Source organism: Rickettsiales bacterium, assembly GCA_029252805.1.
GTDB lineage: Bacteria > Pseudomonadota > Alphaproteobacteria > Rickettsiales > JALZUV01 > JALZUV01.
Genome location: JAQXAR010000014.1, coordinates 1 through 57065 on the forward strand (window position 1 = coordinate 1; position 57065 = coordinate 57065).

The window sequence follows — 57065 nt, forward strand, 5'->3', positions numbered from 1 at the left end:
AGAGGTGAAGCAATAGAATTAAAGAACGTTAAATATCCATATCCATCCTGCTACAATACCTAACACGCCTGCTAGTTTTGTCTTCACACCTTCATCGCTGCTATCGTCTCCTCCACTCAAAGCACAAATGACTAAAAAACCTAATACTGTTCCAATTGCAAAGCCTCTGGCTGAACCAATCAAGATAGGAATTAAGTCACCAAGCCACATTGACGCTTGAAAGAAAAAGTAAGATACAACGGTTACGAGAACGAAAATTAGTACGTTTTTCATCGTTAGAATTTTTTTGGTTTAAAATATGAAATGATACATCAAAGGGATGCTAAAAACTAAATAAGAAGAAGCATCAACTATAGCATTGGAATCGTTTAAGTTTTATTAACTTAACGTGACAATTTGTTTTTACCCCTTTTAACCGCGAAACTTTCGATAATGAGATATTCATGCGGTTTTAAAGCAAATATGGCATCTTTGTATTTGGGATCACGTATCTTCTTTTCGATATAGGCCACTGAATCAGGGCAGGAAAGCTTATAGACATTCTCAACATCGGCATTGTCACGGAATATCGGCGCAATCGTTTTGGGGCGCTGGGTGACGCCGATAATATTAATACCGTAGTGACGGCCTTGCAGAACCGCCTGGCTAAAACCGCGCTGATTGACCGGCAAGTTATGGCTCGGTGCGCTTAGGTTCATTTCTTCAACGACTAGAACCATCTGGCGCTTGCTTTTATTCTGGTGGTAGGGCTGCTGCGCGAAAAAGAGGTATTGGCAAAGCTCATGCAACGCTTGATAGTGATTTTGTGAGGCGGGCTGATAGGCAATCTTATAGGTCATGCCCCTACCAGCAATCATCAGCTTGCGAACATCATTAAGTGAGCGAGCAGCTTTAAAGCCTCTCTCTCGGTGATATTCTTTCATCGGATCATACACGATGACGCGGGATTCTTTGGCAATTCTGGCTTTGACGCCTGTGCTCTTGCCCTGCCCGCGCCCACCGTAATAACCTTCTATTTTTGCGTCTTTAGACATTGGCTTTGGTTATTTCTTCTTTTGCTAATGCATAAGTTTGGTGAAAAATTCGATTCCGCTTTTCGGTAGAGGTTTTGCTTATATAAGATTGCTCGACCATGCTGAGGCCCTGAACTGCCAATATTGCTACCGCTTTGGCAGATTCGTCAATTTGTTCATTGTTCAGTTTTGTCATTTTCTTCTACCTCCGCCGCCTGAGCCTTCCGTGCTTTGATCTCAAACATGACGGCACGGCTTTTCGGAATGGCGTAGGCTCCAATAGCAACGGCTCGCTGCACCCAAAGATTACTCGGCTCAATCAGGAACCGGAATAAAGGCGTTTCAAGGGCAATGTCGTAAAGTGCATCTGAAGCATTGCGAGCGGCTGGCTCTTCTGATTGCCTTATAGGCAGGCTTTCCAATTTCAAAAGCGCTGCTGGAACCGTATGTAGGGGAGAAAACACGCCATTATAGAACTCATCAGCGCTTAAAACGCCACTGCTTGCTAGGTCGGATTCCTCCCCTATAGGGTTTTCGTCCCCTATAGAGAAACCTTCATCCCCTAAAGGGGCTTCATTCGCTGTTTCGAGCGCATCAGAGATATTGATACTTTCAAGGTGCTCCAGCTCAATCGAAGAAGCTGTTTCCGGTGTTTCGTTTTGCAGGTTCTGGCTCTCCGGTTCCACCTCCTTCGGTGGTAACGGTGGCGGTGCTGGTATCGGTTGCGGGTTCATCATGGGGCGGCTCGCTTATTACTGGTTTTGGGGTTAAAAAGATCTCGCGGGTCTGGGCATAATTCCAGCGCGCATGGTATCCGCAAACGCAATAAAAATAGGCTGCACCCTTCCCGCCTCGGTTCTGCAAAACATCGTTTACTGCGTCACATTGCGGGCAGTTACATCGTCCAATTTTAGGATTGTCGGCTCTAGGCATTTGGGGTTTTCTCCTCCAGTTTCATCAGGCGGGCGTTCATGTCGCAAACGACATCGACAGCGGCATTAAGCGCTTTCTCGGCATTTTCGGTTTTTTGTAGAAATGGGGAGTGTTTCGTCGCCTGTACGGCATTCATGAACTTGATTAGTTTTGTCTCGCTGCAACTCATCATAGTATTTCCTCATGGTTTTGCGTATATGGGAAGGGTCTAATTCAGCCATGTAGCAAACCATTGGAAAATCAGCGTTATCGAACAAAAGCCACTGGAAGGCATCACGCTTTAAAGCGATGTTATCAGGCTTCAAACTTTCCGATCGCGCATCGCAAACGTGCTGATTTACCACAGCGCGCCATAAAAGTGTTTCGGAGTCAAAACTCCCGCGACACCGTTTCGCGTTTAGTCGTTTTCCCATAGGCTTTGCCTTTATTATTTTTTGGTGTGGGTGCTGGTTCTGTGCTAACCGGTGTGCTTTCAGGCAGCCACCCACATTGGCAATTTTACTAGATAAATCAGTGATGTATGTAAAATTCGTGTCTTTAAAGTGAAGTTTTCTGAAGGAACCTAACCGATGAAAGAAGCCACGGCCTCGCCTTCCCCAACACCTCGCTAAGCTAAACCCGCTCTACTCTTGTGAGAGAGGTGCCTTGTGGCACCGTAAATCCTATTGATCGTTGCGACCAGCAACGCCTTTCGCATAGCGCAGCGCCTTTGGCTGTATCGATGTAACTCGTTTTAAAAGGGGTAAGGGGATAAAAATGGTATTTTGGTATATAAATAGTTAAAATTCACTATCCCATTGAAAAGCCTCAAATTATTGGAGCTTGACTTGTAACATATATCTCCTATTGTTGAGAGATAGAAGTTACACATTAGGGGAAATTAAGATGCAAACTATGGCACCAGCCACCCAAGAAGCGCCGTTTAATGATTTTGTTCAAGTAGACAGCGGAAGCCTCGAAAAACTCACGCTAATGATTAAAAATAAATCTGCGTCCTATGGCGCTACTTTAACTGTTTTCAACATTCTAATGTCGCGCACTCGCAGTGTCGATGAAGTTGTGCCAATAAGCATTGCGGAGCTTGTTGGGGTTACAGGACTCACTCGAAAATCGGTCTCTTTGTCCATTAACTTACTCGAAAAAGAAGGCGTTATTAAACTTCAGCGTCATGGGCGCATGGTTTCGGGTTTTATATTATGGAAAATATAGAAGGGTAGCTAACCTCAGGAATCAATCTTTTAGAGGACGTTTTATATTAGATATTAAAGTGTGTGCGGTCTGCTGCTGCAGGATAGACGCCCAGTACATCGATCTTTTTGGTAAAGAAGCCAAGTTCTTCTAATGTGAGTTGAACAGGCACATCGTCGGGCTTTCCTTCAAACGTCACAAGGAATTGTGCGGTTGGTGATGCGCCACCTGCGACATAGCTCTCTAGCTTCAACATATTGACGTTGTTGGTCGCAAATCCGCCCAGGGCCTTATAGAGCGCTGCCGGTATGTTGCGAAGTTCGAATACGATGGAAGTCAGGATCATTGTTGAGCCTTCTTCCAGCTCTTCGTCTTCCAGCATATCGCGAGCCACTTTGATGAAGGTAGTCACGTTATCATTGCTATCTTGCATATTGGCTTCGATAATCTCCAAACCATAAAGCTCCGCTGCAAGTTCTGAGCATAAAGCGGCTTTACTGCTATCGCCCCACTCTTTCACTTGCTGTGCTGCCACTGCTGTATTGGATGAAGCATTGGCCGTAATAGTGTGCTTTTGCAGTGTTTTATGACATTGCATTAGTGCCTGAGGGTGCGAGTAAGCTTCTGTAATATCTTTAATTTTCACCTTTGTTGGCGCTGCCAAGACATGCTGAACGGGCAAAAAATGTTCACCCACAATGTGCAAGCCCATTTCAGGCAATAAATTGTGAATCTCTGACACACGGCCTGCATGTGAGTTTTCCATGGGGAGCATTCCGATACGCGCCTTGCCATCTCGTACGGCTTCGAATACCGCCTCAAAGGTTGAGCACGGTAGAGTTTCCATATAAGGTTCGCTTTTACGACACGCTAAATCAGCATTCGCACCTGCAACGCCCATAAAAGCGATGATATTGTCAGAGTTTTTTGTCATTTTATTGGCGTAGAGTATAAAAGGTGTTAATGCCAAGTAAATAAGGCGCTGCTTTAACGAGGAGAATGAATTGATGAAGACGAAAACTAAATACACACATGTGGGGCGCGATCCGTTTAATCATGGTCGTATGGTTAATCCTCCGCCTATGCGTGGTTCGACGATTTTATTTAAAGATTTTGCGGAATACCAACTTTCGCGCCAAGGTAAGCTTGGAACCGCAGTCTACGGGCGTTATGGCAATCAAGTCACTGAAAAATTCACGACTGATTTATGCGATCTCTTCGGCGCGGAAGGTGTCATCTTAACAGGATGCGGCAATTCCGCTTTTGCCACTGCCCTTCTAGCGCTATTGAGTGCCGGAGATCATCTATTAATGATTGATACCGTTTATGAACCCACTCGTCATTTTTGCGATAAAGAGCTAACTCGTTTAGGCATTGAGGTTACTTACTATGACCCAGCCCTAGGCTCCGATATTGAAGCGCTCTTTCAAGATAATACTAAAGTTGTTTATGCTGAAAGCCCGGGGTCACTAACCTTTGAAGTGCAGGATATTAGAGCGCTTTCGGCTGTGACTCACAAGCATGATGCTTACCTCGTATTAGATAATACTTGGGGGGCCCCCCTACTCTGCGAACCTTTTGAACTAGGCGTTGATCTTTGGATTGCGTCTGCCAGTAAATACCTGTCTGGGCATTCTGATTTGTTGATGGGAATTGCTTGTGCGAATGAGAAAACTTGGCCAGCACTTAAACGAGCTCATAAGAATATTGGGGCGAACGCAGGCAGTGAAGAAATTTTCCTTATGATGCGTGGAATGCGTACTCTGGGTGTGCGTTTGCCTGCACATGAGAAAGTGGCATTAGAGATTGCTCACTGGTTGAAAACTCAGCCGGAAGTGACGCAAATTCTGCATCCAGCGTTTGAAGAATGTCCGGGGCACGAATATTGGAAGCGCGATTTTAATGGCAGCAATGGCCTATTTGCTTTCCGCACCATTGCGATGAGTGATGCACAGATTGCAGCTTTTGTTGATAATCTGCATCATTTCGGCATGGGCTGGAGTTGGGGTGGCTATGAGAGCCTAATTCTACCGCTATGGCTGGATAATATCCGTACGGCTAGCAAAGTCGGTGACGGCCAGTTATTCCGCGTTCATATTGGCTTAGAAGACGCTGGTGATCTAAAAGCTGATCTTGATAACGGCTTTACGAAGATGCGAGCGATTTCCGCTTAAATCGCGTTATCGCCGCTAACACTGCAAAGAGCACCGTTCCTGTCAGTACGATGGACGGACCGGATGGCGTATCCCATGTAAGGGAGGCGAACAGCCCACCTATGACCATCACGAGCGCGATACAGGTGGCAAGAATGGCCATTTGCGCAGGATTTTTGGAAAAGAAACGTGCCGTTGCCGCTGGCAAAATCAAGAGTGAGGTTATCAGCAATAGGCCGACAAGCTTAATGCTGATGGCGACGGTGAGCGCAACAAGAAGCATCAATCCAATACGGTAATAGCGTGTGTTGATGCCTTGCACAGTGGCCAGCTCTTCATTCATGGTGACGAGTAAAAACTCTCTCCAACGGAACCACAGAATGAATAACACAAAGCTCGCGAGAATATAAATAGCGACTAAATCATCAGCAGTTACGGCAAGGATATCCCCGAATAAATAGGCCATCAGGTCAACTTGCAAGCTCGGCGTCATCGCCATGATGGTCACACCCAGTGCCAAGCCGCCATGCGCGAGGATACCAAGTAATGTATCAGATGAGAAACGGCTCTTTTCATGTGCAAAACCAAGGATAAGGCCAATGCTGAGGGCAATCGGTAAAATCGCGAAGATAAGCGGAATTTGCCATAGGAGCCCCATCACGACCCCGAGCAACGCGGAGTGAGCAATCGCATCGCCGAAATAGGCCATCTTACGCCAAACGACAAAACAGCCTAGTGGTGCGGTCGCAATCGCTAGCATTATACCCGCTAATAAAGCGTGAATGAAGAAGTCGAACATTACGGCGTCGAACATGTGTGTCCTTCTTCTGCGTGCTTAATGGTGCCATCCATACCATGTTGATGGTCGTGACGGTGAACGTAAAAGGCGATTTGTCGTGCGACATCTTCGCCGAATAGTTTGACGAATGCCGGGTCTTTACTCACCCCTTGTGGTGTACCGGAGCAGCAAATATGCCCATTTAGGCACAACACTCGATCGGTGTCTGCCATCACGAGGTGCAGATCATGGCTGACCATCACCACGGCGCATTCACGCTCGCGGCTAACATTGCGAATCATGCGATAAAGTTCGGCCTGTCCGCCGAAATCAACGCCTTGCACGGGTTCGTCTAATACGAGTAATTCAGGCTTGCTCAGTAAAGCTTGCGCTAATAATACGCGTTGCAACTCTCCGCCTGAAAGTTGGCGCATTTGGTGATCCAGAAGCTTTCCAATCTTTGTTAATTCGACAACTTGCGCGGGATTCACCGGAGATTTTGTCGATATCTTTAAGAAATATCGTACCGTCATCGGAAAGTTAGGTTCGAAATGCACCTGTTGCGGCACGTAGCCGATACGCAATCCACGGCGACGGCGAATACGACCACTATCGGCTTTAATCAACCCTAACAAACAACGAAGCAGCGTTGTCTTCCCGCAACCATTGGGGCCAATCAACGTCACAATCTCATTACGAGCAATCGAGAAATCCACCTCTTGCAGCACTTTGCGCCCTTGCAAACGCTTGCTAAGCGCCTGCGCCTCAATTAGGATGTCAGCCTTCGGTTTAGCCTGTAATAATGAGGGAATAGGATCCATGATGCGTTATGTAGCATTATTTATGTTATGCGTTCAGCTTTTTTTTAGCGGTAGCGCTTTTTCAAACGAAGCAGAAAAGAAAATTGTCGCCACGATAAAGCCGGTGCATTCGCTAGCTACTATGGCCGCAGAAGCGCTTAAGCTCTCTCCCCCTCAATTGCTTTTAGAAGGGGCCGCTGATCCACACCATTTCTCGCTAAAGCCTTCACAAGCGAAGATGCTCGAAAAAGCGGATCTTGTTTTATTTGCAAGTGAGCAGATTGAAACTTTTTTGCAAAAACAGGTAGAAAAGACTCCTCTTAAATATTTCCCTCCCATTGCGTTTGAAAACGAAAACGCGACGAAATATTCGCATGCCTGGCTGGATATGAAGTTAACGTTGAAAATGCTGAAATCTATCTTCTTCATGTATCGTAGCGGCAAAGTTGCGGGCGTTGAATATCTGCAGACAGCAGGTTCCCAAAAGCTGTTTAAGATACCGCAGCCTATTATGGATAAATTTATTGAACGCTCGACCGCTTATTTAAAAGTATTTGAGCCTTATAAAGGGCACACCGTGTGGTTTGATTCACTGGTGGGAGTACCTTTTGTTGAGCAATTCGGCGTTAAAGGCGGTGTTTTTAAAAATTTGCTAAAAGATTCTACGGAAAAAACCTGCCTCGTCGTGACACATGGTCATAACAGTAAAATGGAACGTACGGCCAAAGCACTCGGCCATAAAATTATTCATGTCGATCTACTAGGCGTGGACATTCCTGCGGGAAGTGAGCACTACTTTACGCTAATGGATAAGCTGGTTGCAGGCATATCCGCTTGTTTAGCTTGACCCACACTCGCAATTACTCAAAAATCGCGCCAACTAATAGGAGAACTCCCATGCAAAGCCAAGATAGCTTCAAAACAGCACAAACTCTCGAATCTAATGGTAAGACTTATCATTACTATAACATCAAAACAGCTGAGGCTGCTTTAGGTGCGGATATTGCGCGACTCCCTTACTCGCTCAAAATATTGCTTGAGAACTTGCTGCGTTATGAAGATGGGCGTTCGGTCTCGAAAGAAGATATTGAAGCCTTTGCAACGTGGGTGAAGAACCAAAAGAACCCGCGCGAAATCGCTTACCGCCCTGCCCGCGTTTTGATGCAAGATTTTACCGGTGTTCCAGCCGTAGTTGATTTGGCCGCGATGCGAGATGCGATTGTGGGGATGGGTGAAGATGCGCAAAAGATTAATCCACTCTCTCCGGTGGATCTCGTAATTGATCACTCTGTAATGGTAGATAATTACGGAACAGATAGCGCATTTGATGAAAATGTTGAGCTGGAAATGACACGTAACAAAGAGCGCTACGAGTTCCTACGTTGGGGACAAAAAGCATTCGATAACTTCCGCGTAGTGCCTCCTGGAACGGGCATCTGCCACCAAGTAAACCTAGAGTATCTTGGCCAGTGTGTGTGGACGAAAGAAGTCGATGGCAAGGAATATGCTTACCCAGACACACTCGTTGGTACCGATAGCCACACGACCATGATTAACGGCCTAGGTGTTTTGGGCTGGGGTGTGGGCGGTATTGAAGCAGAAGCAGCTATGCTTGGGCAGCCGATCTCGATGGTAATTCCTGAAGTCGTTGGTTTTAAACTGACAGGCAAACTTCCTGAAGGCATGACGGCGACTGATCTCGTGCTAAAAATTGTAAAAATGCTGCGCGATAAAGGCGTAGTGGGTAAGTTCGTTGAATTTTACGGCGAAGGTCTCAAGCACCTGTCTCTCGCAGACCGTGCGACCATCGCTAACATGGCGCCAGAATATGGTGCCACATGTGGTATCTTCCCGATTGATGAAGAAACTCTCAATTACCTCCGTCTAACAGGCCGCGACGAAGACCGCGTTGCTTTAGTCGAAGCCTATGCCAAAGCGCAAGGCATGTGGCGAGATGATAGTGCTAATCCGGTCTTTACCGATGTTATGGCGCTGAATCTTTCAACCATTGAGCCTGCTATCTCGGGCCCTAAACGTCCACAAGATATGATCTTGCTTGCAGATGCCGCTCCACAGTTTGTGAACAAAGATTGGGCAGACCTTAACACAGGTGACACAGGACAAGATTCTCGCGTTGCAGTGAAAGGCAAAGATTTCGATCTCGGCCATGGCGATGTCGTGATTGCTGCCATTACTTCTTGCACAAATACGTCGAACCCATCCGTTATGTTAGCCGCCGGTTTGGTTGCGCAAAAAGCGCGGGCGCTTGGTATGCAGGTGAAGCCTTGGGTGAAAACCTCTCTCGCACCGGGGTCACAGGTTGTGACTGAATATCTGAATCGTGCCGGACTTTCCGATGAATTAGATGGCCTCGGGTTTAACCTTGTCGGTTATGGTTGCACAACTTGTATCGGCAATTCAGGCCCCTTGATGGAGCCGGTTGAAGATGCGATTAAAGATAATAAGTTGGTAGTAACTTCGGTTCTTTCTGGGAATCGTAACTTTGAAGGTCGTGTGCATCAGAATGTGCGCGGCAACTATCTTGCCTCCCCTCCTCTCGTGGTCGCTTATGCACTTGCAGGCTCGATGAATATCGACATCACAACGGAACCTCTTGGACAAGACCGAGATGGCAATGATGTGTTCCTAAAAGACGTATGGCCAACAAGCCAAGAAGTGTCTGACACGGTTGCACGTTGCGTAACACGTGAGATGTTCGAAGAAAAATATAGCGATGTATTTACGGGTCCAGAAGCGTGGCAGAATGTTGCTGTCGGCGAAGGTCAAACCTATGATTGGCAAGGTGCGAGTACGTATGTACGTCTTCCGTCATTCTTTGATGGTATGGATGCTCCGGCTAATAGCGATGATATTAAGGGCGCAAAGCTTCTTGCTCTGCTGGGTGATTCTATCACAACGGATCACATTTCGCCTGCGGGCGGGATTGCACCCGGTAGCCCAGCTGCAGAATATTTAGAGGCGAATGGCGTTGATAAGAAAAATTGGAATTCTTACGGTTCGCGACGTGGCAATCATGAAGTAATGATGCGCGGGACTTTCGCGAATGTTCGTATTCGCAACCAACTTGCCCCAGGTACCGAAGGTGGCTGGACAACTTACTTGCCAACGGGCGATCAAATGTCAATTTACGATGCGGCGATGAAATATGCGGAAACAGAGACTCCTCTCGTCGTTATGGGCGGTAAGGAATATGGCACAGGCTCATCACGTGATTGGGCGGCTAAAGGCACGACCCTGCTTGGCGTAAAGGCAGTGATTACAGAGAGCTTTGAGCGAATTCACCGCTCTAACTTGATTGGTATGGGCGTCCTACCTCTCAGCTTCAAGGATGGTATGAGCCATGCGTCGCTGGGTATTGATGGTTCTGAAGTGTTTGATGTTAAAGGCCTAGATACGCTGAAGCCCGGGTGCGATGTGGCGCTTTCGATTACCAAAAATGGTGAAACGCAGGAAGTACAATTGCTCTGCCGTATCGATACGCTGGATGAGCTGGATTACTACAGAAGTGGCGGAATTCTACGCTACGTGCTGAAAAACCTGGCGGCTTAACGGTTTTCTAGCCTGCGGTCACAAAACTGACACATTGCCATGCTATTCTCATTCTATGGGAAAATACTTTGATGGTGAAGGTAAATTAAATCCTCTGCAAATGTTGCAAGATTTAGGTGAAGAGCTATCCAAAATAGCAACCGAAGAAGTCGTCAAAGACGCAGTGCGTTCTGTTGCTAAGGGCGCTGCGATTAGCGTCGCTGGCGCGGGCACAGTAGCCGCTGTAAGTGCGGGCGGTACAACAGCAGCAGCAGCAGTAGGTGGCGGAGCACTTGGCGTCGCCGCACTCAATGAAGTTATAAAAGAGAATGAAGAACACTCCGTCGAAGTTACCACGCGAGAAGAAGCACAAGGCGGTGTTCCTTATGAAGAAGTTCTCCAAAAATATGTGAGCGCAGAAAATGAAAGCACTCAAATTGCACAACAGACTATAGAGGACAATGTCCCAGAAGAACCTTTTGCAGCTTTTCAAAAAGCGATGGCGGATGCTGGAATGGAAACAGTCAGTGAAACGAATACGGATACTTCATGTTTGCCACAAAAAGCGTCTCGCGAGCTCGAACGAAGCTTCAGCTTGAACTAGATTTTAGCGGATTCATCATTTCCATTGTTTTCTTAAACCACTCCGTTTGCTGATCCTGAATAGAGTCCCATTTTCCAAAAGACGAAAAATTCTTCAGAAGTTCCTCTTGGTTCGTCGTAAAACTTTGCATTGAACCGGTTAGGTAATTTGAAAATGATTGATGCATATCCGTATTATAATAACGGATAAGCGATCGTAGCATTTCAACGGGCAGCATCTCGGCTCCCCCAGCCTCTTGCTCTAAGATAATCTGAACCAACACCTGACGAGTCAAATCGGCTTCGGTCTTGGCATCTTTCACAATAAACTTTACATCTTTTTTGACGAGTTCCGCCAAATCCTCCAGCGTTACATAGCTGCTCGTCTCCATATTATACAACCGGCGGTTTGCATATTTCTTAATATAAACGGGCTCGGTAGTATCTTTTGCTTTTTTCTCATTCATGACTTGAATTCTCAGTTGTTATCAGAGTATAAGGTTACTCTTTGTTAATATTTAGAATGCTATGGAACCTGAAGATTTTGCACGTCAGTTTTTCGATATATGGCAAGACTCCTTCAGCAATGCGATGGAAGAGTCTAGCCTAAACTCGAAATTACTTCATTTGATGGAACAATCCAATGATTTATGGCATAGCAGTACAAAAAAAACGGAAACGCATGCGGTAAGTAATGGGACACCCTATCAACAATCTAGCAAGCCTGATGAACATAGCGAACGCTCAGTTCAAGAACTGGCCAGCCGTCTTGAGAAGTGCGAACAGCGAATTCACGTCCTCGAAACCATTATCCGTGGCGAATTTGGGAAGGCTCCAGACACTCGAAAGAGCTATCCAGAAGGAGAGCGAAACGCGCGAATCAAGGTTTCTAAGGGGACTGGATAGATACCGCGATTCTAAGTTCATTGGCCCCCAGTTAAGCCCTACTACCAGCGTTATTGAAGGCAAACATTGTAACTTACGTTTTTATAATTCGGGCAATCGCAAAGATGCGGAACGCCGCCCTTTGGTGCTATGCATCCCTTCTTTGGTCAATAAATACTATATTCTCGACCTCACCCCTCAAACCAGTCTGGTTCAGCATTTAAACCGTGATGCATTAGATGTGTGCATTGTTGAGTGGCATACGCCCGAAGAACAAGATTTTGATATGGGCGTCGATGGGTATGTGCTGAGCCTGCTCGAAACACTTCAGGAGCATTGGGGAATTATTAATCGACCTCTTGTTACCGTTGGCTATTGTCTCGGCGGCGTGATTGCCACGGCATTCACCTGCCTATTCCCGCGTGTACTGGGTTTGGCTCTTTTAGCGACACCTTGGGATTTCAGCCATTATTCCTTTGCTAAAATGGAAAATGAGCAACGCCTAGCGCTGCGCCAGAAAATTGATAAACGCCCCCTCTTTGCATCTGAAAATGTGCAATCCCTATGTTATTTAGCCAATGCGGGACGTGTGATTAAGCAATTTAGTAAATTCTCCGAGTCGAGCAGTATCCGTGATGAGATGCATTTCGTCGCCATGCAGCATTGGGCCAATGATGGTGTTGATGTGACACGTGCGGTCGCGGAACAATGCCTATTAGATTGGCCAAAAGATAATCCACTTCCTAAGGGAATATGGGAAGTGGGCGGACAAGTGATTCGCCCCAAGGAACTCAATATCCCTATTTTTGCTGCTGTTCCCACCCGCGATAACATCGTGCCTTATGAATGCGCTATTCCATTGGTAGATGGCATGCAGGATGTTACGCTCATCAAACCATCTTCGGGCCATGTCGGCATGGTAGCCGGGCTTGAACAAGGGGAAAGTATGCTGCTGCCAATGAAGCGCTGGATGACGCAGTTCTAAACAATTTCCACAGCGGTACTGGACAGTGCATCTTCCCTACCCTAAAACAATTCCACACTGTCAATGAATCTGGAGTCCTCTATGTCTGATATCGTTATTGTTGCTGCTAAACGTACCGCTATCGAGCGTTTCTTGGGCGGGTTTTCATCCCTCGCGGCACATGAACTCGGCGCGGCTGTTATCAGCAATCTATTAGAAGAAACTGGCATACCTGCTGAAGCGGTGTCCGAAGTGATTTTAGGGCAAGTTTTGACAGCGGGTCACGGTATGAACCCCGCTCGTCAGGCCTCTTTGGGTGCAAACTTGCCGATTGGAACTCCCGCATGGACTATTAATCAAGTGTGTGGCTCAGGCTTACGTACAGTTGCTCTAGCCTCTCAAGCGATTGCCAATGGCGATAGTGATATTGTGATCGCCGGTGGTCAGGAAAGCATGAGTAACTCTCCACACGTGGCTCACTTGCGCGATGGCGTAAAGATGGGCAATGGTAAGCTGATCGATACCATGGTTTATGATGGCCTAACGGACATCTTCAACGGCTATCACATGGGGATCACCGCTGAGAATGTGGCGAAAGAATATGAGCTAAGCCGTGTAGATCAAGATGCCACAGCCCTCGCCTCTCAAGATAAATACCAAGCGGCGCTTGCGAGTGGAAAATTCACTGACGAAATCGTGCCCGTCACGATCAAGCATCGCAAAGGTGATGTAACGGTGGATACAGATGAGCACCCACGTGCTACCACGATGGAAATACTGGGTGGTTTGCGCCCCGCTTTCGATAAAGAAGGCACGGTAACAGCGGGTAATGCATCGGGCATTAATGACGGCGCTGCCGCTGTTATGATGATGTCTCGTGAAACAGCACAGAAACATGGGCTGACTCCGCTCGCAACGATTAAATCATGGGCGCAGGCCGGTGTGGATCCGAAAGTCATGGGTACAGGTCCTATCCCTGCCACGAAAAAAGCGCTCGAGAAAGCCGGTTGGACGCATAATGATTTAGATCTGATCGAATCGAACGAAGCGTTTGCCGCACAAGCGTTGGCAGTCAATAAAGGCATGGACTGGGATACGGACAAGGTAAATGTGAATGGCGGATCCATTGCATTAGGTCACCCAATTGGTGCCTCAGGTTGCCGTATATTAGTTACTTTATTACACGAAATGAAACGTCGTGACGCGAAAAAAGGCCTTGCTACTTTATGTATTGGTGGCGGCATGGGCATCGCGCTTTGCGTTGAACGATAGGAGAAGAAAATGACAAAACGATTAGCAATAGTAACAGGGGGCATTCGCGGTATTGGCGAGGCTATCTCCCTTAGACTTCAGGCCGATGGCTTTGAAGTCGTCGCAAGTTATGCCACCCGTGATGATGAGGCGAAAGCCTTTACCGATCGTACTGGCATTAAAACCTATAAATTCGATGTGGCAGATTATACGGCATGCGAGAGCACGCTTCGCCAGATTGAAAGTAAGCTGGGAAAGCCTGTTGAAGTACTCGTCAATAATGCTGGTATCACGCGTGATTCTGCCATGCATAAAATGACACCTGAATATTGGAACCAAGTGATTACCACCAACCTGACTTCATGCTTTAATATGTCACATGCGGTGATTGAAGGTATGCGTGCGCGTGGATATGGTCGTATCGTCAGCATTAGTTCCGTTAATGGACAACTTGGTCAATTCGGCCAAACCAACTACTCTGCCGCTAAAGCAGGAGTTATCGGATTCACTAAAGCATTAGCACGTGAGACCGCCGCCAAAGGTATTACCGTTAACGCGGTCGCACCTGGCTATATCGCGACGGAAATGGTGAAAGCGGTGCCTGAAAAAGTTCTGGAAAAGATCGTCTCTGCTATTCCTGTGGGACGCTTAGGCGAGCCAGATGAAATTGCACGTTGCGTATCATTCCTAGCAGATGAGAAATCTGGATTCATTACCGGTGAAACGCTGTCCATCAATGGCGGACAATATATGGGATAAGGTGGATAACCTTTAAGCTGGCACGACTCCGGCAGCTTTTGGGTTTTCCTTCACATTGAAAAGAGGCGAGAGTTTTTTGCCTTTTTTGGGCTGCCAAAGCTTCACCTTCTCTTCGAGCTCTTTCACCTGCGCTTCCGCTATTCTTTCGAGATAACTACTTTCATCGAAATGCACGGTTTGCGGGTCTACTTTGCGCGCTAAGCGTAGCCAAAAATACGCTTCTGCCGTATCGGCTTCTATACCAATGCCCGATTCATAACATTCAGCAAGCTTGGTTTGCGCCACGACATCGCCATATTCGGCGGCTTGTAAATACCAATGGAAGGCTTGCTTCTCGTCTTTGTCAGTCGCAATACCTTCAGCATAGGCATTGGCTAAATGCATCTGGGCGACAGAGTTGCCTTGCTCCGCAGCTTTCTCGAACCACTCTAAGGCAAGCCCATGGTTCGGTATGCAGCCCTTACCTTCACATAATAAGAGCGCCAAATTTAGTTGCGCGGAGGCATAGCCTTTGTCAGCTGATCGTTCGCATAGCTCAAAGGCCTTCTCATAGCTCTTATCTGCATGATGCCCTATTTGGTGCATTAAGCTGAGATTGAAAATTGCCTTCGCATTTCCTTGAGCCGCAGACGTTTCATATAGAATGAATGCCTTTTCGTAGTCTTGTTTTACGCCGACGCCGTTCGCATACATATTGCCTAAGCATTTTTGTGCTTCCGCATCGCCATTGGCCGCGGCCTGCCCATACCAAAAGGAGGCGCGTTCGTAATTTTGTTCTTTACCTTCGGTACCGAGAACATAGAGATCGCCAATTTTACGCTGAGCGATCGCAAGACCGTCTTCTGCAAGAATTCTTAATTCAGCTACACTCTCTGGTAATTCCATCTAAATAGAATGCCATGAAAATCTTAGAATCGCAAGAATTTCACCTGCTTAACCGTGGGTAAAGCCGCAATCTTAACAATAACGTCATCTTTCACCGCCTCATCAACCTCTACGAGTGCTACTGCATCACCACTGTCTTTGCCGCGACCTAAATGGAAGTTAGCCACATTGATGCCCGCTTCGCCCAATACTTTACCGAGATTACCGATCAAACCTGGCTTATCTTCGTTATTCACATAGATAATATTTTGTCCCAAATTCGCTTCAAGTTTGACGCCCGCGACTTCAACGATACGCGGATATCCGGCAAAGAGCGTTCCGGCGACAGCGCGTTCACGCTTCTCTGTTTGGATAGTCACACGAATCAGGCTTTGGTAGTTACCACTTTGCTCTTTGGTGGTTTCAATCACTTCGATGCCACGCTCTTGCGCGACGTTACGCGCATTGACCGCATTTACACTGCTCACCATGGGAGCCAACACGCCCTTCAAGCAAACGGCAGTGAGAGGCTTGGTGTTTAGCTTGCCAATTTCTCCGATATATTCGATCGTAATGCTCTTCAAGCCATTCTCAGTAATCTGCCCACCAAAGCTTCCCAGTTGCTCCGCAAGATTAAGGTAGGGATTGAGTTGTTTGGCTTCTTCCGCTGTGAGTGACGGCGTGTTGAGTGCATTGGTTACCGTACCAGTTAACAAATAATCTGCCATTTGCTCGGCTACTTGAATCGCGACATTTTCTTGCGCTTCCGAGGTTGAGGCTCCGAGATGCGGCGTGCAAATCACTTGTTCCATACCGAACAGAATATTCTCTTTTGCCGGCTCGCTCTCATAAACATCAAGTGCCGCACCTGCTACATGACCCGACTCAATCGCCTCCTTAAGAGCGGCTTCATCAATCAAGCCCCCCCGCGCGCAATTAACAATACGCACGCCTTTTTTGACCTTGGAAAGATTCTCTTGGCCGAGGATATTACGCGTTGAATCATTAAGCGGTGTATGTAGCGTAATGAAGTCAGCTTCTGCCAGTAGCTCATCAAGCTCTACTTTACGGATGTTCAGTTCATCCGCTTTTTCACTCGAGAGGAACGGATCTGCAGCGATCACCTTCATCTTCAGGCCTTGCGCGCGATTCGCCACAATAGAACCGATATTACCACAACCGATAAGACCGAGTGTTTTCGTGTAAAGCTCGGTGCCCATAAATTTGCTCTTTTCCCATTTACCGGCATGGGTTGAAGCATTGGCTGCAGGGATCATACGCGCCAGCGCCATCATCAGCGAGATTGCATGTTCTGCTGTCGTCACAGAGTTACCGAAAGGTGTGTTCATCACCACACAACCATTTGCAGTCGCTGCAGGTTGATCGATATTATCAACCCCGATACCGGCACGCCCGACGACTTTAAGGTTTTTCGCTGCTGCAAATACAGCCGGTGTTACGGTCGTTGCCGAACGAATCGCCAAACCATCATAATCACCAATAATGGCAATCAGTTCTTCTTCAGACATTCCGGTTTTAACATCAACCTCTACGCCAGATTTTTTAAAGACTTCCGTCGCAGTAGGACTCATTTTATCGGAGATTAGAACTTTAGGCATTTTGACTATTTCCTTTTATGCAGCTTGTGCTGATGTTTGTTTTAATTCGGCGTATGCCCAATCCAACCAAGGGAAGAGCGCTTGTAAATCAGAGGTTTCGATGGTGGCACCACCCCATAGGCGTAAGCCTGCAGGAGCATCGCGGTAGCCAGCGATATCGTAAGCAACGCCCTGCTCGTCTAGCAGTTTGCACATGGCTTTGATGGCTTTCAACTGTGCGTCACCATCCAGCGAGGTGAACCAGCTATCGGTAATCTTTAAGCAGATAGAGGTATTAGAGCGAATCGTTTTATCTTCGACTAAGAATGCAGCCCAATCGCTTTGTTCTACCCATACTTCGACTGCGCTAAGATTCGCTTCAGAGCGTTTTATCATGCCTTGCAATCCCCCTACAGATTCTGCCCAATTATGCGCATCAACGACGTCTTCCACACAAAGCATGGATGGTGTGTTGATGGTCGCCCCTTCAAAGATGCCATCAATCAGCTTGCCGCCTTTGGTCAGACGGAAGATTTTAGGCATCGGCCATGCGGGTGTGTAAGATTCCAGGCGTTCAACGGCACGTGGGCTGAGCACGATCATGCCATGCGCTGCTTCACCACCGAGTACTTTTTGCCAGCTCCAAGTCGTGACATCAAGCTTATCCCACGGCATGTCCATCGCATAGACCGCTGAGGTCGCATCGCAAATACTTAGGCCTTCGCGGTCAGAGGCAATCCAATCACCATTCGGACATTTCACGCCTGAGGTGGTGCCGTTCCATGTGAAGATCACGTCGCGGGCCCAATCAACGGCCGCTAGATTTGCAATCTCGCCGTAATCGGCTTCAAACTTGCGGTTATCTTCGAGTTTCAGTTGCTTGAGCACATCACTCACCCAGCCTGAGCCGAAGCTTTCCCATGCGAGCATATCAACACCGCGTGCACCTAACATGCTCCACATTGCCATTTCAAAGGCACCCGTGTCAGAGGCCGGCACGATACCGATTTTATAATCCGCCGGAATGCCGAGCGTTTCACGCGCCATTTCGATAGCTTGCTTCAAGCGAGCTTTACCAATGCCAGAACGGTGTGAACGGCCTAATACTGCATTGTTTAATGCGTCTAATGACCAGCCGGGGCGTTTCGCACAGGGGCCTGATGAAAAATTAGGATTTGCGGGTTTTTGTGAAGGAGTTTGCATGAGGATTGATTAAACAGTCCCCAAGGCTCGTGCAACCGTTTATTCGGCCTTCTTCTTCATAAATTGTGGATAAAGATAAAGTACAAAAATAATTAGTAATTCTATCACACAGAACCAAAATAATCCCAATGCCGCCGAATCAGTGAATCCGTAAGAATGCAATCCCGTCCCTAACAAGTTCACACCAAACCAGCTAAGGGCTACAATAATGTTCGTGCAGGCGAGTAACGCCGCAAAGCCACGCCGCCCCATAAAACTGAGCATTCGCCCATGTAGCAGCCATATAAGCCAGAGTACAATCCAAAGTGCACCATTTTCTTTCGGATCCCAGCCCCAGAAGCGCCCCCAAGATTGATCTGCCCAGATACCGCCAAGAATGGTTCCGACAGCGGTGAATAAAAGCGCAACCACGGTGAGGAATGGCAGAGGTTTGGAAAGGTTTGGCCGAATAAGTGCAATATGCGCCAGCGTTCCCACCACAAGCGACGCGCCATAGCCAATCGTAATGCAGATCACATGCGTCGCCAGCCAGATATTCGTATTGAGTACAGCAATGAGCACGCCCATCGTATCGCTCTGCCCAGCATAAACGTCACTCACCGCTAATAAGACTCCCCCCAGAAGCGCGCCGATCATAAGGCCTTCTTTATATAATTTACGCCGATAGAGCCAAAAGCCAAACACCGCCGAAATCAATGCAACGAATAAAACAGACTCATATAGCGTGCTAACAGGTGGCCGCCCAAGCAAAGCAATACGTATTAAAAGAACCAGACTATGGAGACTCAGAGTTACCGCAAAAGCAGGGACGATAAAATGTTCGAATCTGCCCCATAATGTGAGCAAAAAGAGAAACCCATAAAGTAGCGTAATTTTAGGAATCAGTGCGGCGCTATTGTAAAAGGTCTCTAGCTGCAATTTCCATTTTGTGTGCGGCGTATTTTTTGTTTCGATGAGGTCAAGCTGCTTGCTCCATAGATTGGCATTATCTGCTCGATAAGCGGTCACAAGAGTCTGCCAGTGCTGCATCAATGCGCCGGCTTTTGGGGTCCCTTTCCCGCCTTCTATAAGCTGCCAAGGCGTGATCCATTCGCCGTCAACCGCTGTCGGGAGCACTTTTAATAACGCATTCCCCTGCCCCGTCAAACGTACCGATGCTAGGGCAAAAGAACGTAGAGCGACAGCGGCTTCTTGCGCGCTATATTTGGTAATATCTTCGCCTTTGCGCTTTACGATCGCTTTCAGTTTCTTAGCGAGTGCGACTTGTTCATTACGCTGCTCATAATATGCCCCCGTATCTCCCTCTAGCGGTAAGAATGCCGAGAAAGTTCGCGTGATTTGTGCGAACGCATCCACTTGACTATACAGCTGCCACAGAGCCTTTTCGTTTGCGGTATATTTATTGGCGTCTTTGGTCGCCAACTGTTTCAAAATGGGGCGTTGCCTATCAAGCGCTGGAGCAACCTCTTTATAAGAGTAACGCTCTTTAGCCTCAGGTAATTCTAATATTTGACGTAGTGACTCTAGTGGCAAGATAAACCGTTCATTATCAATTGCTTTTTCTGGAGTGAACAAAGCGGCCGCCAATTGTTCTACTGCATTATCGTTTTCGAAATAGAGGCGCGCGAAGCTATCAACCGGTTTGATACGCCCTTCATGTAGTACCGGTAACTGAGCAAAAGCCTCAATATCGAATTCATCTGCATGGACGAAAAATGGCAACAGCATAAGCAGTAGTAAAAGGCGGATCATGAGAGCACCTTCTTACTGCGAATCCACACTTGCAACATCAGCCCCAATGCCATGATGATGCTGGCAATATAAGGGAATAAAAAACCCGTATTTTTGACCACTGCGAGTACACTCGCCTGCTGCCCATTCACCTCGAGAAAAGAGGATTGATAGAGCGTATGTCCATGCGTGCGTAACGGTTCATTCATACGAATTGCTTGATGCCATTCGAGGCCGGATTCTTCAATGATCGTCACTTGAGATTCATATTCAGAGGGGGTGTCAGAACCAGGGTAACTAAACTTCTTGAATTTGTTTAACTTCACTGCAAAGGGCAGTAAGCGATTCGCCTTGGTGAATAACAGTTTATAATTTTTGCCATCGTCGCTGAATTCAATCGGACGTGGAATGGCTTCGTAAAGTATATGCACGCTTTCAATAACCGATACTTCAAAGGTGATGCCGCTTAAGTTGGCTTCATCGTCCTTTTTCAGCTCTACAGACGCAAGTGAAAGGCGACCATTATCATCGACCATAGGCTTACAATTACGGCACTTATCCAAGAGGTTTAGCGAAAAGGCACCTTGGTTTAATGAGGTTGCCTCTCCTACCCTCAAGGCCTCGAAGGCGATGCGCTGAATGACCTTATCATCCTCATATAAAACCAGTTCGCGCTGATGATAGTCGGAGACGACTCGCCCTACTTCATCTTGCATCAAGGTGAGGTAACCCTCTTGCGCGGTGAAAGCGGTGACTAGCCCGCCGATAAGAAGCGTCAACACGCCAATATGTGCGAGAATTATCCCCGCTTGCGCGCGTACCCATCGGGTTTTGAGGGCGAGCTTTAAGACCAACCCAAGTGTCAATATTCCCAAAGCGGTGTAAACGCCCGGCACCGGTATTGGGCCAGCCCAAACCCACCAGGCTGAGAAGAAAAGCCGCTCGGCCTCATAAAGTCCGATATAGCGTTGCGAAATTGTCCCGACAACCAGCAGCACCATAAGCCAAGGCATAACCCAAAAAATCAGCGCAGGGCTGGTACAGAAAGCTAAAATGCGGGACGCAGAATTTGGCATAAACCAGCTATTACAAAGAAAATGCGGCAATTACCATCAAGATTCTGCCTTTTAGGGGTTTTCCCCTCTTGCAACTGGCACGGTGGAAGCCTAAAACCGATGCATGAGTAGTTTTCAAGATATTATCCTTAAGCTCCATCGTTTTTGGGCTGATCAAGGCTGTGTGATCCTGCAACCGTATGATGTTGAGATGGGTGCTGGAACCTTCCATCCCGCTACCACGTTACGTGCGCTGGGCCCCGACCACTGGAAGGCTGCCTATGTGCAGCCCTCTCGCCGTCCATCTGATGGCCGCTATGGCGAGAACCCCAACCGCCTGCAGCATTACTATCAATATCAAGTGGTGCTGAAGCCTTCGCCGGATAATATTCAACAGCTTTATCTGGATAGTTTGAAAGAGCTTGGCATTGATCCGCTCCTGCATGATATCCGTTTTGTTGAGGATGATTGGGAAAGCCCAACGCTTGGCGCATGGGGCCTGGGCTGGGAAGTCTGGTGTGATGGAATGGAAGTCACCCAATTCACCTATTTCCAACAAGTCGGTGGATTTGAATGTAAGCCAGTAACGGGCGAACTGACTTACGGGTTAGAACGTCTCGCCATGTATATTCAAGGCGTTGAGAATGTGTATGATCTCGACTTTAACGGTCAAGGCGTCACGTATGGCGATGTATTCCTTGCGAATGAACAGCAATTCTCGGCCTACAATCTAGACGTCGCAGATACGACCCTGCTTTTCCGTCAATTCGATGATGCGGAGAAGCAATGTAAGGAGCTGCTAGAACATAAATTGCCGCTGCCGGCTTATGACCAATGCATCAAAGCCAGCCACGCCTTTAACCTGCTCGATGCGCGCGGCGTTATCTCTGTCACGGAACGTGCAGCGTATATTGGCCGTGTGCGTACTCTCGCCAAAGGCTGTTGCGAAAAATATCTAGAATCAATTACTCCAAGTGAGATTGCCGCATGACCCTCACTATGTTCAAAGCAAAGATCCATCGCGCGACGGTGACCAATGCAGACTTGCATTATGAAGGCTCGATCACGGTCGACCCTGATTTGCTCGAAGCTTCAGGTATCTTGCCTTATGAGCAGGTCGATGTGCTCGATATCAATAATGGCAATCGCTTTACGACTTACGCGATCGAATCTGAGAAGCGTGGCGAAGGCGAAATTCAAGTCAATGGCGCAGCGGCGCATTTGGTAGAGATTGGCGACTTGCTTATCATCATCGCTTACGCACAAATGAGCGAAGCAGATGCCGCAAAACATAACCCCACTGTCGTGCTAGTGGATAAAAAGAACAAACCGGTAAAATAAAGATTATGGCTAACTTACTCCTTGAATTATTTTCTGAAGAACTGCCGGCCGGTATGCAGCCGAAAGCGGAAAGCTGGTTGCGTGAAAATTTACTAAAAGCCCTCAAAGCCGCAAAGCTTGAATATGGCGACGTTGCGACCTTCCGTACTCCTCGCCGTTTGGCGTTGATTGTCAATGATCTGCCGGAGCGTCAACCGGATGTGGCCGAAGAACGCAAAGGCCCAGCCACTTCCGCCCCCGATCAAGCGCTCGAGGGTTTCTTGCGTAGCACGGGGCTCTCCAAAGATAAGTTGGAGATGCGTGAAATTAAAGGCAAAGAGTATTTCTTCGCCGTGATTAACGAAGAAGGCAAAGCAACTGCCGATGCCTTAAAAAGCATTATCGAGAAGCTCCTTAGCGACTTGCCTTGGGCAAAGTCGATGCGCTGGGGCGATTACTCGCTGAACTGGGCGCGCCCACTGCAAAATATCTGTTGTATTTTAGGGAACGAAATTGTGCCTATTGAGTTTGCACATTTGAAAGCCAATAACCTCACTTACGGTCACCGTTTCCATGCGCCAGCTGAGATCATGCTAACTGCATCCGCCGATTATGAGGCGAGTTTAGAGAAAGCCTATGTGATTGCTGATGGCGTCAAACGTGAAGCGGTTATCAAAGACGCGATTGAGAAACAAGCCACTGCTTCTGCTCTGTCCGTCGTGGATGATTCAGCTCTCTTGCTTGAAGTGACCGGCCTTGTTGAATGGCCTGTGGTGCTTGAAGGTTCGATCGATGATTGTTTTATGGATTTGCCGCCCGAAGTGATGCGCTCAGAAATGCGCAATCATCAAAAATATTTTACCCTGTTAGAAAAAGATGGAACCGCCGCTTCCAAATTTCTTATCACAAGTAACATCGAAGCTTCTGATGGTGGAAAGGCCGTCATTGCAGGTAACGAACGTGTGTTGCGTGCTCGCCTAGCCGATGGTCAATTCTTCTATCGGAAAGACCAGAAACAGCCGCTAGCGCAGTGGAATGAGAAACTCAAATCAGTCGTCTTCCACGCAAAGCTCGGCACGGTTGCGGATAAGGTGGAGCGTATTGGTAAAACGGCTACTGCTCTGTGTGAATTTATTCCATCAGCGGATAAAGCTAAGGTAGCTCGTGCGGCTAAACTTTGTAAATCCGACCTCGCTACCGGAATGGTGGGTGAATTTGCGGATCTACAAGGCACAATGGGGCGTTATTACGCCCTTGCTCAGAATGAAGACCCGCAAGTTGCCGATGCGATTAGCGAGCATTACCTGCCGCAAGGCCCTAAATCGCCTGTGCCAACTCAGCCGACCAGCATTGCCGTAGCGCTCGCGGATAAGCTGGACACCTTAACGGGATTATTCGGTGCGGATGAAATTCCAACAGGTTCGAAAGATCCATTCGCGCTACGTCGTGCAGCTTTAGGCGTTATCCGTATCATTCTGGAGAATAAATTGCGCCTTCCGCTTAGCCAATTTACGGGCAATGATAAAACGCTACATGCTTTCTTCTTTGAGCGCCTGCGCGGTGTGTTGAAAGATAAAGGCCTACGTCACGATGTGATTGAGGCGGTTATCACCAATACTCAAGATGATGACTTCTTACGTTTGACGCGTAAAATCGAAGCGTTGCAGGATTTCATGCAAGGTCAGGATGCGAGTGCCCTGCTAACCGCCTATGGCCGTGCAGCAAATATCCTCGCTAAGAGTGATTCAAGCACGCAAGGCAATGTCATCGCTGACCTCCTCGAGCAAATCGAAGAGAAAACATTGTTTGAAGCTATGAACTCAACGGCCACTGCCGTCGAAGCGCATTTAACGGCCGAAGCTTATGGAGAGGCTCTGACCTCATTCGCCGAGCTGCGCCAGCCCGTTGATGCCTTCTTCGATAAAGTGACGGTAAATGCCGATAATGCCGATTTACGACAGAACCGTTTAACCCTTCTTTCTGCATTGGTTGATAATATGCAGAATATTGCTGACTTCAGCCAAATCCAACAAGCCGCCTAAATAAAGGAATTCTCATGACTCAATATGTATATAGCTTTGGTCCCAAAGGTTCAGAAGGTGCTGCAAGCATGAAAAGCCTGCTGGGTGGTAAAGGCGCTAACTTGGCGGAAATGGCAAACCTTGGTTTACCGGTGCCTCCCGGACTCACTATTACAACGGAATGCTGTAGAGCTTATAATGATGGCGGCAATACCCTACCCGCTGGCGTGATGGATAGTGTGATGGAAGCACTTGCTAAAGTTGAAGGAATTACTGGCAAGCAATTCGGCGGAGATGATCCACTCCTCCTTTCGGTTCGCTCAGGCGCGGCAGTCTCTATGCCCGGCATGATGGATACGGTTTTGAACCTAGGCCTCAACACGATGACGGTTGAGGCATTGGCCAATAAAGCAGGCGATGCTCGTTTCGCATGGGATAGCTACCGTCGTTTCATTCAGATGTTTGCGGATGTGGTACTTGAGCTCGATAGTTTCACTTTTGAACAAATGCTGGATGAGAAGAAGCTCATGCTCGGCATTGTTGAAGATACAGCTCTAAGCGCCGAGGATTTACAAGATCTCGCTAATGAGTTCATGCAAGTGGTTGCAGACGAAACAGGCAAGCCTTTCCCGCAAGACCCGCGTGAGCAGCTCGAAATGGCAATCCGTGCTGTATTTAATAGCTGGATGAACCCACGCGCGATCACCTACCGTGATATTCACGAAATTAGCGGCCTTGCCGGAACGGCTGTGACGGTCCAAGCGATGGTATTTGGTAACCGTGGCGATGATTGTGCGACGGGCGTCGCCTTTACGCGCAATCCTTCCACAGGTGCGGCAGGCATCTTTGGTGAGTATCTCATCAATGCACAAGGTGAGGACGTCGTTGCCGGTATCCGCACTCCGTTGCCGATTGCTCAAGCCGCTGAAACGGAAACAGAAACCGGCAAATCTATGGAAGCGGTGATGCCGGAACTCTTTAGAGAGTTTCTAGCATTGGCAGAAAAACTCGAAGCGCATTATCGTGATATGCAAGATATCGAATTCACGATTGAAAAAGGCCAGCTATGGATGCTGCAAACACGTAACGGCAAACGTTCTGCGGCTGCGGCTGTATCGCTTGCTGTTGCTTTCGCTAATGCCGGTATCATCACACAAGCTGAGGCGGTGAAGCGTGTCGACGCTCTCTCGCTCGAGCAACTCCTTCACCCAATGATTGATCAAAATGCAGAAATTACTGTGCTGGGTCGTGGGCTGCCCGCCTCTCCGGGAGCGGCCTGTGGTAAGATTGTCTTTGATGCGGAAGAGGCACACGAAGCAGCAGCCAATGGCGAGTCCGTTATTTTGGTACGTGAAGAAACCAGCCCTGAAGATATTCAAGGCATGCATGCAGCGATGGGAATTCTCACCGCACGTGGCGGCATGACCTCGCACGCAGCCGTTGTGGCGCGTGGTATGGGGAAACCATGCGTCTGTGGCGCGAGCAGCCTGCGCATCAATGAAGCGGCTGGCACGCTTGTTCTTGCGAATGAAACACTCAGAAAAGGGGATATCATTACATTGGATGGCAGTAAGGGCGAAATCTACGCCGGTGAATTGCCAATGGCGGCACCTGCCCTTTCTGATGATTTTGAAACTCTAATGGGGTGGGCAGATTCGCACCGTACCTTGCAAGTGCGTGCGAATGCAGAAACGATTGAAGACATCCAAACCGCCCTTGAATTTGGTGCTGAGGGGATTGGCCTTTGCCGTACCGAGCATATGTTCTTCCAACCTGAGCGTATTACGGCCATGCGTGGTTATATCCTCGCTGAAGATGAAAATTTGAAAGCAAGACTTCTAACGCAGCTCGCTGAATTCCAAAAGCATGACTTTAAAGCCATCTTTGAACTAATGCGCGAGAAGCCCGTAACCGTTCGCTTGCTGGACCCTCCTTTGCACGAGTTCTTACCTCATGATGCAGCATCACTGGCCGAAGTGGCGAAGCTCACTGGCCTCTCGGCTGAGATTCTAGAAAAACGCACTGAAGCACTCTCAGAGACGAACCCAATGCTCGGGCACCGTGGTGTGCGCCTAGGGATGACTCACCCTAAGCTGTATGAAGCACAAATTCGTGCGATTCTTGAAGCCGCGATTGAAACCGGTGAAGAAGTGGTGCCAGAAATTATGGTGCCCCTCGTGATGTCGACGGAAGAGCTACGTATTCTACGCGACGTGACCCGCGATATTGCCGATCAGCTAGGCACTCAAAATTATCTATTCGGTACGATGATCGAGCTTCCAGGCGCAGCCTTGATTGCTGATGAGTTGGCCGAAATTGCAGATTTCTTCAGCTTCGGCACCAACGACCTCACGCAAACGACCCTTGGTATGTCACGCGATGATACCGGCGCGCTCCTGCAGAAATACCGTGATTTAGGCATTATTGACCGCGACCCCTTCATGGCACTCGACCAAGCTCGCGTCGGTAAACTCGTGCAATTAGCGACTGAAAAGGCTCGAGCCGTGAAACCGGATATCAAGCTAAGTGTGTGTGGTGAACAAGGCGCTGACCCAGAAAGCATTGCTTTCTGCCATCGCATTGGCCTCGATACTGTTTCATGCTCGCCTTACCGTGTGCCTGTAGCCCGCCTAGCAGCCGGCCAGAACACCGCAGATGAAGCAAGCAAAGCCGCGGCGGCCTAAAGGATAACATTCATCAAATCGTAACATTCGCGTGTTAATTTGAATAATGGGTTACAAGACAACAAGGTTAACCACGAAGCATGCACCTAACCTGTTAAGTGCTATTCATGACTTTTGTAAAAAAGGCGGCGCTCAATTTGGTGATGTCGCACGCATCGACAAAGATACATATACTAGCGGCCTCGATTGGAGCATGGGGGTTAATTCTCTGGATGGAAATAAGCTATTCCTTGGCAAGCAACTCCTCAAAATATTGAAGTATGAACAAGATAGTGATGGAGTAAGTGATGAACTGACAGCCGCACTTTATCACGAACTCGCTCACATAAAATACAAAGACGGAAACAAAAGTCTTATTGCTTATTTTGCACCTTTTGCAGGTGCAGCCATTGGAATCTTGGCGATGAGTATGGTCGAAAAGAACCAAGAAAAGGTGCAAAAAAAAGAGCTTGAAGAACAATTATCCGAAGCTAGTCCTGAGGAAGCAAAACAGCTACTTGAGCAAAAACGAGAAGACAAAAATAGTTTCATAAGTGGTGTAAAAAGAGCTGCTAAGTACGTTGCCGCCGCTACTCTCGGCTTAGGAACGGGGTTTACCATCGGTGCAGTTATCAATAACCGCATGGAATATAAAGCAGATAAATTTGCAGCAGACATGATGGGCTCTCCCAAACCAATGATCAGCACGCTGAAAACTCATCAAGCGGGGGTGGCAGCAGAAATGCGCAACAGGTCAAAAATGGGGAAATCAACCTTTGATCGGCTGCAAAGCGTGATGGAACGCCTATTCCACGCACCTATGAACAATCGGATTGAGAGACTTGAGGCGATGGACAAAGGTAGAGGGCGTTAATTAACACAGGCTTCTTCCCTTAGGACGCTGCCTAGATATCCGCGAAAATGTGAGTTTCTTCCTTACCGCCGGGATGCGTGACTGCACCTTTCTCTGCTGTACCCACCGTCTGCGCATATTTCCATAACGCACCAGAATTATAATCCGTCTTGCGGGTTTGCCATTTCTCACGACGTATCGCAAGTTCATCTGCGGTAAGTTCTACATCCAAGCGGCGCGTATCCGCATCGATCGTGATGATATCACCATTCTCAATCAGGCCAATCGGCCCACCTTCCGCTGCTTCAGGCCCCACATGGCCGATACAGAAGCCGCGGGTGCCGCCACTAAAGCGACCGTCGGTAATGAGTGCGACACTCTCGCCCTCGCCTTGTCCGTAAATCGCTGCCGTTGTCGAAAGCATCTCGCGCATTCCCGGTCCACCTTTGGGGCCTTCGTAACGAATGACGATCACCTCGCCTTGCTTATATTCGCGTTTTCCAACCGCTTCGAATGCATCTTCTTCACAATCGAATACACGTGCGGGTCCCGAGAATTGACGAGCCTTTAAGCCGGCCACTTTTACGATGGCACCTTCAGGCGCAAGATTGCCTTTGAGCGTCACAACGCCACCGGTTGGCGCGAGCGGTTTATCATGTGGGTAAACGACGTCTTGCCCATCCGGCCATGTCACATTTGCTAGATTTTCTGCCATGGTTTTACCGGTCACCGTCATGCAATCACCATGTAAATAACCGCCTTCTAGTAGCGTTTTAAGCACAATTTGCACCCCACCCACTTCGAAAAGGTCTTTGGCAACATATTTACCGCCCGGTTTTAAATCTGCTAAATAAGGCGTGCGATCAAAGATTGCGCCGACCTCATGCAAATCAAACTCAATGCCACACTCATGCGCCAGTGCAGGTAAATGCAAACCAGCATTCGTTGAGCCACCCGTTGCTGCAACAATTGCAGCGGCGTTCTCTAAGGATTTACGTGTGACGATATCGCGCGGTCGGATTTTATTTTTGATAAGATTCATCACGGCTTCACCCGAACGGAATGCATAATCATCACGTGATTCATATGAGGCTGGAGGGCCTGAAGAGCCCGGTAATGCTAGGCCAATCGCTTCAGAGACACAAGCCATCGTATTCGCCGTAAACTGGCCACCACATGACCCACCCGATGGGCAAGCGACTTTCTCTAACGCTTCGAGCTCTTCTAAACTCATATTACCGGCGGAATGCTGGCCAACACCTTCAAACACATCCACCACCGTCACCTCTTTGCCTTTATATTTGCCCGGTAGAATCGAACCGCCATAAAGGAAAACAGAAGGCACGTTCAAGCGCACCATAGACATCATCAAGCCCGGTAAAGACTTATCACAGCCGGCGAGGCCCACAATCGCATCATAGCAATGGCCGCGCATGGTGAGCTCAACCGAATCGGCAATAATATCGCGACTTACCAAAGAGGCCTTCATACCTTGATGTCCCATGGCAATGCCATCCGTCACCGTAATCGTTGTAAATTCACGAGGAGTTCCACCCGCCGCATGAACCCCCTTTTTCGCTACCTGTGCCTGACGGCCTAGCGTAATATTACAGGGTGCAGCCTCGTTCCATGTCGTCGCCACCCCAACTAAAGGCTGGTCAATTTCTTTTTTACCTAATCCCATCGCATAGAGATAACTACGGTGTGGCGCACGTTCAGGGCCTTGGGTTACATGACGACTCACGAGTCGTGATTTGCCGAATTCTTTAGACATAATAACCTCTGATAGGTGTTAGTAAGGTTGATATTTCGCCATACGTTGCGCGGATTTCCCCGTTGCTTGATAATAACCAAGCGTTTGCATCATCGGCTGATCGCGACGAGCAACAGCGATGGCCATCGGGGTGACACCACTCATATCGTTCACGTAGGAATTTGCACCAGCACGTAGCAGAATAGTTACCATATCTTGGCGGCCTAAAAAGACTGCGCGATGTAATGGTGTTGCTCCGTAACGATCTTGATGACTAGGGTTTGCTCCTAAAGCAAGAACCAGTTGCAATGTGGTAGTTGCGCCTGCTTTAACGGCATGCATCGCGAGGTCTTCACCCTTGGTATTCACAAGTGAAATAGGGACCCCTGTACGCAAGATAGCTCGTACGGCATCCGCATCATTGGCGCCAACAGCACCAAACATGTGCGCTTCGATCTCTTTCTTATACATGGCGTGCGGCAAGTGACGATTCGCGTTACTATATTGCTTATGATAAATTCTCGGAGGTAATTTTTGCGTTTTGAAGTTACGTGGCCACACCACTCGACGACTATCTCCGTCAGAGGCAATATCACCCAAATCGGCGCCATCCTCATCATAAACATCACCACTATTGATTTCTTTATCAATCAGGTCTGCTAGGCTTGTGCCATCATCTAACTCTTTATCCGCTATTACTTTTTTAACGGGTGGTTTCGTTGCTACTTTTTCTTCTTTTTGACGATCTTGCGGCAGTGGCTTAAGCGATGGCAAAGCCTCGTCTGTCATCCAACTCGGCAACATATCCGCTAGCTCAGAACTAATAGGCTTCTCGTCAGGTAATTCTGGAGGCCCCAAATCCGCTACACCTTCAGGCTCTTTTACGGCATCTGCATTTGCTGGTTTTGCCATTTCTATATCAGGAACAGCAGCTGTTTCACTAAAGCTTGGGATAGCGGGTAGAGCCGGTAGCTCTGGCGCTTCCAGCATATCTGCAATTTCAGCATCTGGATTGACAACTGGCGCTTCCAATTCGGGCATATCTGGTAACTCTGGTGCTGCTTGAGCGACGGTGGCTCCTTCTGGAGGTACAGGCAATGCAGCAGGATCAAACAACCCAAAATCTGGCATTGCAATATCATTGCCAGCAGGTAACTCAGGCACGGCAAACATATCCTCTGATGCAACGTCATTTGCTGCAGGGAGAGGAGGCATTTGCGGCACTTCAGGATTAGCAGCGACAGGAGTTTCTATGGCAGGAGCTTCTACAACAGCAGGGGGAGAAGCTAGCTCTGGTGCTGCGACCTGCATCCCAGGCAATGGAGGCAATGGCGGTAATGCAGGCAGACCTTGTGCTGCCACAAGCGTTGGCATAAAAGCAGCGATCATCATCCACGGAAACATTTTTGCAACCTTCTGAAAATGCGCATTATTTTTGTTTTTCTTATGCATTTGAATGTTATTCTATACAAGCTAACAAAGGCTGACTATCTAAAAGTTAAGTCTTGGGGAAATAAAATAAAATAGGTAAATATTTCACTACCTTAGGCATGCAATTATTCTGCTAGTTTTTTAACTTCTTTTTGCACGACTCGCTCAACAACCGCCGGAAGGTTTTCATCCAACCATGCTTTTAGCATTGGGCGCATTGCTTCGATCATCAGATCTTCAACGCTCGTACCAGAGCGCATCGCTAAGCCATCAGAATGTTCTGATGCTGCAGCCGCTTGTTGTTTGACTTCATCAAAAATAGCGGCGGTCGCAGCGGCAGGGCCCTCTGAAATCAATGTACCGTCATCTTCCATCGGTTCGAATGTCTCTACGGCCGGCGCTTCCTCAGGAAGGTCCGTGCTATCCTCTAGCATTGCATCAAGATCGCCAAAAATATCGTCTTCTTCTGCGGTATCTTCTTCAACCGCAAGCGTATTATCCATCTCAGGCTCATCTTCAAGAATTTCTGTTAATTCCAAAATATCGGAATCATCATCCTCTTCTTCTTCGATTTCCGGCTCAACTACTGGCTCAGGTTCTGGTACTGGTGCTTCTTCTTCCGCAAGAATCATCTCAATTTCATCAGAATCAGCATCTGCTGCGATTTCCGGCTCAATTTCTGGCTCGAGCTCGGGTTCTGGCATTTCTTCAACAGGTTCTTCCACGACTTCATTTTCTTTAGGCTCGGGCTCTTCAGCCACGACTTCCTCTGAAGTGTCAACCTCCTGCTCATCTTCGGTGATAATACGACGAATCGACTGGAGAATTTCCTCCATCGACTGATCTTCGCCTTCTGTAGCCTCTGCTGCTTCCGTGTCGCTCATACCATCCCTGCGATTTTTTCTTATTATAACAGTTCTTTTTTCCTAAAAGCCAATAAATTGATACTCTGTATCATCATAATAGCCTTCTGCGTCATACAGAGGCACATCTAAACCCATATTTTCTGCTGTCAAGCGTCCTAGTACTGCTAAAACAGAATAAGCCGCAACGACTTCATTACGTTCTGCGATGACTAACTGCACCTCAGTATTGAACAATTCACGCTCAGCATCGAGCACATCAAGTGTCGTACGCGAACCATACTGTTGCTCTTGGCGCACCCCTTCAAGCGCGACTTGCGCCGCTTCAATCGCTAATTTATTTGATTTAATCGTTGCGGTCGCGGCCTGTAGATCTTCCCACGCTCCTACGGCCTGGCGACGCACTTGATTCTTCACATCAACCAATTGAAAACGACTCTGTTGGTAAGTTTCCTTCGCTTGACGAATTTGCGAATAGCGAGCTCCCCCTGCAAAAAGAGGTAATGTCGCGGATACCACCACTCCATCTCGATCAAAGTCAGTGGTTCCAAACGTCCCCGCTCCTTCTTGACGGCTCATCGTGCCCTCAAGATTAACAGAGGGTAGCAATGTACCTATATTCGCATTCACATTATAATCGGCTGCTTCGGTAGCAAACTTAGCTTCTTGAACGATTGGGCTATACTCTAACGCCAACGCAATAAAATGCTCTAAGCTTTTAGGGGCTTCTGGAAGCTTTCTGGGTGGTGCCATAGAGGTAGGTTGCTCTCCCACCACCTCAAAGTAAATTGCTTTTGCAGACTCTAGCTGGCCTTTGCTATTAATCACATCCGATTCCGCCAAGGCTAAGCGCGCTTCTGACTGAGCGACATCCGTGCGTGTATCTTCGCCTACTTCAAACCGTTGCGTCGCAGCCTCGCGCTGACGATCCAAAACAGCGCGATTTTTCTTACTTAATTCGAATACCGCATGGGTGCGCACTACTTCGACATAGGCCGTAATCGCTTGCAGTAAGACGCCCTGCTCCACCTGCGTTAGACGTTCCATCGCAGCGTCAACCTGTCGGCGAGCCGCTTTCGTATTGGCATAGGTCGTGCCTCCTCGGAAGAGTGGCTGCACCACGGAGAGTGACTTTAGCTGCGAGTCTGTACTTGACCAAGTCGTCCCTGGGGTTTGTGTGCGCTGGCGCCCCCTGCTGTAAGAAAGGTTAGCACTTGGAAGTGCGCCGGCTAATGCTTGCGGCACCCGTTCAACCGTTCCTTGAAAAGCGCGTCTTTGGGCTTCCAGCTCAGGGTTCTTATTATAGGCTCTTGAGAGTGCGCCCTTCAAGGCGTTATCTAATGGATACTTTCGAACCTCGGGTTCTTTTATGGTTGTCACAACCGCTTCTTCTGTTGTCGTAACCACTTCTTCAAGCGCTTCGATGATCGGTTCTTGAACCTTCTCTACAATAGGCTCTTCTACAATCGCTTCAGCTGCTATGGCCTCAGCAATGACTTCAGCCGCTTCTGCTGCGGTTAAAGGAGTCTCTGCTTCCATCTCAAGCAATATTTCGGCTTCTTCAGCAGCGGAGATAACCTCGCCTTCCAGAATCACTTCTGGTTGAATGGTTTGCGCATGTAGAGGGGCCGCAGCAAGTAAACAACTCGCCATTAAAAGGTAACTATATCGTGAAAGGTTCATTATTTATCCTTAGAAAGAGAATTCAGCTTTTGCTTTAAAATCGTCAAGAAGCGGGGTTGCTGCTTCAAATAAGATTTTCTTGTGAATATTATCGCCAATGCGTGTCCAGCAAACGGCTTGCCCGACTCCTGCCGTTCCATGTTGAGCTGCTGCCGAAGCCGCTTCAATCGCAATCACTTTGCCATTTTCAGCCAGCTGTTCAAAAATTTCCTGCGGTATTGTTGCAACACCGCCGTTGATAAAGACGATATCGTAAGGCGCCTTTAAACTATAGCCTCCAGCCACCGATGCACATAACAGTTGGACGTCACCTTGAATATCACGCAAATTTTTGCGCGCGACCTCTGCCAACTCACCGACAGATTCAACAGCGACGACATTATTTGATAATTGCGAGAAAACCGCCGCCGAATAGCCTGTACCACAGGCAATATCGAGGATTCGGTCTGTTTTTTGGATATCCGCTTCTTGCACTAAACGAGCAAAAATTCGTGGTTCCATCAGGAAACGTCCATGGCCGAGCGGGATATCTTCATCAATATAGGCAGTTTCCGCAAATGCTTTCGGGACGAATTTTTCACGTGAAGTGGCTTCAATCGCAGCAAGAAGACGCGATGCGCTCACCCCTGATGGCTCAAGCTGATTGGTAATCATATTAACACGGGCTTGTGTAGAATAAGCCATAGAAAATTTCTCCCATATAAAGATAGCCTGTCCTAGCAAGCTTTGGCGAACCATGCCACAAAAACATGCCCTGTCTACATGTTATAGATAAAATTAGTCATTTTATGCTTGTCTGGAACACCCAGATGCGTTCTAAAAAGCACGCGAGGCTAGGTAGCAAAGTGGTAATGCAAGGGACTGCAACTCCCTCATCGTCGGTTCGATTCCGACCCTGGCCTCCAGTTTTTTATTTTTAGGCTTTGCTTCTTGCACCAGAAAAGGTAAACGTGGCGTAATAAATTAAGAATAAAAGGCAGGGGTTTTACGGTGCACTTTGTTAGGTTTTTATCATTTTTTGTCATAAGTGTGAGCTTGTTTTCTACAGCCACACTTGCTGATACTGTTTTCATGGTTCAACTCGGAAGCTACGATAGTAGTGAAAAAGCAGATGCCACATGGGACCGCCTTACGGCCGAAAATGCAACGCTTTTTGACGGGCTCTCGCACTTAAATAGCCGCATTTCACTTCCTCCAGAAAACATTACAACCTTCCGCCTTCAGGTTGGCCCTATTTCAAACCGCGTAAAAGCAAAACAGATTTGCTCTACTTTGCGTATCGATGATGAAGATTGTTTTGTAGTGGAAACAGCAATGTTTGTTGGAGAAGAGCAATTTGACGTAGCAGGTATTATTACGCCAGAACTGCCCGTACCGAGTGCAGTTGCCGTAGCAGCAGCCCCTTCTCTTCTTGGTAGCGCAGGTAATGCGCTTGATAGTATTACGAATGCCATCATTGCTCCTTTCAGCAGAGATGAAAGCGAATCAGGGTCAGATATCGCAGGGTTAGCTGAACTTGAAGATGAAGCAGTTGCCCAAGCTAGTGTCATCGAAGATGAAATTGAGGAAACCCAAGAAACTGTAGAAACTGCAGTGATTGAAGATACAGTCGAAGCAGCAGCTGAAGAAGAATCCCTCACTGAGACTTTTCTACCATGGTTACGCCGCAAAAAACCTACAACACGCGTCACTCGTAATCTTACCCCCCCTACAGCAACTAATCCGGACCTTTCCGCTGAGGAAATCGTCGAAGAAGTTGCTATTGCGACTCCTGAAGTGAAAATGGTACAGCTCAAGGCGTTACCTGTTATTGAGAAGCCAAAGGTCGAGATTACAGCCCTTCCGGCGACTCCGGTTATCAAAAAATCACTTCGTACTGCCGCTAAGCCCGTGATTGAAGCTCCGATTGCCCGCTCGTCTCGCACTCGTGGCCTCGCTTCTGCAGTTATCAGGCAGCCTCTGGAAAATGTGAAAAAGGCAACACCTGCCCTAACGGTTGGAAAAGCGATTATACCTGCAACTGATGGCTCCGTTGAAGTGGCTGAAGCCATTGCTGTTCCTTTGTCTGACATCACGGCAGCAACACGTGCCGCAGGCTTCGAGCCAAAAACCAAATCTGGGTTACCTATCTTTAAAGGGCGCAAAGCTCTTGGCTGGCGTGGCACCCCCTCTCAGAGCTTTTTGCAAAAGTCACTTTGGGTGAAACTTAACTATTTTGAGAATAATGCAAAAGCAACAAACTACTGGAATGAGCTACGTCGTCAGCAGCCTGCTCTTACCCAAAAGCTCCGCATGCGCCTTACGCAACCGTATAGTCAACGCAAAAACGGAAAACGTGTTTCGATGCAGCTAGGACCGTTGCTAGCTTACAAAGACGTACAAGCTCTCTGTAAAGCAGCAGGCAAACCGGGTCTCATTTGCGAAGTGCAGCGTAATGCAGGAGTTTCAACGGCTCAGCACAATCGTGGTACGGAAACACGCAACGGCCTAACTTCTCGTCGTGATATTGCGAATCAGCAAAGACGTAATACACGTAAAGCTCGCTCGCAATTCTGGGCGCAAATGGGCAGCTACCGCAACCGTGGCGATGCTATGAAAGTATGGAGCGAATTGAAATTACGCCATAGCGAATTACGTGGCAAAGCTCCTCACCTTGCGCATCCGGCTAATTCAAGCAGCAGTCGCACCATCTATCGATTACGCACCGGGCCTTTTGCCACACGAAATGCGGCGCAAGAGCTTTGCAGTGGCCTGAATGCTGATTCGACGCCCTGCGTTGTGGTGAATAACTAACGCTCAAAGATTCTATTCTCTCACCCTGCTGTTAAAAACAACGTCATAGAGGGAGTCATTCTAGCGCCCAGCAGTGTAAAAGTGTATGAGTGGACCTTATGAAAAAACGGCCTGATGTGACTCCCGTAACTGTATCTATCCAAGCCCTTGGCGGCATGGGAGAGGGTATGGGCATCCATAATGGGGAAGCAATTTATGTGCCCTATAGCTGCGCCGGAGATACGTTGCGCGTACGCTTGACCCAACCCAAAGCACAATTATTGGAAATATTAGAACCGTCCGCAGATCGTGTCACTCCCCACTGCAAACACTTCACCACCTGCGGCGGCTGCAACTTACAGCACCTCAACACAGCGACTTATACGGAATTCAAACCGCGCATCTTGCAGAAGATTCTCTCTCAAATCGGCGCTAACGAGACCGTTATTCAGCCGATGATTGAAGGCGGACAAGAAAGCCGTCGTCGAGTCGAATTCAAAGTTACCTCGCATAAGGGAGTGGTCGATATAGGCTTCTTCGAAGCGAGAACTCATGCACTCATTGCGGTTGAAGAATGCCCTATTAGTGCGCCACAATTGTTGGCGCCCCTGTCCGCATTCAAGCAATCTATTGAGAGCCTTAAGAAGCCAAGTCATATCAAAGCGATTCATGTCACCGCCTTAGACTCAGGCCTGGATGTTATCATTCATGTGAGTCAGCCCCTAAATGCGAAGGATCGAGAGCAGCTGGTTCAGCTTGCAACCGATCAAGGTTTTGTACGCTTAAGCGAACAGTTTGAAGAGACGCTGACTTTGTTTGATAGCGGCCAGGCGTTAGTAGAGTTTGCAGGTGTCAGCGTTAACTTCCCTACTGGTGCGTTCTTACAGGCCACGAGGCGGGGCGAAGCGGCGATCGCTCAGCTCGTGACGACGCATCTACAAGGTTGCGAGTATATTGCTGATTTATACTCCGGTTGCGGTACGTATAGCTTCCCCTTATTGGCGCAGGCCAAGCGTGTCAGTGCCTATGAAGGCAACGACGCGATGATTGCTGCCATGCATAATGCGATTCTGAAAGCAAAGCTCGAAAATAAGATGAGTGCGACAGCGCGCGATCTTTATAAGAACCCTTTAACTGCGACAGAACTCAAGCATTATGATGGTATTGTTATTAACCCATCACGCAATGGCGCCCTGCCCCAAGTTAAGCAAATCGCTAACAGTCATCTCAAGAAGCTCGTGATGGTATCGTGCAGTCCTAATAGTTTTAAGCGCGATGCGAAACACCTACTTGATGCTGGATGGCGCATGATAGAAGCCACGCCGATTGATCAATTCTATTGGAGTGCGCATCTCGAGATTGTAGCAATATTTACAAAATAACGAAAAACACTCTATAATAAGATTATGATCATAGACTCTAAACGCTACCGCGCACCGCAAGGCCAACGGATAAAACTCGACGATTGGGATACGCTCAATACGCCGTTTTATACGGATAAAAAAGATTATAAAGCGCAAATCAAAGCGAGTGTAGGCGCTCTCAGCGAGCTGCAAGAAATGCTCTACGCCCATGATAAGCACTCGCTACTGGTTGTGTTCCAAGCGATGGATGCCGCAGGTAAAGATGGCACCATTCGTCATGTATTCTCGGGCATGAATCCACAAGGCTTTCAAGTTTCCAGCTTCAAAAAGCCCAGCGATGAAGAGCTCGATCATGACTTCCTCTGGCGTACGACAAAACAGTTACCCGAACGCGGGCGCATCGGTATTTTTAACCGCAGCTATTACGAAGAAGTGCTAATTGTGAAAGTGCATCAGGGAATCCTAAAGGGACAAAAGCTCCCATCCGAACTCATCAGCAATAATATTTGGCAAGAGCGTTATCGATCCATCACGGATTTTGAGAGCCACCTCGAACGTAACGGTACAAAGGTAGTAAAGTTCTTCCTCCATCTATCCAAAGAAGAGCAGCGTCAGCGCTTCCTTGCGCGTATTGATGAGCCTGAAAAGAATTGGAAATTCAGCGAAGGCGACGTCAAAGAGCGCGGCTATTGGGATGAGTATCAAACAACTTATGCCGAAGCGATCAGCGCGACCAGCACTGAAGCAGCGCCGTGGTATATAGTACCGGCAGATGATAAAAAGAATGCCCGCCTCATCGTCAGCCAAGTACTGCGTGATACATTAAGCGGGTTTCACATGAACTATCCAGCACAAGCACTTGAACAAGAAGAAAAACTACAAGAAATTCGAAAGCAATTGCTAAGCGAGTAACTTGCTTAAGCAACCTGCATATTTCGAGTGCCAGTCGGTAGCTTCACCTTCAAACCATCCAATGCGTCAGACATAAGAATCTGGCAACCAAGGCGAGATGTTTCCGTCAAACCAAAGGCGAGATCAAGCATATCTTCTTCATCTTCGCTGGGTTCTTTTAGGGTGTTAAAATAAGCATCATCCACAATGACGTGGCAGGTTGAACAAGCGAGCGAGCCTTCACATGCGCCTTCTAGCGCGACTGCATTATGGTGAGCGACTTCCAAAACAGATTGGCCGTTTGGCGCATCAAATGTTTGTTCCGTTCCGTCGGGGAGTACAAAAGTAAGTTTTGGCATAATATCTATCCTATTTCTTCTACTGATTTGCCTTCTAGCGCATCTGATATAGCGCTGTCCATTCTTCTTTGCGCAAATGGGTAGGCGATTGTTTCCAATGCCTTATGTGCCGCGTCGATTACGTCACGGTCATCGCCCTTAATTGCGACCTGTAATGCCTCAACGATTCTGGGTAAAGCAGCCTGCTCTTCTGCCGTTAGCAGTGAGCCACTCTCAGACATCGCGGATGATAAGTCATAGATCAAGCGCTCTGATTCAACGCGAGCTTCGGCCAATAAGCGCAACGTAATGTCCTCACGGGCATATTGCATCGAATCGCGAATCATCCCTTCGATTTTTTCTGGTGGCAGACCGTAAGAGGGTTTGACCTCCACATGCTGCTGCGTGCCGGTCGTTTTCTCCTCAGCCGTTACGCTGAGCAAACCATCAGCATCCACCGTAAACGTCACTTCAATACGCGCGAGGCCGGCGGCCATAGGCGGGATATCCGACAGGGTAAATTTAGCGAGTGAGCGGCACTGGTCTACCATCTCACGCTCGCCTTGCAGCACGTGGATGAGCATGGCATTCTGACCATCTTGATAGGTCGTAAATTCTTGGCGCGCCGAAACCGGAATTGGGCTGTTACGGTGAACCACCTTCTCTACCAAGCCGCCCATCGTCTCAAGTCCGAGCGATAATGGCGTTACATCCAGCAATAATGTATCCGAACCACGCGTAAGGGCTTTTGCCTGTAAGCCAGCGCCTAAGGCCACCACTTTATCAGGATCAATATCCGTAAGCGCCGGCTTCCCAAAAAACGCCTCCGCTGCTTTACGAACCGCCGGCACACGCGTTGAGCCACCGACAAGTACCACGCCTTTGATCTCAGCGATGCTTAAATCCGCATCATCCAATGCTTGCTTGCTGGCTACCGTGGTTTTAGTGACAAGTGGCGCAATAAGCGTGTCAAATACCTCACGCCTAATGGTCTTGCCTTCAAATTCGACGCTATTTGATTCGGAAAGCTGTTCTTTAAGCGTACGCGCTTGCAATGGCGTCATGCCAAATTCATTGGCAATAGCAGTATCAAAATCATCACCACCAAGCGCAACATCACCGTGAGTCGAGAGCACTTGAAATACGCCCTTCTCCATCCGCAAAATAGAGATATCAAAGGTGCCGCCGCCTAAGTCGTAAATAGCATAAATACCTTCTGATTCATGATCGAGGCCATAGGCTAACGCCGCTGCCGTAGGCTCATTCACCAAGCGCAACACTTCTAAACCGGCCAAACGAGCCGCATCGCGAGTGGCAGTACGTGCTGTATCATCGAAATAAGCAGGAACGGTAATCACTGCTTCCGTCACATCCGTATCTAACTGAACCTCGGCTAGTTCTTTGAGGTAACGCAGGATATCTGCTGAAGTTTCAACCGGTGTTTTACCGTTAGCAACCACGTCTGCAGCACCTTCAGCAATTTTGCGCTTGATGGAGTGGATAGCAGTGGCGCTCTGTTTAGCTGCTTCGCCTACACGTATATCATCGCTATAATCAACGATAGAGGGGTGAATGCTTTTGCCTCGCGCATCCGTCACATATTGCGGCACGCCTTCTGCATCGAGATAGCTAACAACGCAATGCGTCGTGCCTAAATCAATGCCAATTGCGAGTTTTTGTTCATCGGCATGCGGTCGTGGCGCGGCGCCAGGTTCGTGAATTTGGAGTAATGCCATGATACTATCCTCTAGCTGCCAATTTTGTGGATAGGCTAGCAAAGCTAGCCCGCCAGATTCCTGGCGTAAGGGTGCGCGCCGTGTGAGCGCCGCGTAAGCGTAAAAATAATAGTAATGCCATTACGCTGCTATCCCTTTAATTTTACGTGTGAGAATCGCAATGGTTTTTTCTAAATAACCAAAGCGAATCACTGCTTGCGGCGAAACTTCTATATGCAGCTGTGCCACTAACTCCTCGCGCACCGTATGAAACTTTCCAACCAGCATGGCCGCTTGTGAACCCGCAGATTCCTCCACCTCTTCATTCCATTCCATCACTTCCATCAGGAGTGCGTGGTCAGGCTTCATCGTTGCGTTATCGCCCTGCACTCGAATACCCTGAAGCTCCAAAATATGTACGGCGCGCAGGTAATCATCTTTTAACACACGATACGCATCATTTGCCGCTGCCGATGCCAGAGCCGCTTTTTGCCGCTCCGCATCACTCTTGCCCATTTGACGATCAGGGTGTGCGACTTGCTGTGCCCGCACATAAGCCCGCTGAAGCGCCTCTGCATCCTGCACAAATGAAGGCTCAAAGCCTAAGGTTTGGAAATGGTTGTGCATTCTAAACGTGGAAAGATTCACCGCAGCCGCAGCGACCTTTTTCATTTGGGTTAGTGAAGGTGAAGCCGCTCTCTAACTTATCATCTTTATAATCCATCTCGGTACCCAAGATGAACATGATGGCTTTGGGATCAATCAGTACTTTCACGCCTTGAGCTTCGACCACTTCGTCAAATTCGCCCACTTCATCAGCATATTCCAATGCATAGGATAAGCCCGAACAACCGGCCGTTTTCACGCCAATCTTAATACCAGCCGAGGGTTTACCACGACTCGCCAAGAGCGCCTGAATTTGTTCAGCCGCCGCTTCAGTGATTTGGATTGCTGCGGGAAGCGCCATAATTCGTTACTTACGCTGCTTCTGCAGAGCCATTCTTCTCACGATAATCAGTCACAGCCGCTTTAATCGCATCTTCAGCGAGAACAGAGCAGTGAATTTTTACCGGAGGAAGCGCAAGTTCTTGTGCGATTTCAGTGTTCTTGATCATCGCCGCTTCGTCGACGGTTTTACCCTTCACCCACTCCGTGATGAGCGAGCTTGAAGCGATTGCAGAACCACAACCGAATGTTTTAAATTTAGCATCTTCAATCACGCCATCGGTACCGACTTTGATTTGAAGCTTCATAACATCACCACACGCAGGTGCGCCAACAAGGCCTGTTCCTACTGTGCTATCTTGCTTGTCCATGGAACCTACATTGCGTGGGTTCTCGTAATGATCGACTACTTTTTCCGAATATGCCATTTTAATGCTCTCTTTCTATTCACTAATCACAAACTACTCATTACTGCGCGAGGCGCCTAATGTGCCGCCCACTCAATTTTTGATATATCGATACCTTCTTGCGCCATTTCCCATAGGGGGCTCATTTCGCGCAAGTGGTTAATGCTTTTCTTAATTAATTCTACTGCATAATCTACTTCTTCGCGGGTCGTAAAGCGCCCGAAGCCAAAACGGATAGAAGTATGGGCTAAATCTTCGCCGACACCAATTGCACGCAACACATAAGAAGGCTCCAATGATGCTGAAGTACAAGCCGAGCCGGATGACACTGCAAGTTCTTTAAGCGCCATAATCATAGATTCACCTTCAATGTAAGCGAAACTGATATTCAAGTTACCGGGGATCCGTGCTTCGCGATCACCGTTAAGGAACACATCTTTAATGTTATCCAGAATCTCTTTCATGAAGTGATCGGATAGCGCTTTAACGTGAGCGGTATCTTTTTCCATCTCTTCACCAGCGATACGTGCCGCTTCGCCGAGCCCCACCACCATCGGTGTTGGCAACGTACCAGAACGGAAGCCACGCTCCTGCCCGCCTCCAGAAAGGATAGACTTAATACGAACACGCGGACGACGGCGCACATAAAGCGCACCAACCCCCTTAGGACCATAAATTTTATGACCTGAAATAGACATCATATCGATGTTCATCGCTTCAATATCAATCGGAATTTTACCGAAAGATTGTGCAGCATCCGTATGGAACAAAGTACCATTAGCACGACATAACGCGCCAATCTCGGTTACCGGTTGAATCACACCAATTTCGTTATTCACCATCATGATGGAAACGAGAAGTGTATCTTCGCGCAAAGCAGCTTTCAGAGCCTCTAGATCAATCAAACCATTGGTTTGCACAGGAAGATACGTAATCTCAAAACCTTTTTGTTCTAGCTGGCGGCAGCTTTCAAGCACACATTTATGCTCGGTTTGCGCCGTGATTATATGTTTCTTCTTCGCGCCGTAAAACTCAGCGACGCCTTTAATGGCGATGTTGTTTGATTCGGTCGCGCCGGAAGTAAATACGATTTCCTTCGGATTTGCGTTAATCAACTTCGCTACTTCTTCGCGTGCAATTTCAATTGCCGCTTCGGTTTCCCAACCGTAAGCGTGGCTACGTGAATGCGGATTACCAAATTTTTCCATGAAGTACGGCATCATTTTTTCCATAACGCGCGGATCCATTGGCGTAGTCGCCTGATTATCCAAGTAAATTGGGAAACGAATATCGCCTGATTTGGGCATTTCGCGGGAGATGTTAAGTACGTTTGTCATCGTGTTTTTAATACCTTACTAATTTGGTCGGACTATAGCGCTTTATAGTGATAACTGCAAGTCTTATGCAAGTCTTTTCGGCAGGGCTACGGCGGGTTGCGAGTAGTTCTCAACTAACTTCCTCCATGCTGCGATAAATGCATCCAGCTCTACTTCAGTCGTCGCCCACCCCATAGAGATACGGATAGCCGAGGAGGACTCTTCTTTGCTATAACCCATCGCTTGCAGCACATGGCTCGCTTCAATACGGCCAGAAGAACAGGCAGAACCGGCGCTTACGCAGATTCCTGCTAAATCCAAATGCATCAATTGCAACTCGCTCGATAAGCTGGGAGTAATGATCGAAATCGTATTCGCCACCCTACCTGCGCCCTTAGAAATCAGGCGTGAGGTTGGAGAAATCGCAAATATCTCAGTCTCTAGTTTTTCACGTAACGGCATAAGATTTGATAGATCAGGTAAATTATCGATAAGCGCCGCAAAGCCAGCAACCGCCGCGATATTCTCAGTTCCAGCACGGCGGCGTTTTTCTTGTCCGCCCCCCAGCATTTGTGAATTGAGCTTCACGTCGTTCTTCACAATAAGCGCACCCACGCCGACAGGTCCGCCGACTTTATGCGCGGCAATGGTCAGCATATCGACGCCTAGCGTCGTAAAGTCAAAAGTGAGCTTACCGACCGCCTGCACTGCATCCGTATGCATAAGCCCGCCATATTTATGCACGAGTGCCGCAATTTCACGGATAGGCTGAATAAGGCCTGTCTCGTTATTGACCAGCATGACAGAGACTAAAGCACTCTCACACCCCTGAAGCGCCTTCTCAAGCGTGCCTATATTAAGCAAGCCATTCTCTTCAACGGGCAGAATCATAGTTCCTGTCGCTGCTTTCGCAATCTCAATGATCGATGAATGCTCGGTCGCAGCCACCATCAAGCTGCGCCCCTCTATGCCTTTAAGCGCGAGGTTATTCGCTTCTGTACCATTTGCCGTGAAGATCACTTCATCTGGCCATGCAGAAATATAATTCGCGATTGTCGTGCGTGAATCTTCAAGTACCTGCTTCGCCTTGCGCCCCATAGCGTGGATCGAAGAGGCGTTAAGCGGTAGTGCATCTAGCTCACCCATCCGTTCGCGCACCTGCGGTAAGACCGGCGAAGTGGCGTTATAATCCATGTAGATGGGAGGCTTCATTTAGGCACACTCCTCATTCAACTGCGCTAGAGTGCGCGAGCCTTGCGTTAGACTACCAAGCGTTACGCTACCTAAATATTCGCTAATTTGTGTGCCTAAGCCTTTCCAGAGTGAATGGGTTAAGCAGCGTGAGGTTTTGATCATGCAGCCACTTTTTGGGTCACCATCGCAGCGTGTCATTTGCAGCGATTCATCAACCGCTTCAACGATAGCAAGGATTGTCACGTCATTCACAGCCTTAGTCAGCACATAGCCGCCACCGGGGCCACGAACGGATTTCACTAAACCTGCCTTACGAAGTTTAGGAAAGAGTTGCTCCAGATAAGACAGCGGCAACTCCTGACGTTCAGCAATATCAGGCAAGCTTTGCGGCTTCTCTAATTCAGCGAGCGCTAAATCTACCATCGCCATAACGGCATACCTTGCTTTGGTCGTTAGAATCATCTTTTAATGTATTTCCCAACGGTTGATAGTTTCAATATCGCTATCACCCAACATATTTTCTAGTTGCTGCAGACGCTGTTGTAAGCCACGAATTTCCACGTGCATTTCACGGATAGACTTAATGAGCGGATCATCATCACCCGCTGCAACACAATAAGCATCGAAACCTTCGCCTTTTTCCTGTTTGCGGGCGGTGACGGAATGAGCAGGAACGCCCACCATAACTGCCTCAGCTTCAACATCGCGCACAACAACCGCGTTTGAGCCAATGCGCGAACCTTCACCAATGGTGATCGGGCCAAGCAGCTGAGCGCCGGCACCCACAATGACATTATTTTCAATAATCGGATGACGCTGTTTACCGCGATCATCACCACTTGGTGCGACACCGCCTAGAGTAACATCATGATAGAGTGTCACATCGTCGCCAATGATTGCCGTTTCGCCAATCACCGTTCCAAAACCGTGATCTACGAAGAAACGTTCACCAATGGTCGCCCCCGGATGAATCTCAATCGCCGTGATTAATCGGCCAATATGCGACACTAAGCGACCAAGCAGGAACAGCTTCTGCTTCCACAGCCAGTTTGACACACGGTAAATCTGCAAAGCCTGAAAACCCGGATAGCATAAAACTACCTCTAGAGTCGATCGTGCCGCAGGGTCACGCTCAAAGATGGCTTTAATATCTGATTTTATGCGCTTAAACATTGCAAAAACTATCCACTTCCGTTAATTAACCCTCTTGTTTAAGGAGTTGTTGCGGCCATTTACCACAAAATTGGTGAAAAACCCAGCAAAACCTTACTTTAAAGGTCAACTATTCTGAGTCGTACCCTACATGCCTGATATTATCATCCCCGGCCCTGAAGGCCGCATCGAAGCTCGTTATCACCACGCTGAACAGCCTGGAGCGCCTATTGCGCTCGTGCTTCACCCCCACCCGCTTTACGGCGGAACGATGAATAACAAAATCGTTTATCACCTGTACCACGCGTTTGTACGCCATGGTTTCTCGGTGATGCGCTTCAACTTCCGTGGCGTTGGCCGCTCACAAGGCACGTACGATGAAGGTATCGGCGAATTGTCTGATGCTGCATCTGCGCTAGATTGGCTTCAACAGCAAAATCCAGAAGCTTCGACTTGCTGGATTGGCGGATTCTCATTCGGTGCTTGGATTGCGATGCAACTACTAATGCGTCGCCCAGAGATTGAAGGCTTCCTCACCGTTGCCCCTCCGGCGAATCTCTATGATTTCTCATTCTTGGCGCCATGCCCATCATCGGGCCTTATCGTTCAAGGTAATCGCGATGAAATCGTGCCGCATGATGATGTGATCAAGCTGAAAGAAAAAGTGATTACGCAAAAAGGTCGCGTGATTGATTATGCGGAAGTCAATGGTGCAGATCACTATTTCCGTAATCAGCTAGACGAGCTGAACAGCGTCGTTCACGAATATATGACAGGTCGTCGCGCTGAGTTTACGGGCCGTCGTCAGCCGCCTGATAAGCGTCGCCGTCAATTACCGCGCGAGTAGTATTAAACACCAGATTATGAGAGCATTTAGCAGCGCCAGCAATACGGCAGCACTGCCTGTGTCTTTTGCCTTCTTCGAGAGCGGATGTTTCTCATCTGATATCCGATCAATCGTAGCCTCAACCGCCGTATTGAGAAGCTCTGTGATGAGGATGAGAAAAATGCTCCCCACCAAGAGTGCTTTTTCTACACCCGTAATATCGAAAGCGAATAATGCTAGAGGAATCAGAAGGGCGCTTAGCAGCAATTCCTGCTGAAAGGAGACCTCCTCTTTCGTTGCAATCGCTAGCCCGGCCAAAGAATAGCCTAATGATTCAAACTTATGGCGAATATCAAATAACTTACTTTGCGACATAACTGGCTCCCTTTTTCCATTCGATAAACTGCGCTAGTTTCGGCGCGCAATCTGGTAATTTTAGCACCAATAAGATGACAACCACTCCGTTAACACAAGCTAAAGCCGTAAAGAGAGCCACCACATCTAAACCCATCTCCAGTAGCAACACCGCTAGCAACATCGCCGTCACAATAAAGGCGGAGTTGATAATATTTCGGGCCGCAATAATACGCGAACGTTCCTTGCGACCTACTCTGGCTTGAATCAATGTATAAAAAGGCACGACATAGATCCCACCGGCAAAGGCAGTGAAAAACATCCAGAGCAGTAAATAAAGGTTACCGCCAACCGCTAGAAATGCGTCGATACCCATCAGCACTTCGACCTCATGCATCGGCGTGGATTGCCACATCATAAGGCCAATAAACAGGCTCATCGCCAAAGCGGATAGCGGAGCGTAAATTGCGGTCACTTTATCTTTCAAAACATAGCGACAAGCCAGCGAACCGAGTGAGACCCCCACCGTAAAGACCGATAAGAAGAGGGTGTAAACTTCGTTATCCGCGCCCACCCATTTGGCATAAACAGGGAATTGAGACATCATAATAGCAGATACAGCGATAAACCATGAGAGCCCCAAAATCGCATAATAAACCTGACGATTTTCAAATGCAGCAAGGGTGACCGATAGGGCTTCTTCTATAATATTATAGCTCACTCGCTTATCTGAATCTGCAACAGCAATGGCCGGAATAAAAAAGCTGGCAATCAAGCCTAATAGAGCAGCACCTATAACGGCGAATCCTGCAATTTGAGAAGCATAATCAAACTCATAAACTAAGCCGCCCAACGTTAACCCTAACAAAACGGAAAGATAAGTGGTCGCAGATACTTTTCCATTGGCAGAAACTAGGCGATCCTCGCCCACTAAATCTGCGATAATGCTGTATTTCACAGGGCCAAAAAAAGCAGATTGTACGCCGCTCAACGCCAAAGTGAAGATCAGCAAGGTAATATTCTCCATATAGAATGCGTAGCAGCCCAGCGACATAATCAAACATTCCGCTAACTTTATGTTTATAATGAGTTTTGCCTTATCCATCTTATCTGCCAACTGCCCTGAAATGGTTGAAATAAACGGAAATGGAAGCACCAGTAACATCGAACATAATGCGATTAATACCGGTGCACTCAAGCTCGCCTCTGGATTGGCTGATCCGTAATAAACAATCAGCACCGCCAAAGCACTTCGGAAGAAGTTATCGTTCAAGGATCCTAGGAACTGTAATATCAGAAGAGCGCTGAAGCCCTTGCCTGCCGTTGTTATTTCTTTGTCTTCTTTTTTTATCATTATGTCCTCCTAAAACACTTGCATTAGAGAAATAATAGCATATTATTGAACACTGATCAATAATAATTATGAACGGTGTTTATTATGGCTCGACGAAGCGATCATTCACGTGATGAAATCAAGCAAATGGCGATCCTCAAAGGAGTCGAGATCATCAGAGAACATGGCTTAAAGGAACTGAGCGCCCGCAAACTAGCAACGGCTATCGGCTACACGGTCGGCACGCTCTATAACGTTTTTCAAAACCATGACGATATTGTGGTCCATATTAATGCGGCCACGCTTGATGTCATGACCCACAACATCGCCCAACTCTCAAGCGAGCTTACCCAAGCCCCTACCCTAGAAGAGGCAATCCGTTTACTATCCTTTAGCTACTTGGCATTCGCCAAACAGGAATATCATTTATGGAATTCTGTATTCGAGCATGACATTAGCAAAGACGACCTCCCCAGCTGGTATCAGGACAAGACCGGCGCGCTATTTGGCGTTATTGAGAGCCTATTATTAGCCAAACCAACCTGCAATCCGCAAGAAGCCAGCACCCATGCAAAAGTGCTCTGGGCCTCTATTCATGGTATTTGCAGCCTCAGCATGAATGGCAAACTTGCATTGCTTGATGCGGCTCCGGTTGAAACGCTTATCGAGACATTCTTAGGTAACTATAAGCTACTGAGTGCTTGAACCCTCAAGAAATGAAATACACCGCGCCGCCAGAAACAGGATGCGTTGCACCGGTTGTTTCAGGGAAAGTCAGTGGTTTGCGCTGGAGAGCTCGAACGGCAAAATAAGCAAAGGCCTGCGCTTCTAATCCGTCATTATCCCAACCTAATTCGCTAGCGAGTACTACATTGCCGCAATGTTTACGCAGCTTTTCAACCATCGTTTTGTTATGGCACCCGCCGCCGCAGAATATCCATTGCTTTGGCATATCAGGGAAATATTGCGCAGCAAGGGCGATACTACGCGCTGTAAAGGCAGTGAGCGTTGCGGCACCCTCTTCCAACGATAAATGTTCAATCGGAGACAGCGAGAACGCATTGCGATCCAATGATTTTGGATAGGCTTGCTCGAAATACGGGTGACTTAAGTAATAATCTAACAGCGCCTCATCCACCTTACCGGCAGCCGCGAAAGCGCCGCCCTCATCGCATTGCATATCGTCACGATGTTGTTTTACCCAGTCGTTCAACAACACATTTCCCGGCCCCGTATCAAAGGCGCTAATGCGGCCATCTTCGTTCAACCAGCTAATATTGGCGATACCTCCGATATTGATAACCGCGAGTGGCTTCGGTAAATCACGTGCTAATGCCGCATGAAAGAGCGGTACAAGCGGAGCACCCTGCCCACCTGCGGCAATATCAGCACTGCGAAAATCATTTACGACCGTAATACCGGTTTTCTCAGCCAGCAGCGCACCGTTACCAATTTGGATAGAAACGCCATCTGTAGGACGGTGATCGATCGTCTGCCCGTGAAAGCCGATCACCTCAACCGGCTTATCAAAATCGGCGAGCAATTGATTGACCGCCTCCGCGTGTAACAAGGTTATATCACGCTCTAACAAGCCTCTATCGGGCGATTCACGGTAGACGCCACGGTGCAACCGCTTTTGCATTTCAGCATCGTAAGGCAGCGTCAAAGACGGCCCTTGCTCCAATACCGATTCGCCATCGCTTAGAATCGCCGCGACATCAATTCCGTCTAGCGAGCTTCCACTCATGAGGCCAATGGCCCATATTGGCGTATCGTTCATATTGCAATCTCCTCCCATGTGAGTACAACAGGGGCTATGACATTCCAATCCAAATTTTTAAGCACGCTGTTTGAGCGCGGTTTTATCCATCAGCAAACCGATGAGAGTGGCCTTGATGCCTACCTCACCGAGCATGAGAAGAACGGCACGAGCGGCGTCTGCTATATCGGCTTTGACTGCACGGCAAACAGCCTTCACGTAGGCAGCCTATTGCAAATTATGACACTACGCTGGTTTCAACAATGCGGCCATAAGCCGATTATCTTACTCGGCGGCGGTACTACCAAGATCGGCGACCCTTCCGGTAAAGATGAATCCCGCAAACTCCTTGATGACGCCGCGATTGAAGCGAACAAACAAGGCATCCGTCAAAACTTTGAAAGCTTCATTAATTTCGATAATGCCGAGTTAGTCGATAACGCCGAGTGGATTGATAAACTGAACTATCCAACCTTCCTGCGCGATGTAGGGCGTCACTTCTCAGTCAACCGCATGTTGAGCATGGATAGCGTCAACTTACGCCTGGAACGTGAGCAAAATCTAAGTTTCCTAGAGTTCAACTACATGGTTTTTCAAGCTTATGACTTTACCGTACTGGCTGATAAATACGATTGCCGTTTGCAAATTGGTGGCTCGGATCAATGGGGGAATATTACTCAGGGCACCGATCTAAATCGCCACATCAGCTCCGCCAAAGGTGAAGAAACGACCAAGCTATTCGGCCTAACCACCCCGCTTATCACCACTTCATCCGGTACAAAGATGGGTAAGACAGCCGCCGGCGCAGTATGGCTAAACCCAGAGATGCTCTCGCCTTATGATTACTGGCAGTTCTGGCGTAATACCGAAGATGCCGATGTGGGCCGTTTCCTCAAATTCTTCACTGATATGCCGATGGATGAAATTGCCAAGCTCGGAGCTATGCAAGGCGCTGAGATTAACGAAGCCAAGAAACTCCTCGCTAATGCAGCGACGACACTCCTACATGGCGAAGACGCAGCTAAACTCGCCGCCGAAACCGCACAGAAAACCTTTGAACAAGGCACTGTGGGTGATGACTTACCAGAATTCACGGTTAGTGCATCAGAACTCGCCGAAGGCATCCCCGCTTTCAAACTATGGCACATGGCTGGGCTAGCCTCATCCGGCAAAGAGGCGCGCCGTTTAATTCAAGGTGGCGGTGCGAAGTTAAATGACGAGAAAGTGGAGAATGAGATGTTCGCGGTAAACAACTCTGCCCTTACCGGTGACGGCTATGCCAAACTCTCTGCTGGAAAAAAGAAACATGCGATTCTTCGTGTTGCTTAAGGCTCATTTAACACACCGTTAAACCTAGACTGCCAAATATCATTTCACCTTTGAGGTATTTTGTATTAGCATCTAAAAAACGAATCTTACGAGTGAGGCACCTATGGGAACCGAAGAATACGTTTATGAATACCCGGATTATCCGCAGATGAAGGCTGATTTCAGTATTCCAGACCAATATTACGAGCGGTATACGCCAGAAGATCAAGACGTTTGGCGCTTTTTATATAAGCGTCAGATGGAACTGATGCCTAAATATGCCTGCCAAACCTATCTCGATGCGCTGGAAGACATGCCTATTACTGGCGATGAAATCCCGCATTTCGACGCGATTAATGAGAAACTCTATGCCGCGACAGGTTGGGAGTTAGTCCCCGTTCCCGGCTTAATCCCCGCGCATAGCTTCTTTACGCATCTGGCGACGAAGGCCTTCCCTGTCACGCATTGGATGCGCCCTAAGGATAGGATCGATTACCTGCAAGAGCCTGACTTATTTCATGACTTATTCGGCCATGTCCCGCTCCTCATGAACCCGATATTCGGTCAGTATCTCTCTGCCTTTGGACGCGGCGGCTGTCGGGCACTACGCATTGGCGATGAGAAATCACTCGAAAACCTGACCCGCCTCTACTGGTATACGGTCGAGTTCGGCCTCATGCGTGAAGCAAATCAAACCAAAATTTACGGTGCAGGTATTCTCTCCTCCCCTGGCGAAGTGGTCTTCAGTATCGATAGCCCGTCGCCCAACCGGATCGCTTTTGATATGAAGCGTATGATGCAAACCGATTTCATTATTAGTGATTACCAAGAGAGTTATTGGGTGATTGATCATTTTGAACAGCTGTTTGAAGCGACTAAACCTGATTTCAAAAAAATCTATCAAGAACTAGCCCCTCAGCCAGTTTACCGCCCAGAGCAAACCCTCGAAAAAGATAAGATCTACACCACAGGAACCGGCGAATATCACCGTGCAAAAGCGAGCTAGATAACACCTGCTTCACTTATTTTTGGATAGATACTCTTCCAACGCAGATCTTACTTGCGCTCTTTTACATTTTAAGCCAATCAGTGAGTATGTCTTTAGGAAATGATCTCGAACGCGTAACGGAAACTGGCTTATTTGCCAGCCGTTGGTTGCTAACTCCGTTTTATATTGGCCTTGTTGGTTCGCTTCTACTGTTAATGAACAGTTTTGTGCATGAGTTTATCGGCTTTTTCTCGCAGCTTGCTACCATTAGCACAAATGATACAATCCTTGCCGTCCTCACCCTGATTGACCTTACACTGGCCGCCAATCTTGTGATTATCGTGACTTTCTCAGGTTATGAAAATTTTGTCTCAAAGTTCGATATTGACGACCATAAAGATCGCCCAGCATGGCAAGGAAAAGTCGATTTTTCTGGTCTGAAGATGAAGCTTGTCGCGTCAATCATCGCCATCTCAAGCATTCACTTACTCAAAGTATTTATGGATGTTGCGAAATATGATGAAAAGATCATCCGCTGGATGGTGATTATTCATGTTATCTTCATCACGTCAGGCGTCATGCTCGCACTGATGGATCGCCTCATGTATAGCTGGCGCAATAACACCACTAACAATTAGTCACTGCCGCTTAAGGCTGCGGCGCCTTATCGAAGAGTCTAAAGAAATTCTCAGTGGTTTGCGCAGCAGCAGCTTCCAATGAAACCTCTTTCAATTGCGCTAAATATTCGCAAGTATGGCGCGTATAGGCAGGTTCATTGCGCTTCCCACGATGCGGCATCGGCGCGAGATACGGCGCATCAGTTTCCACCAACACCTTATCCAGCGGCAAGTCTTTTGCGATGGCTTGAATTTCTTTCGCATTTTTGAACGTCAAAATACCAGACAGCGAGATCGTTAAGCCCAGCTTAAGCACTTCATCTGCCAGCCATTTCGTGCCGGTAAAACAATGGATGAGCGCTTTGAAATCACCTTTGGCTTTCTCTTCTTTCAGAATCGCAACCGTATCTTCCTCTGCATCACGGCAATGGATGATTACGGGCAGTCCCGTTTGGCGGCTCGCTTCGATATGAATACGGAAACTTTCTTTCTGCAGGCTCACATGGTCGATGGAATGGAAGTAATCCAGTCCCGTTTCACCCAGCCCAATCACCTTCGGCTTATCGGCAGCCTCCACGAGCTCGCCTAGCGTAACTAAAGGCGCTTCCTGTACATTGCAAGGATGCACCCCAACCGAACAATAAATTTGCTCATGATCTAGCGCTATTTTATGGATCGTTTCAAACTCACTCATGCGCGTGCAGATGGTTTGCAACAAGCCCACCTCCGCCTCAGCCGCATTCGCCAATACCGCATCAAAATCCTCCTCAAAATCAGAGAAGTTCAAATGGCAATGAGAGTCGACGATAAGCATGCTTACGCCACCTTCTCTGCCACTTGCAAGCGCGGGAACACGCCCTCTGGTTTAGGCAAATCAGTTCCTACTTTAAGCGCGAATTGATCGCTTAAATGTTCGAAGCCTCGTTCATCTTCAGGCACGGCTAGCTGATCGAGAATTTTAGCGGATGCTTCCGGGCAGAATGGCTGCAGCAAAATGGCGACACAGCGGATACCCTCTACCGTATAATGTAGAACCTCCGCCATTTTCTCAGGGTCCGTTTTCCTCAGAACCCACGGCGCGTTATCGGCGAAATAATGATTCATAACATGTGCGGAATCTGACAGCGCAAGCAAAGCGTCATTATAACGAAACTCTTGCATCGCTTGGAGGTAATCTTCACGGTTTTTGCTATAGAGCTTGCCCATCAGCTCTTCTTGTTTACCGACATAAGTAGGCACTTTTGCGTCACAATTTTTCTGAATCATCGAAAGCGAACGTTGCGCCAAGTTACCGATATTATTTGCTAAATCTGCATTAATCACTTCAATCATGCGTTCCTGACTAAAATCACCATCATTGCCAAAAGGCATGGCTTTTAACATGAAATAGCGCAACTGATCGACGCCACCGGCTTTCTCAATCATCTCAGCAGGTGAGAGTACATTACCGATAGATTTGCTCATCTTCTCGCCTTCAATCGTCCACCAGCCATGAGCGAGCACCTGCTTAGGAACAGGTAGTTCTGCGGCCATAAGGAAAGCAGGCCAGTACACTGCATGAAAACGCAAGATGTCTTTACCCACCACATGCACGGGGGGATTCTCTGCCCAGAACTTCTGGTAATTGTCAGAATCAGGCCAGCCAAGTGCCGTCAGGTAATTAGTCAGCGCATCGATCCACACGTACATTACATGGTTCTCATCGTCTGGCACTGGAACTCCCCAGTCGAAACTTGTGCGTGAAATAGAAAGGTCACGCAAACCGCCTTTGACGAAACTCTTTACCTCATTCAGACGTGAATCTGGCGAAACAAAGCTACCCTCACCATAGAGTTCCAACAACTTACCTTCAAAAGCGGAGAGTTTGAAAAAGTAACTTTCCTCTTCCACCCATTCGACTTCCGCACCTGTCGGCGCCACTTTCTTACCGTCTTTGGTAATCAGCTCTGCTTCCGCATAATAGGCTTCATCACGCACGGCATACCAGCCACCATAATTATCCTTATAGATATAGCCATTCGCCTCGATACGTTTCCAGAGCTCTTGAGCGGTTTGCTTGTGACGAGCCTCCGTAGTGCGAACAAAGTCGTTATTTGACGCGTTAAGCAAATTATCACCTGTCGCCACTAAGTTACGGAAATATTGCGAATTTTTATCACAAATCTCTTGAGGCGTTACGCCAGCCTTCTCCGCTGATTTCGCGACCTTCTGACCGTGCTCATCCGTGCCCGTCAGGAAAAAAATTTCGTGCCCGTTCAGCTGCATAAAGCGCGCCATCACATCGCAAGCAATGGTGGTGTAAGCATGGCCAATATGCGGCGCATCATTCACATAATAAATCGGAGTCGTAATATAAAAGGGGGTTTTGGAATCAGCTATCATGCAGCGGTTTTAGCGCCAGATGACGCTTGAAACAACAGGCTTTGTAAGACTTGTTTCTTATCGTAATTACCGCCGGTCGTTTGCGGCCACCATTGAGCGGCTTCTTGCCACACATCCAGCCAATGCTCCGCATCGTAACGTTGCACGAGAGCCGGAATTGTTTCTTCCTCACGCGGCAGCAATTCTAGCTGCCCTTGCGCGTAAAGCGATAAGCGATGTAGCACACATAACAGCAGGTCACCCGCCATCTGCCATGCTTCTGGCTCAAGTTTTGCAAATTTCGTTGCTAGGCTTTGGATGGCAGCACTGTCAGAATCCACAAGTAACTCTAACCACTCGTAATAGATATTTTCTGCCTCAAACTTCAAATAACGATCCCACTGCCCAGCCGAGATCGGCGCGAGCTGCATCAACCATTCTTGTTGTTCTAGCGAGACGTTTACTTTTTGATTTGCTAAAATCTCGACGACTTGCTGTGTGGTTGGAGGCTGAAGCCTCACCTCACGACAGCGTGAACGTGTGGTGGGTAACAGCCTATCCGGTTGATGCGTAATCAGCATAAGTACCGTTTTCTCCGGTGGCTCTTCAAGAACTTTCAACAATGCATTTTCGGCATTGCGATTGAGGCCATCTGCGGGGTCAACAATCACCACACGCCAGCCAGCCTCAGACGTACTAAGATGCATAAACCCAATCACATCACGCACTTGATCAATATTGATCGTGGTGAAAGACATCTTCTTTTTCTCATCACGCAATGGCTCTACGATTTTAATATTGCCGTGGCCGCCCGCCTCCATCCGCGCAATCGCAGAATGTTGCGGATCATAGCACAAACGTGCAGGGGCGTCCGTCGGCAGCTCCTCACCAAACAAACCGCCAGTGTCTTCTGCTACAGCCTCGCCCGTTAGTAAACAGCGAGCGATCGTATCGGCCAAAGCAGCCTTACCGATCCCACGCGGGCCTGAAAGGAGAATCGCATGCGGAAGCTTCCCCTGCTTCATCAGACCGGCAAGTTGCGCCTGCGCATCTTCATGACCTATGATGGGTGATATTTTCTCACTCATAATACTGCCTCCAACACTTGTGCTTGCACCTGATCAATCGTTTGCGTCGCATCGATCGTGCTGAAATGCTCCGCTTGTGCAAGTTTTAAAAAGCCTTCACGTAATTTTTGGTGAAAACTTATCGCTAACTTTTCGAATCTATCTTCGCCTTCGGCACGGCTTGCGGCACGCGCTAAACCCTCTTGCGGAGAAATATCGAGGAGTACGGTTTTATCCGGTGCAAAATCCGGCAAGAGCTGTTGTTGCAAATTCTGCAAATACTCAATCCCCAAACCCTTACCAACCCCTTGATACACTAAGGTTGAATCCGTAAAACGGTCACAGATCACCCACTGCCCTGCCGCCAGTGCGGGTTTGATTTTCTCCTGCACATGCTGCACTCGTGCGGCTAAAAACAATAATGTCTCAGCCAATGGATTCCAGTCTTCTTGCGTCGATTGCGCT

At 48.1% G+C, this 57065-nt stretch carries 57 protein-coding genes and 1 tRNA gene (1 of these 58 running past the window's edge); 23 read left to right on the forward strand and 35 right to left on the reverse strand.

Annotated features, from left to right (window positions below):
• Positions 1–18 precede the first annotated feature (18 nt).
• From P8P30_02330 to P8P30_02350, 5 genes are all read right to left on the reverse strand, one after another.
• Positions 19–273: a hypothetical protein gene (locus tag P8P30_02330; protein MDG1286382.1), complete on the reverse strand. Its 255-nt coding sequence runs from the start codon at positions 271–273 to the stop codon at positions 19–21.
• Between the two features lie 110 nt (positions 274–383).
• A complete protein-coding gene (locus P8P30_02335; GenBank protein MDG1286383.1) occupies positions 384–1034 on the reverse strand; it encodes a hypothetical protein in 651 nt (216 codons plus the stop codon).
• Positions 1027–1209 carry a hypothetical protein gene (locus P8P30_02340; GenBank protein MDG1286384.1) on the reverse strand — a complete coding sequence of 61 codons (183 nt, stop codon included), beginning with the start codon at positions 1207–1209 and terminating at the stop codon, positions 1027–1029. Before P8P30_02340 ends, P8P30_02335 begins: the two co-directional genes overlap by 8 nt.
• Positions 1190–1750: a hypothetical protein gene (locus P8P30_02345; protein ID MDG1286385.1), complete on the reverse strand. Its 561-nt coding sequence runs from the start codon at positions 1748–1750 to the stop codon at positions 1190–1192. Before P8P30_02345 ends, P8P30_02340 begins: the two co-directional genes overlap by 20 nt.
• A gap of 188 nt (positions 1751–1938) precedes the next feature.
• Positions 1939–2118 carry a hypothetical protein gene (locus P8P30_02350; GenBank protein MDG1286386.1) on the reverse strand — a complete coding sequence of 60 codons (180 nt, stop codon included), beginning with the start codon at positions 2116–2118 and terminating at the stop codon, positions 1939–1941.
• A 713-nt stretch (positions 2119–2831) separates the two neighbouring features.
• Here P8P30_02350 and P8P30_02355 point away from each other — a divergent pair.
• On the forward strand, positions 2832–3155 hold the full coding sequence (locus tag P8P30_02355; protein MDG1286387.1) for a hypothetical protein: 324 nt from the start codon (positions 2832–2834) through the stop codon (positions 3153–3155).
• A 46-nt stretch (positions 3156–3201) separates the two neighbouring features.
• Here P8P30_02355 and P8P30_02360 read toward each other — a convergent pair whose 3' ends face one another.
• Complete coding sequence (locus P8P30_02360) at positions 3202–4068, reverse strand: prephenate dehydratase domain-containing protein (GenBank protein ID MDG1286388.1); 867 nt, start codon at positions 4066–4068, stop codon at positions 3202–3204.
• 73 nt (positions 4069–4141) lie between these two features.
• On the opposite strand from P8P30_02360, the gene metC reads away from it, so the two are divergent.
• Positions 4142–5308 (forward strand): cystathionine beta-lyase, encoded by a 1167-nt coding sequence (gene metC / locus P8P30_02365; protein ID MDG1286389.1) that lies wholly within the window; start codon positions 4142–4144, stop codon positions 5306–5308.
• Here metC and P8P30_02370 read toward each other — a convergent pair.
• Both P8P30_02370 and P8P30_02375 read right to left on the reverse strand, forming a co-directional pair.
• Positions 5280–6101 (reverse strand): iron chelate uptake ABC transporter family permease subunit, encoded by an 822-nt coding sequence (locus tag P8P30_02370; protein ID MDG1286390.1) that lies wholly within the window; start codon positions 6099–6101, stop codon positions 5280–5282. The two genes, metC and P8P30_02370, sit on opposite strands and share 29 nt — an antisense overlap.
• The gene (locus P8P30_02375) at positions 6086–6886 is read right to left on the reverse strand and encodes a metal ABC transporter ATP-binding protein (GenBank protein ID MDG1286391.1); all 801 of its coding nucleotides are present in this window, start codon (positions 6884–6886) and stop codon (positions 6086–6088) included. The genes P8P30_02370 and P8P30_02375 overlap by 16 nt, the downstream gene beginning before the upstream one ends.
• On the opposite strand from P8P30_02375, the gene P8P30_02380 reads away from it, so the two are divergent.
• From P8P30_02380 to P8P30_02390, 3 genes are read left to right on the forward strand one after another with little or no spacing between them, the layout of a single operon-like run.
• Positions 6885–7712 carry a zinc ABC transporter substrate-binding protein gene (locus tag P8P30_02380; protein MDG1286392.1) on the forward strand — a complete coding sequence of 276 codons (828 nt, stop codon included), beginning with the start codon at positions 6885–6887 and terminating at the stop codon, positions 7710–7712. The genes P8P30_02375 and P8P30_02380 overlap by 2 nt on opposite strands.
• A 50-nt stretch (positions 7713–7762) precedes the next feature.
• A complete protein-coding gene (acnA, locus tag P8P30_02385; GenBank protein ID MDG1286393.1) occupies positions 7763–10435 on the forward strand; it encodes an aconitate hydratase AcnA in 2673 nt (890 codons plus the stop codon).
• A 55-nt stretch (positions 10436–10490) separates the two neighbouring features.
• Positions 10491–11018, forward strand: a complete 528-nt coding sequence (locus P8P30_02390; protein ID MDG1286394.1) for a hypothetical protein — start codon at positions 10491–10493, stop codon at positions 11016–11018.
• Here P8P30_02390 and phaR read toward each other — a convergent pair.
• Positions 11005–11463: a polyhydroxyalkanoate synthesis repressor PhaR gene (phaR, locus tag P8P30_02395; protein MDG1286395.1), complete on the reverse strand. Its 459-nt coding sequence runs from the start codon at positions 11461–11463 to the stop codon at positions 11005–11007. The two genes, P8P30_02390 and phaR, sit on opposite strands and share 14 nt — an antisense overlap.
• A 61-nt stretch (positions 11464–11524) precedes the next feature.
• On the opposite strand from phaR, the gene P8P30_02400 reads away from it, so the two are divergent.
• The 4 genes from P8P30_02400 to phbB all read left to right on the forward strand — a co-directional run bounded on the left by P8P30_02400 (position 11525) and on the right by phbB (position 14855).
• Positions 11525–11902, forward strand: coding sequence for a hypothetical protein (locus P8P30_02400; protein MDG1286396.1), 378 nt, complete (start codon positions 11525–11527; stop codon positions 11900–11902).
• Positions 11811–12866, forward strand: a complete 1056-nt coding sequence (locus tag P8P30_02405; protein ID MDG1286397.1) for a hypothetical protein — start codon at positions 11811–11813, stop codon at positions 12864–12866. The genes P8P30_02400 and P8P30_02405 overlap by 92 nt, the downstream gene beginning before the upstream one ends.
• An 81-nt stretch (positions 12867–12947) precedes the next feature.
• Positions 12948–14117, forward strand: coding sequence for an acetyl-CoA C-acetyltransferase (locus tag P8P30_02410; protein MDG1286398.1), 1170 nt, complete (start codon positions 12948–12950; stop codon positions 14115–14117).
• Positions 14118–14126: 9 nt separating this feature from the next.
• Positions 14127–14855 (forward strand): acetoacetyl-CoA reductase, encoded by a 729-nt coding sequence (phbB, locus tag P8P30_02415; protein ID MDG1286399.1) that lies wholly within the window; start codon positions 14127–14129, stop codon positions 14853–14855.
• A gap of 12 nt (positions 14856–14867) precedes the next feature.
• Here the strand turns inward: phbB and P8P30_02420 are convergent, their stop codons facing one another.
• The 5 genes from P8P30_02420 to P8P30_02440 are packed head-to-tail and all read right to left on the reverse strand — an operon-like array spanning position 14868 to position 21327.
• Entirely contained in the window at positions 14868–15740 is an 873-nt protein-coding gene (locus P8P30_02420; GenBank protein MDG1286400.1) for a tetratricopeptide repeat protein, read from the reverse strand.
• 23 nt (positions 15741–15763) lie between these two features.
• A complete protein-coding gene (gene serA / locus P8P30_02425; protein ID MDG1286401.1) occupies positions 15764–17338 on the reverse strand; it encodes a phosphoglycerate dehydrogenase in 1575 nt (524 codons plus the stop codon).
• 15 nt (positions 17339–17353) lie between these two features.
• The gene (locus tag P8P30_02430; protein MDG1286402.1) at positions 17354–18520 is read right to left on the reverse strand and encodes a phosphoserine transaminase; all 1167 of its coding nucleotides are present in this window, start codon (positions 18518–18520) and stop codon (positions 17354–17356) included.
• A gap of 39 nt (positions 18521–18559) precedes the next feature.
• Positions 18560–20272, reverse strand: a complete 1713-nt coding sequence (ccsA, locus tag P8P30_02435) for a cytochrome c biogenesis protein CcsA (GenBank protein ID MDG1286403.1) — start codon at positions 20270–20272, stop codon at positions 18560–18562.
• A complete protein-coding gene (locus P8P30_02440) occupies positions 20269–21327 on the reverse strand; it encodes a cytochrome c biogenesis protein ResB (protein ID MDG1286404.1) in 1059 nt (352 codons plus the stop codon). The genes ccsA and P8P30_02440 overlap by 4 nt, the downstream gene beginning before the upstream one ends.
• Before the next feature lie 103 nt (positions 21328–21430).
• Here P8P30_02440 and P8P30_02445 point away from each other — a divergent pair, with 103 nt between their 5' ends.
• From P8P30_02445 to P8P30_02465, 5 genes are read left to right on the forward strand one after another with little or no spacing between them, the layout of a single operon-like run.
• Positions 21431–22297 carry a glycine--tRNA ligase subunit alpha gene (locus tag P8P30_02445; protein MDG1286405.1) on the forward strand — a complete coding sequence of 289 codons (867 nt, stop codon included), beginning with the start codon at positions 21431–21433 and terminating at the stop codon, positions 22295–22297.
• On the forward strand, positions 22294–22647 hold the full coding sequence (locus tag P8P30_02450) for an aspartate 1-decarboxylase (protein ID MDG1286406.1): 354 nt from the start codon (positions 22294–22296) through the stop codon (positions 22645–22647). The genes P8P30_02445 and P8P30_02450 overlap by 4 nt, the downstream gene beginning before the upstream one ends.
• Positions 22648–22652: 5 nt before the next feature.
• Positions 22653–24668: a glycine--tRNA ligase subunit beta gene (gene glyS / locus P8P30_02455; GenBank protein ID MDG1286407.1), complete on the forward strand. Its 2016-nt coding sequence runs from the start codon at positions 22653–22655 to the stop codon at positions 24666–24668.
• A gap of 14 nt (positions 24669–24682) precedes the next feature.
• On the forward strand, positions 24683–27331 hold the full coding sequence (gene ppdK / locus P8P30_02460; protein ID MDG1286408.1) for a pyruvate, phosphate dikinase: 2649 nt from the start codon (positions 24683–24685) through the stop codon (positions 27329–27331).
• Between the two features lie 46 nt (positions 27332–27377).
• Entirely contained in the window at positions 27378–28184 is an 807-nt protein-coding gene (locus P8P30_02465; GenBank protein MDG1286409.1) for a M48 family metalloprotease, read from the forward strand.
• A 31-nt stretch (positions 28185–28215) separates the two neighbouring features.
• On the opposite strand, the gene ilvD is transcribed toward P8P30_02465, so the two are convergent.
• The 5 genes from ilvD to P8P30_02490 all read right to left on the reverse strand — a co-directional run bounded on the left by ilvD (position 28216) and on the right by P8P30_02490 (position 34577).
• On the reverse strand, positions 28216–29937 hold the full coding sequence (gene ilvD, locus P8P30_02470) for a dihydroxy-acid dehydratase (protein MDG1286410.1): 1722 nt from the start codon (positions 29935–29937) through the stop codon (positions 28216–28218).
• An 18-nt stretch (positions 29938–29955) separates the two neighbouring features.
• Positions 29956–31368: an ankyrin repeat domain-containing protein gene (locus P8P30_02475; protein ID MDG1286411.1), complete on the reverse strand. Its 1413-nt coding sequence runs from the start codon at positions 31366–31368 to the stop codon at positions 29956–29958.
• Positions 31369–31472: 104 nt separating this feature from the next.
• Positions 31473–32231 carry a DUF2497 domain-containing protein gene (locus tag P8P30_02480; protein ID MDG1286412.1) on the reverse strand — a complete coding sequence of 253 codons (759 nt, stop codon included), beginning with the start codon at positions 32229–32231 and terminating at the stop codon, positions 31473–31475.
• A gap of 42 nt (positions 32232–32273) precedes the next feature.
• Positions 32274–33893 (reverse strand): TolC family outer membrane protein, encoded by a 1620-nt coding sequence (locus P8P30_02485; GenBank protein ID MDG1286413.1) that lies wholly within the window; start codon positions 33891–33893, stop codon positions 32274–32276.
• A 9-nt stretch (positions 33894–33902) separates the two neighbouring features.
• On the reverse strand, positions 33903–34577 hold the full coding sequence (locus tag P8P30_02490) for a protein-L-isoaspartate O-methyltransferase (GenBank protein MDG1286414.1): 675 nt from the start codon (positions 34575–34577) through the stop codon (positions 33903–33905).
• Between the two features lie 147 nt (positions 34578–34724).
• Between P8P30_02490 and P8P30_02495 the strand changes: the two genes are divergently transcribed.
• From P8P30_02495 to P8P30_02510, 4 genes are all read left to right on the forward strand, one after another.
• Positions 34725–34798 (forward strand) — tRNA-Cys (locus P8P30_02495).
• A 166-nt stretch (positions 34799–34964) separates the two neighbouring features.
• The gene (locus tag P8P30_02500) at positions 34965–36686 is read left to right on the forward strand and encodes an SPOR domain-containing protein (GenBank protein ID MDG1286415.1); all 1722 of its coding nucleotides are present in this window, start codon (positions 34965–34967) and stop codon (positions 36684–36686) included.
• Positions 36687–36784: 98 nt separating this feature from the next.
• Complete coding sequence (locus tag P8P30_02505; GenBank protein MDG1286416.1) at positions 36785–38047, forward strand: hypothetical protein; 1263 nt, start codon at positions 36785–36787, stop codon at positions 38045–38047.
• 24 nt (positions 38048–38071) lie between these two features.
• The gene (locus P8P30_02510) at positions 38072–38941 is read left to right on the forward strand and encodes a polyphosphate kinase 2 family protein (GenBank protein ID MDG1286417.1); all 870 of its coding nucleotides are present in this window, start codon (positions 38072–38074) and stop codon (positions 38939–38941) included.
• A gap of 5 nt (positions 38942–38946) precedes the next feature.
• Here P8P30_02510 and P8P30_02515 read toward each other — a convergent pair whose 3' ends face one another.
• The 9 genes from P8P30_02515 to cysE all read right to left on the reverse strand — a co-directional run bounded on the left by P8P30_02515 (position 38947) and on the right by cysE (position 46008).
• Positions 38947–39279, reverse strand: coding sequence for a ferredoxin family 2Fe-2S iron-sulfur cluster binding protein (locus P8P30_02515; GenBank protein ID MDG1286418.1), 333 nt, complete (start codon positions 39277–39279; stop codon positions 38947–38949).
• Positions 39280–39284: 5 nt separating this feature from the next.
• A complete protein-coding gene (hscA, locus tag P8P30_02520) occupies positions 39285–40994 on the reverse strand; it encodes a Fe-S protein assembly chaperone HscA (GenBank protein MDG1286419.1) in 1710 nt (569 codons plus the stop codon).
• Positions 40995–41114: 120 nt separating this feature from the next.
• Positions 41115–41645, reverse strand: a complete 531-nt coding sequence (hscB, locus tag P8P30_02525; GenBank protein MDG1286420.1) for a Fe-S protein assembly co-chaperone HscB — start codon at positions 41643–41645, stop codon at positions 41115–41117.
• The gene (locus P8P30_02530) at positions 41602–41940 is read right to left on the reverse strand and encodes an iron-sulfur cluster assembly accessory protein (GenBank protein ID MDG1286421.1); all 339 of its coding nucleotides are present in this window, start codon (positions 41938–41940) and stop codon (positions 41602–41604) included. Before P8P30_02530 ends, hscB begins: the two co-directional genes overlap by 44 nt.
• Before the next feature lie 10 nt (positions 41941–41950).
• Entirely contained in the window at positions 41951–42346 is a 396-nt protein-coding gene (iscU, locus tag P8P30_02535; protein ID MDG1286422.1) for a Fe-S cluster assembly scaffold IscU, read from the reverse strand.
• Positions 42347–42402: 56 nt separating this feature from the next.
• The gene (locus P8P30_02540) at positions 42403–43632 is read right to left on the reverse strand and encodes an IscS subfamily cysteine desulfurase (protein ID MDG1286423.1); all 1230 of its coding nucleotides are present in this window, start codon (positions 43630–43632) and stop codon (positions 42403–42405) included.
• 93 nt (positions 43633–43725) lie between these two features.
• Complete coding sequence (locus P8P30_02545) at positions 43726–44853, reverse strand: cysteine desulfurase family protein (protein MDG1286424.1); 1128 nt, start codon at positions 44851–44853, stop codon at positions 43726–43728.
• Positions 44854–45297: an Rrf2 family transcriptional regulator gene (locus P8P30_02550; GenBank protein MDG1286425.1), complete on the reverse strand. Its 444-nt coding sequence runs from the start codon at positions 45295–45297 to the stop codon at positions 44854–44856. It abuts the gene before it with no gap.
• Positions 45298–45300: 3 nt separating this feature from the next.
• On the reverse strand, positions 45301–46008 hold the full coding sequence (gene cysE / locus P8P30_02555; protein MDG1286426.1) for a serine O-acetyltransferase: 708 nt from the start codon (positions 46006–46008) through the stop codon (positions 45301–45303).
• A 130-nt stretch (positions 46009–46138) separates the two neighbouring features.
• On the opposite strand from cysE, the gene P8P30_02560 reads away from it, so the two are divergent.
• Positions 46139–46834, forward strand: coding sequence for an alpha/beta hydrolase (locus P8P30_02560; GenBank protein ID MDG1286427.1), 696 nt, complete (start codon positions 46139–46141; stop codon positions 46832–46834).
• Here P8P30_02560 and P8P30_02565 read toward each other — a convergent pair.
• Complete coding sequence (locus tag P8P30_02565; protein ID MDG1286428.1) at positions 46820–47188, reverse strand: diacylglycerol kinase; 369 nt, start codon at positions 47186–47188, stop codon at positions 46820–46822. The two genes, P8P30_02560 and P8P30_02565, sit on opposite strands and share 15 nt — an antisense overlap.
• Positions 47175–48521 (reverse strand): MFS transporter, encoded by a 1347-nt coding sequence (locus tag P8P30_02570; protein ID MDG1286429.1) that lies wholly within the window; start codon positions 48519–48521, stop codon positions 47175–47177. Before P8P30_02570 ends, P8P30_02565 begins: the two co-directional genes overlap by 14 nt.
• 84 nt (positions 48522–48605) lie before the next feature.
• On the opposite strand from P8P30_02570, the gene P8P30_02575 reads away from it, so the two are divergent.
• On the forward strand, positions 48606–49205 hold the full coding sequence (locus tag P8P30_02575) for a TetR/AcrR family transcriptional regulator (GenBank protein ID MDG1286430.1): 600 nt from the start codon (positions 48606–48608) through the stop codon (positions 49203–49205).
• Positions 49206–49209: 4 nt separating this feature from the next.
• Here P8P30_02575 and P8P30_02580 read toward each other — a convergent pair whose 3' ends face one another.
• Positions 49210–50280, reverse strand: coding sequence for an anhydro-N-acetylmuramic acid kinase (locus tag P8P30_02580; GenBank protein MDG1286431.1), 1071 nt, complete (start codon positions 50278–50280; stop codon positions 49210–49212).
• 36 nt (positions 50281–50316) lie between these two features.
• Between P8P30_02580 and tyrS the strand changes: the two genes are divergently transcribed.
• The 3 genes from tyrS to P8P30_02595 all read left to right on the forward strand — a co-directional run bounded on the left by tyrS (position 50317) and on the right by P8P30_02595 (position 53193).
• Positions 50317–51588, forward strand: coding sequence for a tyrosine--tRNA ligase (tyrS, locus tag P8P30_02585; GenBank protein MDG1286432.1), 1272 nt, complete (start codon positions 50317–50319; stop codon positions 51586–51588).
• Between the two features lie 103 nt (positions 51589–51691).
• On the forward strand, positions 51692–52573 hold the full coding sequence (gene phhA / locus P8P30_02590; GenBank protein MDG1286433.1) for a phenylalanine 4-monooxygenase: 882 nt from the start codon (positions 51692–51694) through the stop codon (positions 52571–52573).
• 89 nt (positions 52574–52662) lie between these two features.
• Complete coding sequence (locus tag P8P30_02595; protein ID MDG1286434.1) at positions 52663–53193, forward strand: TIGR00645 family protein; 531 nt, start codon at positions 52663–52665, stop codon at positions 53191–53193.
• Positions 53194–53203: 10 nt separating this feature from the next.
• On the opposite strand, the gene P8P30_02600 is transcribed toward P8P30_02595, so the two are convergent.
• The 4 genes in view from P8P30_02600 to tmk are tightly spaced (at most 2 nt apart) and all read right to left on the reverse strand, a layout consistent with a single transcriptional unit that may run on beyond the window.
• The gene (locus P8P30_02600) at positions 53204–53986 is read right to left on the reverse strand and encodes a TatD family hydrolase (GenBank protein ID MDG1286435.1); all 783 of its coding nucleotides are present in this window, start codon (positions 53984–53986) and stop codon (positions 53204–53206) included.
• 2 nt (positions 53987–53988) lie between these two features.
• Positions 53989–55554, reverse strand: a complete 1566-nt coding sequence (gene metG, locus P8P30_02605; GenBank protein MDG1286436.1) for a methionine--tRNA ligase — start codon at positions 55552–55554, stop codon at positions 53989–53991.
• The gene (locus P8P30_02610) at positions 55551–56621 is read right to left on the reverse strand and encodes a DNA polymerase III subunit delta' (protein ID MDG1286437.1); all 1071 of its coding nucleotides are present in this window, start codon (positions 56619–56621) and stop codon (positions 55551–55553) included. The genes metG and P8P30_02610 overlap by 4 nt, the downstream gene beginning before the upstream one ends.
• Positions 56618–57065: the 3' portion of a dTMP kinase gene (gene tmk / locus P8P30_02615; GenBank protein ID MDG1286438.1), read on the reverse strand. It continues 170 nt past the right edge of the window; only the last 448 of its 618 coding nucleotides appear in the window; its start codon lies off the right edge, out of view; it ends in the stop codon at positions 56618–56620. Before tmk ends, P8P30_02610 begins: the two co-directional genes overlap by 4 nt.

What these genes read in the sequence shown, in the direction of transcription:
- P8P30_02330 (MDG1286382.1), bottom strand. Translation starts at nt 273, where the DNA reads ATGAAAAACGTACTAATTTTCGTTCTCGTAACCGTTGTATCTTACTTT.
- P8P30_02335 (MDG1286383.1), bottom strand. Translation starts at nt 1,034, where the DNA reads ATGTCTAAAGACGCAAAAATAGAAGGTTATTACGGTGGGCGCGGGCAG.
- P8P30_02340 (MDG1286384.1), bottom strand. Translation starts at nt 1,209, where the DNA reads ATGACAAAACTGAACAATGAACAAATTGACGAATCTGCCAAAGCGGTA.
- P8P30_02345 (MDG1286385.1), bottom strand. Translation starts at nt 1,750, where the DNA reads ATGATGAACCCGCAACCGATACCAGCACCGCCACCGTTACCACCGAAG.
- P8P30_02350 (MDG1286386.1), bottom strand. Translation starts at nt 2,118, where the DNA reads ATGATGAGTTGCAGCGAGACAAAACTAATCAAGTTCATGAATGCCGTA.
- P8P30_02355 (MDG1286387.1), top strand. Translation starts at nt 2,832, where the DNA reads ATGCAAACTATGGCACCAGCCACCCAAGAAGCGCCGTTTAATGATTTT.
- P8P30_02360 (MDG1286388.1), bottom strand. Translation starts at nt 4,068, where the DNA reads ATGACAAAAAACTCTGACAATATCATCGCTTTTATGGGCGTTGCAGGT.
- metC (MDG1286389.1), top strand. Translation starts at nt 4,142, where the DNA reads ATGAAGACGAAAACTAAATACACACATGTGGGGCGCGATCCGTTTAAT.
- P8P30_02370 (MDG1286390.1), bottom strand. Translation starts at nt 6,101, where the DNA reads ATGTTCGACGCCGTAATGTTCGACTTCTTCATTCACGCTTTATTAGCG.
- P8P30_02380 (MDG1286392.1), top strand. Translation starts at nt 6,885, where the DNA reads ATGATGCGTTATGTAGCATTATTTATGTTATGCGTTCAGCTTTTTTTT.
- P8P30_02375 (MDG1286391.1), bottom strand. Translation starts at nt 6,886, where the DNA reads ATGGATCCTATTCCCTCATTATTACAGGCTAAACCGAAGGCTGACATC.
- acnA (MDG1286393.1), top strand. Translation starts at nt 7,763, where the DNA reads ATGCAAAGCCAAGATAGCTTCAAAACAGCACAAACTCTCGAATCTAAT.
- P8P30_02390 (MDG1286394.1), top strand. Translation starts at nt 10,491, where the DNA reads ATGGGAAAATACTTTGATGGTGAAGGTAAATTAAATCCTCTGCAAATG.
- phaR (MDG1286395.1), bottom strand. Translation starts at nt 11,463, where the DNA reads ATGAATGAGAAAAAAGCAAAAGATACTACCGAGCCCGTTTATATTAAG.
- P8P30_02400 (MDG1286396.1), top strand. Translation starts at nt 11,525, where the DNA reads ATGGAACCTGAAGATTTTGCACGTCAGTTTTTCGATATATGGCAAGAC.
- P8P30_02410 (MDG1286398.1), top strand. Translation starts at nt 12,948, where the DNA reads ATGTCTGATATCGTTATTGTTGCTGCTAAACGTACCGCTATCGAGCGT.
- phbB (MDG1286399.1), top strand. Translation starts at nt 14,127, where the DNA reads ATGACAAAACGATTAGCAATAGTAACAGGGGGCATTCGCGGTATTGGC.
- P8P30_02420 (MDG1286400.1), bottom strand. Translation starts at nt 15,740, where the DNA reads ATGGAATTACCAGAGAGTGTAGCTGAATTAAGAATTCTTGCAGAAGAC.
- serA (MDG1286401.1), bottom strand. Translation starts at nt 17,338, where the DNA reads ATGCCTAAAGTTCTAATCTCCGATAAAATGAGTCCTACTGCGACGGAA.
- P8P30_02430 (MDG1286402.1), bottom strand. Translation starts at nt 18,520, where the DNA reads ATGCAAACTCCTTCACAAAAACCCGCAAATCCTAATTTTTCATCAGGC.
- ccsA (MDG1286403.1), bottom strand. Translation starts at nt 20,272, where the DNA reads ATGATCCGCCTTTTACTACTGCTTATGCTGTTGCCATTTTTCGTCCAT.
- P8P30_02440 (MDG1286404.1), bottom strand. Translation starts at nt 21,327, where the DNA reads ATGCCAAATTCTGCGTCCCGCATTTTAGCTTTCTGTACCAGCCCTGCG.
- P8P30_02445 (MDG1286405.1), top strand. Translation starts at nt 21,431, where the DNA reads ATGAGTAGTTTTCAAGATATTATCCTTAAGCTCCATCGTTTTTGGGCT.
- P8P30_02450 (MDG1286406.1), top strand. Translation starts at nt 22,294, where the DNA reads ATGACCCTCACTATGTTCAAAGCAAAGATCCATCGCGCGACGGTGACC.
- glyS (MDG1286407.1), top strand. Translation starts at nt 22,653, where the DNA reads ATGGCTAACTTACTCCTTGAATTATTTTCTGAAGAACTGCCGGCCGGT.
- ppdK (MDG1286408.1), top strand. Translation starts at nt 24,683, where the DNA reads ATGACTCAATATGTATATAGCTTTGGTCCCAAAGGTTCAGAAGGTGCT.
- P8P30_02465 (MDG1286409.1), top strand. Translation starts at nt 27,378, where the DNA reads ATGGGTTACAAGACAACAAGGTTAACCACGAAGCATGCACCTAACCTG.
- ilvD (MDG1286410.1), bottom strand. Translation starts at nt 29,937, where the DNA reads ATGTCTAAAGAATTCGGCAAATCACGACTCGTGAGTCGTCATGTAACC.
- P8P30_02475 (MDG1286411.1), bottom strand. Translation starts at nt 31,368, where the DNA reads ATGCATAAGAAAAACAAAAATAATGCGCATTTTCAGAAGGTTGCAAAA.
- P8P30_02480 (MDG1286412.1), bottom strand. Translation starts at nt 32,231, where the DNA reads ATGAGCGACACGGAAGCAGCAGAGGCTACAGAAGGCGAAGATCAGTCG.
- P8P30_02485 (MDG1286413.1), bottom strand. Translation starts at nt 33,893, where the DNA reads ATGAACCTTTCACGATATAGTTACCTTTTAATGGCGAGTTGTTTACTT.
- P8P30_02490 (MDG1286414.1), bottom strand. Translation starts at nt 34,577, where the DNA reads ATGGCTTATTCTACACAAGCCCGTGTTAATATGATTACCAATCAGCTT.
- P8P30_02500 (MDG1286415.1), top strand. Translation starts at nt 34,965, where the DNA reads ATGGTTCAACTCGGAAGCTACGATAGTAGTGAAAAAGCAGATGCCACA.
- P8P30_02505 (MDG1286416.1), top strand. Translation starts at nt 36,785, where the DNA reads ATGAAAAAACGGCCTGATGTGACTCCCGTAACTGTATCTATCCAAGCC.
- P8P30_02510 (MDG1286417.1), top strand. Translation starts at nt 38,072, where the DNA reads ATGATCATAGACTCTAAACGCTACCGCGCACCGCAAGGCCAACGGATA.
- P8P30_02515 (MDG1286418.1), bottom strand. Translation starts at nt 39,279, where the DNA reads ATGCCAAAACTTACTTTTGTACTCCCCGACGGAACGGAACAAACATTT.
- hscA (MDG1286419.1), bottom strand. Translation starts at nt 40,994, where the DNA reads ATGGCATTACTCCAAATTCACGAACCTGGCGCCGCGCCACGACCGCAT.
- hscB (MDG1286420.1), bottom strand. Translation starts at nt 41,645, where the DNA reads ATGAAAAAGGTCGCTGCGGCTGCGGTGAATCTTTCCACGTTTAGAATG.
- P8P30_02530 (MDG1286421.1), bottom strand. Translation starts at nt 41,940, where the DNA reads ATGGCGCTTCCCGCAGCAATCCAAATCACTGAAGCGGCGGCTGAACAA.
- iscU (MDG1286422.1), bottom strand. Translation starts at nt 42,346, where the DNA reads ATGGCATATTCGGAAAAAGTAGTCGATCATTACGAGAACCCACGCAAT.
- P8P30_02540 (MDG1286423.1), bottom strand. Translation starts at nt 43,632, where the DNA reads ATGCCCAAATCAGGCGATATTCGTTTCCCAATTTACTTGGATAATCAG.
- P8P30_02545 (MDG1286424.1), bottom strand. Translation starts at nt 44,853, where the DNA reads ATGAAGCCTCCCATCTACATGGATTATAACGCCACTTCGCCGGTCTTA.
- P8P30_02550 (MDG1286425.1), bottom strand. Translation starts at nt 45,297, where the DNA reads ATGATTCTAACGACCAAAGCAAGGTATGCCGTTATGGCGATGGTAGAT.
- cysE (MDG1286426.1), bottom strand. Translation starts at nt 46,008, where the DNA reads ATGTTTAAGCGCATAAAATCAGATATTAAAGCCATCTTTGAGCGTGAC.
- P8P30_02560 (MDG1286427.1), top strand. Translation starts at nt 46,139, where the DNA reads ATGCCTGATATTATCATCCCCGGCCCTGAAGGCCGCATCGAAGCTCGT.
- P8P30_02565 (MDG1286428.1), bottom strand. Translation starts at nt 47,188, where the DNA reads ATGTCGCAAAGTAAGTTATTTGATATTCGCCATAAGTTTGAATCATTA.
- P8P30_02570 (MDG1286429.1), bottom strand. Translation starts at nt 48,521, where the DNA reads ATGATAAAAAAAGAAGACAAAGAAATAACAACGGCAGGCAAGGGCTTC.
- P8P30_02575 (MDG1286430.1), top strand. Translation starts at nt 48,606, where the DNA reads ATGGCTCGACGAAGCGATCATTCACGTGATGAAATCAAGCAAATGGCG.
- P8P30_02580 (MDG1286431.1), bottom strand. Translation starts at nt 50,280, where the DNA reads ATGAACGATACGCCAATATGGGCCATTGGCCTCATGAGTGGAAGCTCG.
- tyrS (MDG1286432.1), top strand. Translation starts at nt 50,317, where the DNA reads ATGACATTCCAATCCAAATTTTTAAGCACGCTGTTTGAGCGCGGTTTT.
- phhA (MDG1286433.1), top strand. Translation starts at nt 51,692, where the DNA reads ATGGGAACCGAAGAATACGTTTATGAATACCCGGATTATCCGCAGATG.
- P8P30_02595 (MDG1286434.1), top strand. Translation starts at nt 52,663, where the DNA reads ATGTCTTTAGGAAATGATCTCGAACGCGTAACGGAAACTGGCTTATTT.
- P8P30_02600 (MDG1286435.1), bottom strand. Translation starts at nt 53,986, where the DNA reads ATGCTTATCGTCGACTCTCATTGCCATTTGAACTTCTCTGATTTTGAG.
- metG (MDG1286436.1), bottom strand. Translation starts at nt 55,554, where the DNA reads ATGATAGCTGATTCCAAAACCCCCTTTTATATTACGACTCCGATTTAT.
- P8P30_02610 (MDG1286437.1), bottom strand. Translation starts at nt 56,621, where the DNA reads ATGAGTGAGAAAATATCACCCATCATAGGTCATGAAGATGCGCAGGCG.